This is a genomic window from Afifella marina DSM 2698, from assembly GCF_900102695.1.
Taxonomy (GTDB): Bacteria; Pseudomonadota; Alphaproteobacteria; order Rhizobiales; family Afifellaceae; genus Afifella; species Afifella marina.
In genome coordinates this window covers 1-57,487 of sequence record NZ_FMVW01000005.1, presented here as the reverse complement: position 1 = coordinate 57,487, position 57,487 = coordinate 1, and the positions used below count along the sequence as shown (strand labels likewise).

The following is a 57,487-nucleotide window of genomic DNA, read 5'->3' as shown; positions in this document are numbered from 1 at the left end:
CAGCCGGGAACCAGGAGGCGGTGTGACCGTCCGATCCCATGCCCATGACGACGACGTCGAAGGTTTCCGGCAATGCTTCGGTTGCAAGCGTCGCCGCACCCACGCCATCCTCCGGCGTGTCTGCCCCCGTATAAAGCGGAATGAAGCGGGCGGCCTTCGCCGGACCTTTGCCGAAATGCTCGGCCACGAGCCGTGCATTGGACCGCTCGTGCTCCACCGGCACCCAGCGTTCATCGACGAGCGTAACGAGGACTTTCTCCCAAGCGAGCGGACGCTGCGACAGGACCTCGAAAAAGAGCTTGGGCGTGGAGCCGCCGGAGAGTGCCAGGCTCGCCACACCGTTCTTGGCAATGCCTGCGGCAAGTGTGCGCTCCGTGAGGTCGGCAAGACTTTCGGCGAGTGCGTCCCGGTCCTCGAAATTGTGCCAGTTATGCACCATCAGTCGGTGTCCTCATGCCAGGTGCGGCCGTCACGCTCGATAAGGGCGATGGCAGCCGACGGTCCCCAGGTACCCGCCGTGTAGGGCACGGGCGGGCTGCCGTCTTCGTCCCAGGCATCATGGATCGGATCGGTCCACGCCCAGGCCGCCTCCACCTCGTCGCGCCGCATGAACAGCGTCTGGTTGCCGCGAATGACGTCCAGGAGCAGCCGCTCATACGCATCGGGATAGCGTTCCTGGAAGGATTCCGCGAAGCTCATATCGAGCGGTACGTAATTGAGCCGCATACCGCCCGGGCCCGGATCCTTGATCATGATCCACTGCTTCACGCCTTCGTCCGGCTGCAGGCGCAGGACGAGCCGGTTCTGCGAGATGACGCCGGAATCCTTCGGAAAGATGGAATGCGGGATCGCCCGAAAGGTGATGACGATCTCCGAGACCCGGTCGGCAAGCCGCTTGCCGGTCCTCAGATAGAAGGGCACGCCCGCCCAGCGCCAGTTGGCGATTTCCACCTTCAAAGCCGCAAACGTCTCCGTGCGGCTGCGCTTGTTGCCGATCTCCTCCGCATAGGAGGGAACCGCGCCGCCTTCCGCAGCTCCGGCGCGGTACTGGCCGCGCACCGTCAGGCGATCGTAATTCGAGGCATTGATCGGCTTCAGCGCCCGCAGAACCTTGAGCTTCTCGTCGCGGAGCGAATTGGCGTCGAAAGAATCGGGCGGCTCCATCGCGACGAGGCACAGAAGCTGGATCATATGGTTCTGCACCATGTCGCGGAGCGCGCCGGACGTGTCGTAATAATCGCCGCGCGAGCCGACTCCGATCGATTCCGCCACCGTGATCTGCACATGATCGATATGGGCGGAGTTCCACAGAGGCTCGAAGAGCGTGTTGGCGAAGCGCAGAGCCATGAGGTTCTGCACCGTCTCTTTGCCGAGATAATGATCGATGCGGAAGACCTGGCTCTCATGAAAGGCCTGAGCGACCGCATCGTTGACCTTGACCGCAGAGGCGAGATCGCGCCCGACCGGTTTTTCGATAACGACTCGCGAGTTTGGCGTTACGAGCCCGTGCTGGGCGAAACGCTGACACAGATCGTCGAAGAGGTTCGGAGCAACCGCGAGATAGAAGGCGCGCACACGCTCTGTGTCACCATCAAGCTCATCTCTCAGCGCATCCCAACCCTCATCCGACAAGGCGTCGAGCGAGCGGTATGAGAGCATGCCAAGGAACGCATCGAGCGTCTCGCGCGAGCGCTCGCCTTCCGGTACGAACTCCGTCAGTGCCTCTTCCGTCATCGCACGATAATCATCGTCGCTCATCTTTCGCCGGGAGGCAGCGATGATCCGCCCTTCGGCGGGAATCTGGCCGTCGCGCATGCGGTGATAAAGGGCCGGAAGGAGTTTGCGGCGGGCGAGATCGCCCGTGCCTCCGAACACGATATAGTCGAAGGGCTCGACCGGGATGACGCGGTAGGTCATGAAGACAGCCTGCAGAGAAGAAAGAAGCGACAACTTGTCCCAGCGTTCCGCCACATTCCCCAGTCCCGGTCAAGGGAGCCCCTCTCGTGCGGGCGTGAGGAGTGGGACGAACTCCGGATCTCCTGGAGCACGTATCGCGGCCGCGGGCGTGAGCAAGACCTTCGCCGACGGTCTTCAGACACTTGAGACTGTGTCTCTCGAGGTCGAACCCGGAGAATTTATCGCGCTTCTCGGCCCATCCGGCTGCGGCAAGACCACGTTCTTGCGGATAGCGGCAGGCCTGGAGCCGTTGAGCGACGGGAGGCTCACCGTCGAAAGCGCCGCACCCGATCGGCCTGCCGAGGTCGGCTACGTCTTTCAAACGCCCACCTTGATGCCCTGGGCGAGCGTCCTTGCAAATGTCCGCCTGCCGCTCACTTTGCGCAAGAAGCCGCGAAAATCAGCCGATGCGGAGGCAAAAGCCGCGTTGGAGAATGTCGGTCTCGCCGATTTTGCCGAGGCATTGCCGCGTCAGCTCTCCGGCGGCATGGCGATGCGCGCCTCGCTGGCACGCGCACTGGTGACGAAGCCGAATCTTCTGCTTCTCGACGAACCGTTCGCGGCGCTCGACGAGATGACGCGTTTCCGCCTCGGCGACGAGCTCATGGCGCTTCAGGAAGAGCAGAAATTCACCGTCCTCTTCGTGACGCATTCCTTGTACGAGGCGGCCTTCCTGGCGGATCGCGTCGTCGTCTTCTCGCCGCGCCCAGGCCGCATCATCGGTGAAGTGAGGAACGGCGCAGCGCGCCCACGCCGGCCGGACTATCGCACCAGCCAGCCGTTTCAGGAATTGGTCGAAGAGCTCCGTCGGCTCCTCTCAGGCGACGCGGAGCCTTCATCTTCGCCGCAAAACATGTCGTAGATGACATCGATGAGCCGCCGGGCCCGTCCGGAAGCGAGACTGTAGAAGATCGTCTTTCCCTCGCGGCGGGTTGCCACCAGCCCTTCCAGGCGCAGACGCGCAAGCTGCTGCGACACCGTCGGTTGGCGCAGCGCCAGAAGCGTCTCCAACTCCGTGACCGATTTTTCCCCATCGGCCAGATGACACAAGATCATCAGTCGGCTCTCATGCGACAGCGCCTTCAGGAAGGCGCTCGCCGCAGCCGCCTTTTCGGCAAGGCTCGGCAGTTCGGGCTCGTCGGTCTCGGTCAGCGGTCTTGCAAGAGGCATTGGTGTCCTAGCCAGCTCTCGTCAGCGATGAGGTCGCGCGCTATGGTCGCTTCGCCCGCGACATCGCGGCGCGGTACCATAACGTTCTCTTGAATCTCTTTTTATCGCCATCCGAGCCATATGTAGAGGAACTTCAAACTTTGCCCAAGCGCTGAATGCGCGGGCCTCAACCTTCATATTCCAGAGGACAGACCGTGCTCGACATCACCTGGGTCGGCGCCTTTATCGGCGGCCTCTTATCTTTCGTCTCGCCTTGCGTTCTTCCGATCGTCCCGGCTTCGCTGTGCTTTATCGCCGGTGTGTCTCTTGATGAGCTTTCAGGTCAGGGGGACGTTCCTTCCGGCCTGACACGCAAAGTCTTCACCGCCGCCCTCGCCTTCGTGCTGGGCTTCACCACGGTCTTCGTCCTGCTGGGCATGACGGCCTCCGGCATCGGCCGGCTCCTGGCGGAATATAAGGACTGGCTGGCGATCGTGGCGGGCGTCGTCATCATCGGCTTCGGCCTGCATTTTCTGGGGCTTCTCCGCTTCGGGTTCCTCTACCGCGAGGCGCGTTTTCAGGTCCGGGAGAAGCCGCCGGGGCTCTTCGGGGCCTATCTGATCGGCCTTGCCTTCGCCTTTGGCTGGACGCCCTGCGTCGGTCCGGCTCTTGGCACCATCCTCGCCCTTGCCGGACGCGAGGGCTCCGCCCCCGAGGGCGCGCTCCTTCTCTTCATCTACGGCATGGGTATGGGCTTGCCGTTCCTGATTGCGGCTCTCTTCGCCGGCCCCTTCCTGCGCTGGGCCTCCGGCTTCCGCCGCCACATGGCGACGGTGGAGAAGGCGATGGGCGGCCTCCTCGTCCTGACCGGCATTCTCTTCCTGACCGGCGACATGGCGAGCCTGTCCTATTGGCTCCTGGAAACCTTCCCCTCTTTGCAGACGATCGGCTGAAGCCGACCCGGCCCCTGACGGCTTCAGCCGTCAGGGCTCCTCTCGCGGAATGAGCGCGCCGCGCACCATGATCACACGGCGCGCCAGCGCCTGTCCCCGCGCCACGGCCGCTTCGGGCTCAGCGCCTTGCAGGCGGGCGGCGAGATAGGCCGCATTGAAGCTGTCGCCTGCTGCCGTCGTATCGACGGGCACAACCTTTTCACCGATTGGAACCTCGGTCTCGCCACCGCCATGGCGCACGAGGACGCCTGCATCACCGCGCTTCAGGACGATTTCTTCTGCCCCGAAATCCTGCAGGGCGGCCATGACATCATCATCGGTATCGAGCCCCCACAACAGCCTTTCATCGTCGCACGACGGCAGAAGCAGCGAGGCAAGAGGCAGAAAGCGGCGAAAAACCGAGCGAGCCCGCTCAATATCGCCTGCCCACAAGGTCGGGCGATAATTGCTGTCAAAGGCGATTTTCGTCCCCGCCTGCCGCGCGCGTTTCAGCGCGGCCTCAAAACGTTCAAGCCCCGCATCGGAATAAATGCCGAGCGTAATTCCGGAGAAATAGATCCACTCCGCCTCCGCCATCGCGCCCTTGATGCGCGAGCTGTCCTCAAGCTCGAAGAGCTCGCGAGCGGGTGCGTTCTGCCGCCAGTAGAAGAACCGCCGTTCGCCGGCCGAATCAGTTTCGATCGCGTAAAGGCCCGGGAGCCGGTCTGGCACACGCAGGACGGCATCGGTGGAAAGACCTTCCACCTGAGCGAGCGAGACGATCGCCCCACTGAACGGGTCATCCCCGCCAAGGGCCGTAGCATAGCCCGTTTTGACCCCCTCTCGGGCGAGATAAACGGCCGTATTGAAGGTATCGCCGCCATATTGGATGGCGTAGGAACCCAAGCTAGTTTTGAATAGCTCGATCATGCACTCGCCGATCGACAGCACCCGCACACCCATTTCGATCCTCTCCTCCCCTCCGACACCTCGTTTGGCGCCGTCCCCAGAGCTTCCTGAAATCGTTGTGGAATACCAAAGGATTGTCTGACAAGCCCGCCCCTGACCCCCTCAGCGCCTCCCCGGCGCAGCCAGCGTCTCTCCGATATCGCCGCGCTCTCGCCTCCAGCCTTGGGCCGTTCAAGCGCGAGCGCTTTCCCTATCGCAAATTCATCACCGCCCTCGTTCTCGGTGGCGCGGGGGGTTCGCTCTTTTACTATTTCGGCCTGCCGCTCGCCTGGATGCTCGGCCCGATGACCTTCTGCACCGTCGGCGCCCTTTTGAAGGCGCCGATCGCAGCACCATCCATCGTGCGCCCGCCGATGATCATCATCATCGGTGTTCTTTTGGGATCGGGGTTCCGGCCGGATTTGATCGGGCACTTGGCGGACTGGGTCCCCACGCTCCTCGGACTTGTCCTGTTCGTCGCCGTCTCCGCGGTCTTGTGCATCACCTATTTTCGCGTCGTGGCAGGGTTCGACTGGGTGACGGCCTATTTCTCCGGCATGCCGGGAGGTCTCGTCGTCATGACGGTGCTCGGAGAAGAACGCGGCGGTGACGGCGGCATGATCGCGCTCGTACATGCCGCGCGCATCCTTCTCGTCGTCATGACGCTGCCGTTTCTGGTCGAATGGCTTTCCGGCGAGACGATCACGAGCGGGACCGGCAGCGCCGGAGCCGGGACACCCTTCATCGAGGGAGCCTTCTGGTTCCTGGTCTCGGCCGTCTTGGGCGTCATCATCGGGCGCCTCTTGCGTTTCCCTTCGCCGGAGATGATCGGACCGATGACGGTGAGCGCCGCCATTCATCTCTCCGGCGTTACGCATTTCGTGCCGCCCTATGGGCTCGTCATCGCCGCGCAGCTCGTTCTGGGCACGGTCATCGGCTGCCGTTTCCGCTCAACCCCGCCGGCGACCGTCCTCAAGGTGATGCTTCTGTCGCTCGGCTCGACCGTGATCCTGCTCACCGTCACCTACGGCTTTGCCTATACGATCGGGCATTTCACGCGCTTCAACGCGCTCGCCTTGATGCTCGCTTATTCGCCGGGTGGCTTGACGGAGATGAGCCTCGTCGCCCTGTCGCTGCAGGTGGAGGTCGCCTTCGTGGCAACGCATCACATCGCACGGATCCTGATCGTTCTCATCACCTCAAACGCCGCTTTCGGGCTCGTCTCGCGGCTCCGCAAGCCCAAGACCTGAGCGTTGGATCAGAGCGAAGACGCCTCGCGGATCGCCGGGCGGCGCGCCCAGGAACGCCCAGCCACAGCCGTCTCCGCACCCTGACCGGGCTGGTAGAAGAGATCGACGCCCGGTAGCGCACCGCGCTCGAGTGCGGCAATCGTCGGCCGGTTGCGCACCAGAAAGCTGTCGAAGCCACACCGCAGCATCAAAGGGATCTGGTCGATGAGCACGTCGCCGACGGCACGAATCTCCCCGGAAAAACCGTGCCGGGAGCGCAAGATCTCAGCCTTGGAAAAGGAGCGCCCATCCGTGAAGGCTGGAAAATCGAGCGCCACCAGTTCGAGGCCCGCCAGATGCGGGACGAGGAGATCGACCGGTTCACCCGCGTTCAGAAGCGCGCCCATCGGGGTGAGGCGCGCTTCCGCCACCTGTTCGTCCAGCCGGGCGGCCGGCAGAATGACTTTGTCGTCTGCCGCGATAGCCTCGTCGGTCTGGAGGAGGCGCCATTCATCGACGACAAAACCGCCCTTGCGCCAGAGGCGCGTCTCATCACTCATGGTTCATTCCCTGAGAGCCAATTCTTGAGATCGTCCGGTCAACCACCGGCCAGTCTTACGGAGCCAGGTGGATGCCGCATTCGGTCTTGTCGCGCCCACGCCAGCGCCCTGCCCGCTCATCCTCACCGGGCTTGATGCGCGACGTGCACGGCATGCAGCCGATCGAGGGATAGCCTTCCGCTACCAGCGGATGGCGCGGCAGGTCGAAACGCTCGAAATAGGCGCGGATATCCTGAGGCCCCCAGCTGGCGAGCGGATTGACCTTGAGCCTGGGTCCGTCGACCTCGAAGGCGGGCATACGCGCCCGGGTGGCACTCTGATGGCGCTTGCGGCCGTTCATCCAGGCCGAGAAGGGCTGAAGCGCGCCGGCGAGCGGCAAGGTCTTGCGCAGATGGCAGCAGCGATCGGCATCCTGCGAAAACAACATACCCACCGGATCTTCGCGTTTGAGATCTTCCGGGTCCGGCTTGATCAGCCGCACATCCTTGAGACCGAGCATCTGCGTCAGCGTCTCGCGGTAGCGGTGCGTGGCCGGGAAATGCTTGCCGGTGTCGATGAAGAGCACCGGCGTCGACGGCTCGATCTCCGACAGCATATGCAGCCACACGGTCGATTCGGCGCCGAAGCTCGTCACCGCCGCGATATCGTCGGCGTCGAATTCGTCGAGTGCGATGCGCAGGATCTCCTGCGGTGTCGCATCGCCATACCGTGCCTCAAGGTCGGCAGCGCGCGAGGCGATATCGCCATCCGACGTACGGCGCGGCCCCGCTGATCCTGTTCCAGGCTCAAACGGTCGCATAGAGCGCCTCCTTGAAAGGTTCCTGCCCCAGCCGCCGGTAAGCGGAGAGAAAACTCTCGCTCTCATCCAGCCGAAGATCGAGATACCGATCGACCAGGGTTTCAACTGCATCAACTACCTCCTCGGACGAGAAGCCCCGGCCCACGATCTCGCCGATGGTGGTGGTTTCATCGCCCGACCCACCGAGCGTGATCTGGTAGAATTCCTGGCCCTTCTTCTCCACCCCCAAAATGCCGATATGACCGACATGGTGGTGGCCGCAGGCGTTGATGCAGCCCGAAATCTTGATCTTCAATTCCCCGATTTGCCGCTGTCTCTTTGGATCTCCGAAACGTTTGGAGAGGTTCTGCGCGACCGGAATGGAACGAGCATTGGCGAGCGCGCAGTAATCGAGCCCCGGGCAGGCGATGATGTCGGTGATCAGCCCGGCATTGCCTTCCGCGAGCCCGATCGCGACAAGTTGATCGTAGACCGCTTTGAGATCGTCAAGCGCCACATGCGGCAGGACGAGATTCTGCTCATGGCTGACGCGAATTTCGCCGTGACCATAGTGCTCGGCAAGATCGGCGATCGCATCCATCTGGTCGGCGGAGGCATCGCCCGGCACCTCGCCGATCGATTTCAGCGAAATCGTCACGATGGCATGGCCCGGCAGCTTGTGGGCTTCGACATTGCGGTCGACCCAGGCTCCGAAAACGGGATCCCCGGCGCGCGCCCGCTCGAATTCCTCCGAACGTGCCGGGCGATCGGTGAGGGCGGGAAGCGCGAAATACGCCTCGATCTTGCGGATATCCTCGGCGGGAAGCGTCAGATCGCTGCCGTGAAGCTCGGCAAATTCCCGCTCGATCTCGGCTTTCAATTCCTCGATCCCCGTCTCGTGGACAAGGATCTTGATGCGTGCCTTGTATTTGTTGTCGCGCCGCCCGTGCAGATTGTAGACGCGCAGGATCGCCGTCACATAGGCGAGAAGGTCGGCCTCGGGCAGGAACTCGCGGACCTTCTTGGCGATCATCGGCGTGCGCCCCTGGCCGCCGCCGATATAGACGGCGAAGCCGAGGGCGCCCGAATTGTCCCGCTTCAGCTGCAGGCCGATATCGTGCGTTTGGATGGCGGCGCGGTCGCGCTCCGACCCGATGAGGGCGATCTTGAACTTCCGCGGCAGGAAGGAAAACTCCGGGTGGATCGACGACCATTGCCGGAGGATTTCGGCATAGGGCCTGGGATCGGCGACCTCGTCGCCGGCGGCACCGGCGAAATGATCGGCCGTCACGTTGCGGATGCAATTGCCCGAGCTTTGGATGGCGTGCATTTCCACGCTCGCGAGATCATCGAGGATCGCAGGGATATCGACGAGCCGCGGCCAGTTGAACTGGAGGTTCTGGCGCGTGGTGAAATGCCCGTAACCGCGATCATACGTGCGCGCGATATGGGCCAGCATGTGCATCTGCCGCGCCGAAAGGGTGCCGTAGGGAATGGAGATGCGCAGCATATAGGCGTGGAGCTGCAGATAGACGCCGTTCATCAGCCTGAGTGGCTTGAACTCGTCTTCCGAAAGCTCGCCGGAAAGCCGCCGCTCCACCTGCCCGCGGAACTGCCGGAGCCGCTCCTGCACGAAGCGGTGATCGAATTCATCGTAGCGATACATGAGAGTTCCGTTCGCTGAGAAAGAGGAGAGCGGCTTAAGCCGCGTCTTCGAAAAGCGTGATCGGGCGGCCGACCTTGGGCCGGATGCTCGGGCCCTGCGCCCGGATGCGTTCGCGCAACCTCACCGGCACGATCTCGCCGCCCGCCTGCGTGACGGCGATGGCGTCCGGGCCGACGATTTCCTGGCGTGAAACGGCATCAGCCGCGTCCGCAAGGCCTTCCGCAACCTTCTCCGGCGCAAAGACTTTGGCCGCGTTGATGTTGTCGAACCACTGCCCCCCGGCACCGAGCCAGACGACAGCCCCGTCTTTGAGCCGGTTGGCGGTGACGACCTGAAGGTCCTGACGCTTGCCGCTCATGCTGCGAGCCTTTCTGAAACATGGAGGGGTTCGGCCCGATCGAGCCGGGCGGCCGCGACCGCCTCGCCGACGATGACGAGACCTGGGCCAGAGAGATCATCACGGTCGGCAAGGGCCGGCAGATCATTGAGCGTGCCGACCAGCATGCGCTTGTCTGGCCGGCTCGCATTCTCAACGACCGCAACGGGCGTATCCTCGCTGAGGCCGGCATCGGCGAGCCGCGCTGCGATATCGGCGGCGACGCTTCTGCCCATATAGATCGCGAGCGTCATCCCGCCGGCCGCAAGCCGCGCCCAATCCGGCAATGCCTCGCCATACATGTCGTGACCGGTGGTGAAGACGAGAGACGACGCGGTGCCCCGGAGCGTCAGCGGCAGCTCGAGATCCGCCGCTGCCGCAAGCCCCGCCGTCACCCCGGGGACCACGTCGTGAGCGATACCCGCAGCGCGCAGCGCCGCGAGCTCTTCGCCCGCACGACCGAAGACCATCGGATCGCCAGCCTTGAGCCGCACAATCCGGCGCCCCTCGCGCGCGGCGGCGATCAGGAGGCGATTGATCTCGTCCTGGGATTTCGCGTGGCAGCCTTTGCGCTTGCCGACATTCACCCGCTCTGCATCGCGGCGGCCCTGAGCGATCACGGCCTCCGGCACCAGCGCGTCGTGAAAGATAATGTCCGCTTCCTGCAGCACACGTTGCGCCCGCAGCGTGAGAAGGTCTTCCGCGCCTGGCCCGGCGCCGACGAGCGAGACGAAGCCGCGGGCAGGCGCAGCTGCCCGATCGATCAAACGTTCGGCTTCGCGGACCGCGCCATCCCGATCGCCCGCCGAAAACATGGAAAGCGCCGCACTGTCGAAGAAGCCGGCCCAGAAACGGCGGCGTGCCACGCCGCCGGATAGCCGCGAACGCACCCGTCCGCGCAGGGAATCGGCAAAGGCGATGAAACGACCGTAATCGCGCGGCAGCATCGCCTCGAGCCGCGCCCGCAGCCGTCGCGCAGCCACCGGCGCTGCACCCGTCGTGGTGATGGCAACGGCAAGAGGCGCCCGATTGACGAGAGCGGGCGTATAGAAGTCGCAGAGCTCGGGCCGATCGACAGCGTTGGCGGGAATGCCGCGCGCCCGAGCTGCTGAGACGACGCGACGATCCTCAGCCTCTTCGCCCGAAGCGGCGAAGACGAGAACGGCGCCCTCGACATCGGATGCCTCGAAGTCGCGCGCGAAATGACGGGCACCCGTCGAGACGATCGCTTCCCGCAGTGCCGGCGAGACCTCAGCCGCGACGACGGAAATCTCTGCGAGGCTCTCCCCGAGAAGCCGGACCTTGGCAGCCGCCTCATCGCCGCCCCCAACGACCAGGACACATCTGCCCGCCACCTTGTGGAAGGCCGGGAAGACATGAAGCTTGTCGGACTGGGAGACGACCATGGGATGCCCCTTAGAACGAAACGTTGTTCTATAGGACCACGGGTTTCCCGTCTCTCAAAGCAACGTATGAGCGATAAGAGAGAGAAAGAAAGAAACTGGTTCTAACAGCAGGCAGCACAGGGGAAGCCCTGTGCGGGCTTCCTCAATATTCGTGTTCAACCGCAATGCCGAGGGCTGAGTCACCCTCCGCACCGAGCTCGCCGCGCACCTTCACGCCCTTGGTCACATCGAGATTGATCGTCACCTTGGTTGAATCGGCGCCCGCGCCGCTCTGCACGCCGAGATAGATGTTGTCGCTGATGTAGCGCCCGGCCTGCACGGCGGTATTGCCCTCGCTGTCGGTGACGATATCGAGATCGTCGAGCCCGGTCGCTTCGCGGAGCCGGCCGAACAGGCCCGGACCTTCGGTGAGGCCCCCGAGCTCAGCCGCGGCGGCAGCCAGGCGGGCAATCTGGAAGGGCGACAGATCGGCGAGAGAATGGCCGAAGAGAAGCTGAGCCAGGACTTCATCCTGGGGCAGCTGCGGCACGGACGAGAACGTCACCGCCGGATCGGAGGCGCGCCCGGTAATCGAGATCGTCACGGTGATATCGCCGCTGTCGGTGGTGGCGGAGAAATCGAGATAGGGATCGAGATCGCCGATGAAATTGACCTCGCCGCTGTCGATCGTGATGCGCTTCGTCAGGATATCCAGGCGCCCGCGAATGAGCTCAAAACCGCCGGTGGCGACGATGTTGGACGTCGAGCCGCGCAACGTCACACGACCGCCAAGCTCGGCGTCGAGGCCGCGGCCACGCACGAAGATCCGGTTGGGTGCGTTGACGACGAGATCGAGATTGGCGCCGCCGCCGCTATCGGCGCCATTCGCCGGTCGCGATCGTGGCCGCGCCTGATGCACCGTCCGCAGGATCGCCGACGTGGCGTTGATATGGTCCACGTCGAGTGCCAGCGCGCCACCCGGAAGGCTTTCCGGCACGGTGATGTCGACACGCTGAAGCCGCACTTCGCCGGAGACCGTGGGGCCGGCAAGGGCGGGGCCAGTGATCTGAAGATCCGCATCGAAGCGGGCCGTGGCGAGGTCCCCGTCGGAATAGCGCCCGTTGCGCGCGGCGAGCGTAAGATTGAGCGGATAGCCGCCCGACAACCCAACCGAGCCTGAGCCGGTGAGCGTGCCGGAGGGTGCGTACTGGGCGTTGAGGCTTTCGACGACGACGCGGTCGCCGGTGAAATTCGCCCGCAATTGGATGTTGCGCAGCACGGTCCCGGTTTCTGGATCGGCAAAGGTGGCTCCGCTTGTCGTCGCACTGCCAGAGATCTGTGGGGCGGTCAGCGCGCCGCGTATGCCGACATCGACCTGCGCGCGTCCGCTGAGGGCCGCATCGCGGCTTGCGAGAAACGTATTGGCAAGTTCGAGCGGCGCGGTCCCGGTGACCCGCAGATCGAGGCTCTGCCCGCCCGTCACCGCGACGCTGCCGTTGATCACGAGTTCGACGCCGCTGCCCGTGATGCGGCTGTTCTGCAAGCGGACAGTGCCGTTGTCGTAGGCGCCGGTGGCGGAAAGCGTCAAAGCACCAAGACCGATGGAGCGCGTCTGCTGCAGAGAAGCGTTCTGCCAGGTGAGATCGAAGCGGGCTGCCGGTGCCGCGAGCGTGCCTTTGGCGCTGGCCGTACCGGTGATATTGCCCTCTGCACCGAGATCGGGGCGGATGGCATTGATCGCCGCAGCCGGCAGACTGACGATACGGGCGTTCACGTCCATACGGCCCGCGCCGGAGACGGGCACCGTGCCGTTGACCTCCAGGCGCTCGCCGCGCCGGCCATTGATCGCAGCATCGATATCGACGGAGCCGTCGACATAGTTGCCTTTGGCCGAAATATCGAACGGACCGGCATTGGCCTGCCGAACCGGGGCGGCGGTCGCACCGCGCCAGGTGACGTCAAAAGCGGGTTCCGGTCGCGCCGAAGTTCCCTTGACGTTCGCCTTACCGGAGATCGTGCCGGCGAGATCGAGAGAAGGTGCAAAAGCATTCACGACCGCCGCATTGACGGCGTCGAGCACGACCTGGAGATCGAGCTCGTTTCCGGCCGAGCCATTGACGGTCAATTCGCCGCCACCTGCGGAAAGCGCCAGATCGTCGATGCCGACCGTGCCGTTTTCGAGCACGATGCGCGAGGGACGTTGCAGCTCGGCTGCCACGCCTTGATGTGAAAAGGAGAGAGTTTCGAGATTGACGGCGAACCCCTTCTCAATCGGCTGAAGTTGGCCCGCAAGCCGTCCACCGCCATCGGCCGTGTCGGCGGTCACGCGGAAATCCGTGTTTCCGTCCGTCTGCTCGGCCGTTCCTTCAAGGCTGCGCACGTCGAAACCGCCCGCCCGGATGCCGCGAAAATCGAACATGCCTTGAAGGGCAGGCGCCTGAAGCAGGTTCTGGCCCGACAGGTCGATGCGTCCCGAAGTGACCGAGGCCTGCTCGAGTTTCAGCTTGTCGATCGTGCCGGAAACCCGCGCATCCTGCTGCCCCTCGTCGGAGGAGAGCGCAATGTCGAGATCGACGGCGCCTTCCGCCTCCATAAGGAAAAGCGGCGCGATCGCAGCGACGTTGGGCGCATCGAGGCTGAGATCACCGGAGACAAGCCCGTCGGCACGCATCACGGCATCGCCAGCGAGCTTCGCCGCCCCCGCAGTGACCAGAAGATCCTGCAGCTGACGGACCCCGCCCTCAAGCGAGGCAATGCGCCCAGACCCGTCGATCGGCACGCCGCCGAGATTGCCGGCAAGCGAGAACTCGCCGTCGACCTTGCTGCCTGCAACCGTCCCGTTGAAGCTCGCCTTGGCGCCGGTGAGCCGCTTGTCCATCATGACAAGGTCGTCGCCCGTCGCCGTCGCTGAAATGTGTGGCGCCGCCTGCGTGCCGGACATATCGACGACGAGGCGTGCCGCCCCTTTGGCGCGATCTGTGGCTCGGGCGAGATCGTCGATCTCGGCCCGCAGGGCGAGATCGACGGCGTCCGCGGCGTAGCTGCCGTCCGCCGTCAGGGCGAGAGCGTCTGAATTCAGGTGAAGATCGCGGAAGGTGAAGCCGCCGGTCTCGTTGCGCGCCACACCGCCTTCAAGGCGCACGGGACCGGTGAGAAGCGCATCGAGAGCCGCGATACCCACCCCGAGACCTCGGCCGTTTGCGCCGACGGTAAGATCAAAGCCCATCGATTTGAGGTCGACGCTGCCATTGGCGTCGACATCGACGGCGCCGGCAAGATCCTGCCCGGCGAGACCGGAAAAGCGGGAGATATCTGCGGTCGATAAAGCGGCGCGACCGAGGATCGAGCGCAGTGACGCCGCGCCGGTAAACCTCGCTTCGGTGTTTCCCGCAACGACGCGGCTTTCTTCCACCCGCACCGGCGAGCCCGCCTGCCAACTGCCTTTGGCGTTCAGGCTAAGCGCCTGCCCAAGGGCTTGTGCCAGAGCCACATCCCGGGGCTCCATTCCCTCCGCCTGCCCGTCGACAGCAAAGGTTGCCTGGCGCCCCTGCGGATCGCCGAGCGACTGCGCCTGGCCGGAACCGCGAACGTTGAGGTTCGCGAGATTGCCTTGCGGATGCGTCACGTTCTGGGCCGCGAGCTCGGCCTGCCAGCTCTTCTGCGCATCCCCGCTCAAGGAAGCCGTGAGAGTGAGCCCACCGATCGACGCCGCGCCATTGTAACCGGGCAGAGCGAGCGGCCCCGACTGTCCCTCATTGATGCGGAGATTGACGTCGCCCTGGCTCGGAAAGCCGTCGGCGGCGAGTTCTGCGGTGGCGGAAAGATTGACCTTTTGGCTTTGAAGATCGGCACGACGGATGCTGATCCGACCATCGTCGCTGCGCAAAACGTCGACAGCAAGCTGGCTCTCCCCCGAAAGGAGCTGCGCGCTGTCGCCGGTGGCAAGCCCGGAAAGCGAGCCGGAGAGGTTGGCCGTGATGTGGTAGGCCGCGTCCTGGCGTTTGACGGCAGCCTGACCTTTGATCTTCTCCTCGCCCTTGGCGCTCAGGGCGATCTGGGCGGTGAAATCGTTGAGAGGGCCTTCGCCATCGATCGCGAAGGCAAGCGGCGGTGCGCCGGGGATACCGGCTGCCGTGCTGACGAGGCCGCCGGCCGGCTCGTCGAAGCTTGCCTCGATGTCGAGAACATTCTGACCGGGCACAAGGCTGAACTGGGCGTTGAAGCTGCCGCCCGGATTGTCTTGCCGTTCGAGCTGAAGCGAGGCCGAGGTTTCGTCTGAGGTAACGGCCGCAGCGCCCTTCAGGCTGAGGTCGGCCGCTTGCCCAATGACGGGCGCCCCGAGATGGATTTGCGGAATAGCGATCTCATCGATTTTGACATCGATCGGCAGAGAAAAGCCGTCACCGCCAGAATCGGAGGAAGGCGCCGCTTCTGGCCCTGGATTGGGCTTACGGGCGATATTGAGGGAGGCGGCGTTGAGGCTGTCGATGTCGAGGCGACCGCGCAACAGCGCGCCCCTGTTCCACGTGACGGAGACATCCTGCAGCGTCAGCCAGGGACCGGCATCGTCGGAGACGGTGAGAGAGGCGATCGACGGGCTTGAGGAAAGGGTGCCGCTAATGGCGCCGATGGAGATCTGCCGGCCTGGGGCGGAGAGCTTGCTCTCTAGGAAATTCTGCAGCCAGGATTTGTCGTTCTCTTGCGCCAGTGCGAACGGCACGCCGAGACTCACGGCGCCGATCGTGCCTGCCAGTGCCAGAGAAGCAAGAAGGGTGGTCCGTTTCTTCATCAGAAGGCCTGCCCGATGCCGACATAGATGGCGTAATCGGAATCGTCCTTGCCGGGATCGAGCGGCATCGCCACATCGACCCGGATCGGCCCGAGACCGGTGTAATAGCGCAAGCCGAGGCCGACGCCGATTTTCAGATCTTCGGAAAAGTCCGGAATGGCGTCCTCACTGACGGTTCCGATGTCGACGAAAGGCACGATGCCGATCGAGTCCGTGACGCGAGCGCGAAATTCGAGCGAGCCTTCCAGGAGCGACTTGCCACCCGTGGTCTCGCCATTCGGGAGGTCGACGCCGATCGTCTCATAGCTGTAGCCGCGCACCGATCCGCCGCCGCCGGCGAGGAAGCGGCGGCTCGCCGGCAGATCCTCGATCGACGGGCCGACGACATTGCCCGCTTTGGCGCGGGCCGCCAGCACGTAATAGCCGCGCCGGTCGAAGCTATAATAGGCTGCAAGCTCTGCCTCCGATCGCAGCGCCGGATATTCCTCGTAGAATTCGTAAAACGGCTCACCCGCGAGCGTCGCGTGAATGCCTTCCGCCGGATCGAGTTTGTTGTCTCGGCTATCGTATTCGAGCTTCGTCGGCAGCGAGGCGATCAGATAATGATTGATACCGAGCGCATCCTCGATGCGCGAACGCTCCAACTTCACCGCCGTATCGAGGCTGAGATCTTCCGTGAAACGGTGCGTGAGGCCAACCTGACCGGAGATGCTCTGCTCTTCGTAGGTGTCGTTGTCTTCCCGCTTGGCGGTGACATTGGTGACGAGATCGGTATCCGGAGTGATGATGCCCGGCCGGGTAAAGGTCGTGGCGAGCATGTAATCGAAATTCTCGTAATCGGCGCCGTCGATTCCCGAGACGCTGCCTTCGACACGAAGTCGTTCAGCGTGACCGAAGAGATTGCGGTGGACCCAATACGCGCCGAGCGTCGCGCCATCGATGGTCGAGTATTTCGCTTCGCCGCCGATCAGACGGCGCTTGCGTTCCGCCACCCGGACCGAGAGAGGCATGAAACCGTCTGATCCGACGGCCTCGGCCTCCTGAATGGTGATCGAGCGGAACACCTCGAGCCGACGCAGACGCTCGCGCGCTCGGTTGATCCTGTCGGGGTTATACTCTTCTCCGCCCTTGATGCCGGTCATATAGCCGACAAAGCCGGGATCCATGCGGTCCGTGCCGCTGACGCTCACCTCGCCGAGACGCGCATAGGGCCCGGTATCGACGGTAAGGTGGACATCGACGGTGCGCGTCGCATGATCGGCAACGATCTCGCGCTCAACCTTCACCTTGGGATATCCGAACTGCTTCCAGGCGCTGGTCAGGCTCGTTTCCGATTTCAGGATGGCGCCGGATTCCGCCGCCGCGCCCTGGGTCAGACCGAGCTCCTGGGGCGTATCGATCCGATGCGTCTTGCGCGTGTTGAAATCTGGGCGATTGACGATGTCGATCGCGGCGAAATGATAGATCGGCCCCGGATCGACATTCACTGTCACCGGGACATCCGCCGGCAGCGTCATGTCCGGGGTGACCTCATCGACAGGACGGCCGCCGATCGTGATGGTGATGACGCCGCCGTACCGGCCGCGGGCATAAAGAGCTGTCAGGATGCGGGCGTAATCGCCGCGGGCGCGCGACACGAGACCTGCTGTGCCGGCCGCCGGCTCCTCGCGCTTGCCATAGAGCTGCGACGCGTTCTCGATCCGCTCGGCGATGTCATCGTCGTCCGGGCTGACGTTGAGGGTGAGTGTATAGCTTTGCGGTTCGAGAACCGTCTCGTCCGGCTCTTTTTCACCCCAGAGATGGAGACCGAACAGCTCGAAAGCCTGCGCTGCGGGCGCCTGAAAAACAAGAAACGCGCATCCAGCCATGAGGCCGACACGCGCTGCTTGCTTCAGACAGAAGCGGGAAGGAAGGCCCATCCGCGGGCGCCACCTCAAATATGTATTCCCGACATGCACTTTGCGCTCGACCCCGAACTCACACGCGCCCGCCACGCCGAAGAAAACTAGACGATCCAGAAAGATGGCGACAGCTATCCTCGGAAGGCTTTCAAGAAGTGTGACCCATTCGCCGCACCCCCCTCCGGGTGCAAACCGTCCTTATAGATCAACAAGATGATTAACTTTCTCACAATCGCCAAGGAGAGCGGCGACCGCGGATTGTGCCGACACCAGCCTCACCCCATGCCGGCGTGCTTCTTGTGGGAGGCCGGCCGCGTTCCCATATCTTGATCGCGTCCGGCACGCCGTTTCGGGTCCGGCCGCTTAGGTCGCTTCAAAGAAGGACACGGCCGCGCAGGCGGCCGTAAAGGAGTACGAGATGACGGATTGCGAACAGCATAAGGCAGACACTGCCGCATTCGCTCAGTTCGGAGGCGGCGAAATCGCCTATGTCCGGCCCGTGAAGTCGGACGATGTGGCGAGCCTCTTCCCCTCCGCCCCCGAACTTGCCCCGGGGCTGGAGCTTTGGGCTCTCTTGACGGCCGACGGGACGCCGATCCTGTTGACGGATTCGCGTGCCGCAGCCCTTGCCAATGCCCGCAGCAACGACCTGGAACCGCTCAGCGTTCACTGACGCGTCGCGGTGAGCTCTCGAAGCTAGACGCCTAGAAACGCCGCTCTCAGGCGGCGCTTTGGGACGACGTGCTGCGATCGACCAGAAGCGAATAGATCGCGTCTGGATCGGTGGTGGCGCGGAGTTTCGCGGCCACCTGACCGTCCCGCAGCACGCGGGCAATACGGGCCAACGCCTTCAGATGGTCGGCCCCGGCCCCTTCCGGGGCCAAAAGCAGAAATACGAGATCGACAGGCTGATCATCGAGCGATTCGAAGTCGACCGGCTTCGAGAGCCGGGCGAAGACGCCCGTGATCTTGTCGATCTGCCGGGGCTTGCCATGCGGAATGGCGACGCCCTGCCCGACCCCCGTCGAACCGAGCCGCTCACGCTGCAGGATGGTGTCGAACAATTCTCGTTCCGACAGACCCGTCAGGCGCGCGGCCTTGGCGCAGAGATCCTGAATGACCTGCTTCTTGCTGACGGCCTTGAGGTTCGGCACCACTGCTTCAGGCTTCAGGAGGTCGCTAAGATCCATGAGGATTCACCAAGATTGATCGCCGGGGTGCACCACGCCCTGATCAGCTTCCGTCGCTGTTCGGCTCGGAAGGCTCGTTCAACACGGGATCGATCCAGCCGAAATGCCCATCGGGCCGACGATAAACGACGTTGAGACCGCCGTGGGAATGGTTGCGGAAGACGACGACCGGAGCGTCTGTCATATCGAGCTGCAACACCGCGGAGCTGACCGTCATGCGGCGGATCTCCGTTGTGGTCTCAGCAACGATCGCCGGCGCGTATTCTTCGCCGATCTCTTCCTCTTCATCCGGGGGTTCGATGATGAAGGCGTTCGCCGCCGCCCCGGCAAGCTTGTGGCTCGGCTTGCCCTTATGATCCTTGATGCGCCGCTTGTATCGCCGGAGGCGCTTTTCGAGCCTCTCCGCCGCCGCATCGAAACCGTCATTGGCGTCAGCGCTGGTGCTGCTCGCCTCAAAGACGGCCCCGGAATCGAGATGCAGGGAACAATCGGTGTGGAAGTTGCGGCCGTTCTTGGCCACCACGACGTGGCCAGCATAGCCTCCGTCGAAATACTTCTTCACCGCTGCCTCGACGGTCTCTTCGATCCGAGATCGCAGAGCCTCGCCGATATCGACGTTTTTGCCGGATATCTTCAATGCCATCGCTAAGAAAGGTCCAGTTGAATGGGCTCAATGGCCCGGATGCATACAAGCGTCGGCAGAGGCGGTCACGCGGAGCGTTACGCGCCTCCCCCGAGCGTGTCAATCTTGTTGCTTCTGGCGGCGCAGCATCGCCGCGATCACGCGTCTAGGCCGGGATGATCCAGCGACGCACATCATGCAGATCGGAGACGCGTTTATGCGCCACCGGATACTTGCTCATATCGCCGGCCGCAGCTTCCAGTTCCGCCTCGGCCTCACGGATATGCTCGTCGATGATATCGGCGTTGAGCTCCGTCTCCGGCACTGCAAAATCGGCGAGGATGGTGAGGCTGTCGGGCGTCGCATCAGCGAAGCCGCCGCGCACATAGATGCGCTGTGTCTCACCACTGGTTTTCAAGACTTCCAGGAAGCCGGGCTTCAGCGTCGTCATCAACGGCGCGTGCTGCCGCAGCATCGTGAAGAAGCCCTCCTGCCCCGGCACCACGACCTGCTGCACCTCCTCCGAAATGAGGAGGGCAGAAGGCGTGACGAGATCGAATAGAAATGGTTCGGCCATTTAAGGCTCCCCGGTTGAAAGCCGCGTTAAGCCGCCTCGGCCAGACGCTGCGCTTTCTCCTGCGCCTCTTCGATCGTGCCCACCATGTAGAAGGCGCTTTCCGGCAGATCGTCGTAATCACCGGCGACCAGGCCCTTGAAGCCTTTGATGGTGTCGGCGATGTCGACGAGCTTGCCCGGCGTGTTGGTGAAGATTTCCGCCACGAAGAACGGCTGCGACAGGAAGCGCTCGATCTTACGGGCGCGGGCCACCGTCAGCTTGTCCTCTTCGGAAAGCTCGTCCATGCCGAGAATGGCAATGATGTCCTGCAGAGACTTGTAGCGCTGCAGCATCTCCTGAACCGACCGGGCGACCTCGTAATGCTCCTCGCCGACGATCCGCGGATCGAGCATGCGCGAGGTGGAATCGAGCGGATCGACCGCCGGGTAAATGCCCTTTTCCGAAATGGCGCGGTTCAACACCGTCGTCGCATCGAGGTGGGCGAAGGAGGTGGCCGGCGCCGGGTCGGTCAGATCGTCGGCAGGCACGTAAATGGCCTGCACCGAGGTGATCGAACCCTTGGTCGTCGTGGTGATGCGCTCCTGCAAGGCACCCATATCGGTGGAGAGCGTCGGCTGATAGCCCACGGCCGAAGGAATACGACCGAGAAGCGCCGACACTTCCGAACCCGCCTGCGTGAAGCGGAAGATGTTGTCGACGAAGAACAGAACGTCCTGGCCCTGGTCGCGGAAATATTCGGCGACCGTCAGACCGGCGAGGCCGACACGCGCACGCGCTCCGGGAGGCTCGTTCATCTGGCCATAGACAAGGGCGCATTTGGATCCCTCGGTCGAACCGTTGTTCTCCTTCGGGTCCTTGTTCACGCCGGATTCGATCATCTCGTGGTAGAGATCGTTGCCTTCGCGGGTGCGCTCACCCACGCCGGCGAAGACCGAATAACCACCATGCGCCTTGGCGACGTTGTTGATCAGCTCCTGGATGAGCACCGTCTTGCCGACGCCAGCACCACCGAACAGGCCGATCTTACCGCCACGAGCGTACGGCGCCAGAAGATCGATGACCTTGATGCCGGTGACGAGAATCTCAGATTCGGTCGACTGCTCCATGTAAGACGGCGCTTCCTGGTGGATGCCGCGCGTCTCGGAGGTCTTGATCGGACCGGCCTGGTCGATCGCCTCGCCGATGACGTTCATGATACGGCCCAGCGTCTCGTCGCCGACCGGCACCGCGATGGCACGCCCGGTGTTCTTGACCTCCTGGCCGCGCGCCAGGCCTTCGGTCAGATCCATGGCGATGGTGCGCACCGTGTTCTCACCGAGGTGCTGCGCCACTTCCAAAACCAGACGGTTTCCATGGTTGTCCACTTCGAGGGCGTTTAGGATCGCCGGCAGCTCGCCGTCGAACTCGACGTCCACGACGGCGCCCATCACCTGCGCGACGCGTCCCATGTTTGTCTCAGCCATGCCTTTATCCTTGTCCTCTCCCGGGGCGCCGCTCGCACGAACCCAGGACTGATCTCTTATATTCGCCGTTCATCGGCGCGTTAAAGCGATTCTGCACCGGAGATGATTTCGATCAACTCTGTCGTGATCTGGGCCTGCCGCTGACGATTGTACGACAGGGACAGCTTGTCGATCATTTCGCCGGCATTGCGCGTCGCATTGTCCATCGCCGTCATGCGCGCGCCCTGTTCGGAGGCACCGTTCTCCAGAAGAGCCCGGAAGATCTGCACGGCGAGATTGCGCGGCAGCAGATCGGCGAGGATCGTCTCCTCGTCCGGCTCATACTCGTAATGCAGCGAAGTGTCCGCCTCCTCCACATCTCCGAGATCGACGGGGATGACCCGCTGAGCGACCGGCACCTGCGTGATCACCGATTCGAACCGCGAATAATAGATCGTCGCGACGTCGAAGACGCCCTCATCGAACATTTTGAGGAGCTTGTCCGCCACGCCCAGTGCATCGCTGAAAGCGAACTGCCGCACACCGCGGAAGTCTGTGCGATCCACGATTTCCTTCTCGAACTCGCGGCGCATCATGTCGTTGCCCTTCTTGCCGACAAGAAAGAGCTTGACCGTCTTGCCCTCGCCCACGAGCCGACGCGCATCCATGCGCGCCTTGCGGACGATCGAGGCATTGAAAGCGCCGGCGAGACCGCGCTCGGCGGTAAAGACGACGAGCAGATGCACGTCGTCCTTGCCCGTTCCGGCGATGAGCGCCGGCGCGCTCTCGCTGCCGGCGACCGAGGCCCCAATATTGGCGAGCACCTTTTCCATGCGCTCCGCATAGGGTCGGGCCGCGACAGCCGCCTCTTGGGCTTTACGCAGCTTCGCCGCGGCCACCATTTGCATGGCCTTGGTGATCTTCTGCGTCGCCTTAACCGAGGCGATTCGGTTGCGTAGGTCCTTTAGGCTCGCCATGAGCCGCTTCTCCTCAGAGCTTTACGCCGCGAAATTCTTGGCGAATTTGTCGAGGATCGCCGTCAGCTTCTCACGGAGTTCGTCCGAAAGCTGCTGCTCGGTGCGGATCTGGTCGAGCACATCCTGGTGCTCGTTGCGCATCAGAACCAGGAGCCCGTCCTCGAAAGGACGCACGTCCGCAACCCTGATCTTGTCCAGATAGCCGTTGACGCCTGCATAGATGACGACGACCTGCTCCTCGGTTTTGAGCGGCGAGAACTGCGGCTGCTTCAACAGCTCCGTCAGACGCGCACCGCGATCGAGAAGACGCTGCGTGGCGCGGTCGAGGTCGGAACCGAACTGCGCGAATGCCGCCATTTCGCGGTACTGCGCAAGCTCGCCCTTAATCGAACCGGCAACCTGCTTCATCGCCTTGATCTGAGCCGCCGAACCGACACGCGACACCGACAGACCGACATTCACCGCCGGACGGATACCCTGGTAGAAGAGATCCGTCTCCAGGAAGATCTGACCGTCGGTAATGGAGATGACGTTGGTCGGAATATAGGCCGACACGTCATTCGCCTGCGTTTCGATCACCGGCAGAGCCGTCAGGGAACCAGAACCGTAATCGTCGTTCATCTTCGCCGCGCGCTCCAGGAGCCGCGAATGCAGATAGAAGACGTCGCCCGGATAGGCCTCGCGTCCTGGCGGACGACGAAGGAGCAGCGACATCTGACGATAAGACACGGCCTGCTTGGAGAGATCGTCATAGGCGATCAGGGCGTGCATGCCGTTATCGCGGAAGAACTCACCCATCGCGCAGCCGGTGAACGGCGCCAGATACTGCATCGGAGCAGGATCGGAGGCTGTCGCCGCGATGATGATGGAATATTCCAGTGCGCCGCGCTCTTCGAGCGTCTTGGCGAACTGCGCGACCGTCGAACGTTTCTGACCGACGGCGACGTAGATGCAATAAAGGATCCGATCATCATCCTTGCGGTCCCAGGCGGGCTTCTGGTTGAGGATCGTATCGAGAATGATGGCCGACTTGCCGGTCTGGCGGTCGCCGATGATGAGCTCGCGCTGGCCGCGGCCGATCGGGATGAGCGCGTCGATAGCCTTGAGGCCAGTCGACATCGGCTCGTGCACCGATTTGCGCGGGATGATGCCCGGCGCTTTCACGTCGACGCGGCGCTTCTCGGTCGAATCGATCGGGCCCTTGCCGTCGATCGGATTGCCGAGACCGTCGACGACTCGTCCGAGCAGGCCCTTGCCGACCGGCACTTCAACGATGGCACCTGTCCGCTTGACGGTGGAGCCTTCCTTGATCTCCCGGTCGGAGCCGAAGATGACGACGCCGACATTGTCTTCTTCGAGGTTCAACGCCATGCCGCGAATGCCGCCGTCGAACTCGACCATCTCACCGGCCTGAACCTTGTCGAGGCCGTAGACGCGGGCGATGCCGTCACCGACGGACAGGACCTGGCCAACCTCGGTGACCTCGGCTTCCTTGCCGAAATTCTTGATCTGCTCCTTCAGGATCGAGGAGATCTCTGCGGCCCGAATATCCATCAGCTGGCCTCTTTAAGACGTGATTTCATCATGTTGAGCTTGGTCCTGAGCGAGGTGTCAATCATCTGCGAACCGAGCTTGACGACGAGGCCGCCAAGAATCGCAGGATCGACCTTGAGATCGAGATTGGCATCCTTGCCGAGGCGCTCTTTCAGCGCCGCTTTCAGGGCGCTTTTTTGCTCCTCGCTCAAGGCCTGCGCCGCAGTGACATGGGCCGTCGCTTCGCCGCGATGCTCCGCGGCGCGCCGCTTGAACGACCGAATGACGCCGGGCAGCGTGAACAGCCGCCTGTTCTGCGCCAGAACGCCGACGAAATTCGCCGCAAGGCTAGCAATGCCTGCGCGTTCGTTCAGCGCTTTCATCGCCCCGAGCTGATCCTCGGAGGAGAAAGCCGGGCTTTCGACGAGCCTGCGGAAATCGGCACTCTCGTCGAGCATCTGCGAATAGCGATCGAGATCGGCTTCGACCTGTTCGAGAGCCGATTCCTCCAGCGCCAGCTCAAACAAAGCCGCCGCATACCGATCAGCCACGCCAGATACAGGGGAGGAGGAGTCCGCCACGCGTTTCCTATCTCTTGCTAGAGCTCCGGATCGTTGCTCCGGAAGCAGGTGGGTTTAGACAACCGTGGAGGGGCCGGGGCCCCCCTCATGCCAAGCCGGGGGCCCCTTAGCACAGCGTTTTGGGGGGTGCAACACGGCGAGCGGCCCCGAGGCCGACAAACGCCGCCACCCCTACGAAAGGTTTGCCTCCGCGGAAGTCGCCGAAAGCGCTGCGCGCTTGCCTCCCCGGCGACCACGGGACACGGCGATTTTGGCGATTCCCCGCCATGAGAATTGATTAACCATTTCTTTTAACCTTTCGCGGCATTGCTTGTCACCGCAACACGCAGTCTGGGGGCGGCAAATGCGTTTTGGACGAGCAACAAAAATCACACTCGCTTGCGCTCTGGGATTGGGTCTCGCGGCTGTTCAAGGCAGGGCGCTGGCGGCAGATTTCGGCGTTTCCGCAAAATCTGGTGCGCTCAACTGCTCCTATAGCGCAACGCTCGGCACGAGATATTGGTACGCGACCGGCAACACCGAAAAGACGCTCTACGATTCGACCGGAGACATCAGGCTCTCCCGCCTGACCTACGACGATCTCGATACCCATGCCGGAGAAGTCTTCGGCGAGATCACCGATGATGGGATTTTCGCCAAGGGCAATGCCGGCCTCGGCTGGAGCCTGCGCGGCTCGTTGCAGGACGAGGACTTCCCGCCGGTCCTTCCGGACTATTCGAGCACGAAAAGCGATCAGGACGACGGCCACGTCTATTACGTCACCATCGACGGCGGCAAATACCTCATTGAACGGCCGAACGTACGTCTTGGCGTGTTTGCCGGCTACAATTGGCTGCGCCAGCAGGTGCACGCCTATGGGTGCCAGCAGGAAGCCGCTTTCGAGATCTGCCAGCCGGGCGATGTTCCCGACGGCGCAAAAGTCATTTCGCAAGAGAACGACTGGCACTCGGCACGCATCGGCATGAAAGCCGATGCTCTTATCGGCGATCGCATCCTGGTGAGCGCCGAGGGCGCAATCCTCCCCTATGTCTATCTCGACGGGGCCGATTCGCATCACCTGCGCCCCGACCTCGCCGGTTCGATCCCCGAAACGGGCACCGGCTGGGGCTACCAGCTTGAGGGAATGGTCAATTACCGGCTGAACGACAGCTTCACGATCGGTCTCGGCGGCCGCTACTGGCACATGGAGACGGACGGCAACGCCCATTTCGAGAACATTGCCGCCGGCGGCACGGCTCAGGACGAAGACTGGTCGGTCGATATGTTTGGCGTGACTGCACAGGCGGCCGTTACCTTCTGAAGAAACTGCAACCGCAGGCACGCGCCGTCCCAAGTCCTCAAATCATCGTTATCTTGCCGGAGCACCGAAGCACGACCACGTCCTACGAAGCTCAGAGGAAGCTCTGCGGGTCGACATCGACGGCGACCCTGAGGTTGCCGCGGGCCTTCGGGGCCGCGGCGAGCCAGGCCCGCAGCCAGCGGTGCAGCTGGTTGGAAGAGGCCGCACGGACCAGAAGCCGGAAGCGATAGCGGCCGCGGATGAGCGCCAGCGGCGCTTCGGCCGGACCCAAGAGCTCCACCCCCTCTTCGCGCGGCGCGGACCGCGCCATCGCCCGGGCATGCTCCTGCGCCGCGGCACGCTCCGGCCCGCTGACGATGATGCCGGCGAGGCGCGAAAACGGCGGCAGGCCGCCCCGGCGCCGGCTTTCCACCTCGGCCTCGAAGAACGCCTCCGGCTGACCACCCGCCAGCGCCGTCATGACCGGATGGCCGGGCTGCCAGGTCTGCAGGAAAGCCCGGCTGGACTGGCCGGCCCGTCCGGCCCGACCCGCGACCTGGGTCAAAAGCTGGAAGGTCCGCTCCGCCGCGCGCGGATCGCCCTGCGCCAGGCCAAGATCGGCATCGACGACACCGACGAGCGTAAGTTTCGGGAAATTGTGACCTTTGGCGACGAGCTGCGTGCCGATGATGATGTCGGCTTCGCCCTTTTCGACGGCGGCGAGTTCCAGCCGCAGCCGCTGCACGCCGCCGGCGAGATCGCTCGATAAAACGAGGCTCCTCGCCTCCGGAAAGAGATCGAGCGCCTCTTCCTGCAGCCGCTCTACCCCGGGCCCGCAGGCGACGAGACTGTCCTCGGCACCGCAGGCCGGACAGGCTTCGGGCCGCCTTTCTTCATGCCCGCAATGATGGCAGGCCAGTACGCCGCGAAACCGATGTTCGACGAGCCATGTCGAACAATTCGGGCAGGTGAAGCGGTGGCCGCAATGGCGGCAGAGCGTCAGGGGCGCGTAACCGCGACGGTTGAGGAAGAGAAGCGCCTGGTGGCCCTGCGCCAGGGTCTGCCGGACGGCTTCGACGAGCTTCGGTGACAAGGAGCGGCCGCGCTCCGGCGGAGCTTCGCGCAGATCGACGACGTCGACGTCGGGCAGGCCCGCGCCGCTGTAGCGCTGGTCGAGATGGATGTGACGGTAGCGCCCGCGCTGCGCGTTGACCCGACTTTCGACGGACGGCGTCGCCGACGACAGCACCACCGGGAAGCCCGCGAGATGGCCATAAGCGACGGCCATGTCGCGGGCATGGTAGATGACGCCCTCTTCCTGCTTGTAGGCGCCGTCATGCTCTTCATCGACGACGACGAGGCCGAGTTCGCAAAACGGCAGAAAGAGCGCCGAGCGCGCCCCGACGACGGCGCGAACCGTCCCGTCGGCAACCCCGCGCCAGACGCGTTCGCGCAATTTCGGCGACATCTCCGAATGCCATTCCGCCGGCGGCGAGCCGAAGCGAGCGGCGAAACGTTCAAGCGCCTGCGAGGTCAGGGCGATTTCCGGCATCAAAATCAAAACCTGGCGGCCCTTTTCGAGGGCCTCCGCCGCGGCCTCGAAAAACACCTCGGTCTTGCCGGCACCGGTCACGCCGTCGATGAGAGCGACCGAAAACGCCTCATCGCGCACAAGCGCACGCAATTGCGCGCCGGCCTCGGCCTGCGCACCGGAGAGCTCCGGCGGCGCGAAATCGGGGACCGGCGAGCGTGTGACGGGGCGCGGCGGCAGAAGCACCATCTCCAGCGCGCCCTGTTTGACGAGCCCGTCGACCACTGAGGCAGAAACGCCCGCCGCCGTGGCAAGGCCGCTTTTCGACCAGGCGAGACCATCGCCCGCCAGATCGAGAACGCGCTGGCGCGCGGCGGTCGACCGATCCGGCGCCATCCCCGTTACGCGCACGGCCGCAACCGGCTTCTCCGGGGCGAGCGCCGCCGTCACGCGCAGCGCCATGCGCAACACCATGCCTGGCGGCGACAATGTGTAATCGGCGACGAAATCGACCAGGCGCATCAGCGGATGCGGCAGCGGTAAGGCCGGAAGGACCGCTTCGATCGGCTTCAGTTTCCCGGCATTGAGCGTTTGCGGCGCCTCATCGTCCCAGACGACACCCAATACCTCGCGGGGCCCGAGCGGCACGACGACAATCGTTCCGGGTTCGAGCGGGCGGTCGGCAAGATAGGTGTAACTGCGCTCGAGGGCGTAGGGGAGAAGCACCTGGAGCGGAAACGTATCAGGCAAGCAAGCCTCGGCTTTCGTTGAATCCGCTGAACGAGCCTAAGCGGTCCCGGACACGCCTTCCAAGCGCGGTGGGCGGCGATTCGCAAGCATGAAGCAAAATCGCGACGCCGATGAAGCGCATTTGCGAAAGTTGGAACCCGGCATTGCCTCTCCAGTTGGCTAGGCAAACAAAGCGGATCTTTTTCTTGCCAGAACTTCCCCTGTCTTTCGCGCTCGGGCTCTTCGTCGTAGCCGCGGCCACCATCGCCTTTATTGGCACGAAGCTCACCTCCGTCGCCGACGTTCTGGCCGACCGCACAGGGCTCGGCGAGGCGATCGCGGGGGCGGTGCTTTTAGGGGCGACGACATCGGCGGCCGGCACGGTCACCTCGGTGACGGCAGCCGCCACCGGCAACATCGATCTCGCTTACGCCAATTCGCTCGGCGGCATCGCCGCGCAGACCGCCTTCCTCGCTCTTGCCGACATCGCCTATCGCAAGGCCAATCTGGAACACGCGGCCGCCGATCCAACCAATCTCTCGCAATCGGCGCTGCTCATCCTTCTCCTCAGCGTTCCGATGATCGCGGGCGTGCTCCCGCCGGTCACTGTCTTCGGCGTGCATCCGGCAAGCATCATCCTGATCGCAATCTACATTTTTGGTCTGAGGCTCGGTCGCCAGGACCGGGATCAGCCGATGTGGAAGCCTTTCGATACCGCCGAGACCCGGCACGACGTGCCGGAAGAAGACGAGAAAGGCCGCTCCACGCTCAACCTGGCGCTTTCATTTGCGGGGATGGTGATCGTCGTCGCCATTGCGGGCTACGTGGTGGCGGAGACCGGAACGACGATCGCCCAGAAGACCGGCATCAGCGGCAGCGTCGTCGGCGCTTTGATGACGGCGACCGTCACCTCGCTGCCCGAGCTCGTCACCACCCTCGCCGCGGTGCGGCGGGGCGCCTTGCAACTCGCCCTTGGCGGCATCATCGGGGGCAACACGTTCGACGTTCTGTTCCTGTCGGCTGCCGACGTCGCCTACCGCGACGGCTCCATCTACAACGCCATCGATCCCTCGACGCAATTCTGGGCACTGGTCGGCATCGCCATGACCGCCGTGCTCCTCCTCGGTCTCATCCGGCGCGAGCGCTACGGCTTCGCCAATGTGGGTTTCGAAACAGTGGGAATCCTTGTGCTTTACGTGGGGGCCGTGCTCGCCTCCGCCTTGGCGCTTTAGGGGCTTTGCCACGACCGCCCGCCAAGGATTGAGAGAAGGGCTGCACGGCGCCTTTGCAAGGCGTGCATGCACGTCGTGCCTTCAAAGGCGGGGATGAAAGCTCTAGAGAGGGCAGACGATTATCACGCGCGACGACAAGCGCAGCGATGAGGCAAACGCTATGAAATTCTTCGTGGACACCGCCGACACCGCCGAGATCCGCGAGCTTGCAGAAGCCGGGCTCCTCGACGGCGTCACCACCAACCCCTCGCTGATCATGAAGGCGGGGCGACCGATCACCGACGTCATCGCAGAGATCTGCGATGTCGTATCGGGACCGGTTTCGGCCGAAGTGGCGGCGACCGATTACGACACGATGTTGAAAGAGGGCCGCAAGCTCGCCGAGATCGCCGACAACGTCGCGATCAAGGTGCCGCTGACATTGGACGGCCTCAAGGCCTGCCGCACCTTCGCGAACGAGGGCCGGATGGTGAACGTGACTTTGTGCTTTTCCGCCAACCAGGCCCTGCTCGCGGCCAAGGCCGGCGCGGCGTTCATCTCGCCCTTCATCGGTCGGCTCGATGACATCAATCTCGATGGCATGGAGCTGATCGAAGAGATCCGCATCATCTACGACAATTATCCGAACTTCGAGACGGAGATCCTGGCGGCCTCCGTGCGCACGCCCAACCATGTGAAGCAGGCGGCAATGATCGGTGCCGATGTGGTGACGGTGCCGCCGCAGGTGCTGCGCTCCCTCATCAAGCACCCGCTCACGGACAAGGGTCTCGAGGCCTTCCTGGCGGATTGGAAGAAAGCGGGTCAGTCAATCCTCTGACTCAAATGAAAAAGGGTGCAGAACCAAGATTTTACGCCCCTATGCATTTGTTTAACCATGGCGCGTGATACTCGCGCCATGGCCACCGAAGAGACCTTTCTCGTCACGCTTGCGCCCGACCTCGCCGCACTTTTGCAGCGTTGGCTGAGCTATCTCCGCGACGAGAGGCGATTGTCGCCGAAGACCCTCGAAGCCTATGAGCGCGATCTTTCGCAGCTGGCGCAATTTTTGACGAAACATCTCGGCGCGCCTCCGGGAATCGCTGACATCGCCGCCCTCACGCCCGCCGATATTCGCGCTTTCCTCGCCGCCCGCCGCGCGTCCGGAGCAGGTTCGCGCAGCCTCGCCCGCCAGCTCGCCGCGTGCCGCTCGCTTGCCCGCTTCTGCGCCCGGCACGACATCCCGACCACCTCGGCTTTCGAGGCCGTGCGCAGCCCGAAGCAGAAGAATAGCCTCCCAAAGGCCCTGTCGGTCACCGATACGCTGACGCTGACGGATGCGGCTGACACATTGACCGAGGAGCCATGGCTGGCCGCACGCGACCGCGCCGTCCTTCTCCTGCTTTACGGCAGCGGCTTGCGCATCTCCGAAGCGCTCGGCATTGCGCGCGCCGATGCGCCGGTCGGGGGCCGCGACACGCTTCGTGTCACCGGCAAGGGCGGCAAGACGCGGATCGTCCCGGTTCTGCCAAAGGTCAGCGAGGCGATCGAAGCCTATATTCGTCTCTGTCCCTATCTTCTGGCCCCGAGCGAGCCTCTGTTCCGCGGCGCCAAGGGCGGCGCTCTGTCGGCCCGCATCATCCAGAAACTGGTGGAGCGGCTCCGCTCTGCCCTGGGTCTGGAGCCGACCGTCACACCACATGCGCTGCGCCATTCCTTCGCCACGCACCTTCTTGGCGACGGCGGGGATCTCAGGACGATCCAGGAGCTTTTGGGTCATGCGAGCCTGTCGACGACGCAGGTCTATACCAATGTCGATGCGGCGAGGCTCCTCGATATTTATGCAAAGGCGCATCCACGCGCCGCCAATCACCGGCATTCGTGACCGTTTTTCTCAAGTCATCACGTTTTCGAGATGGCGAATATTGAGGCAGAATCGATCTTAGCGCAGCCTTCTTTCCGCCCTAGCTTACTTTTCGGACATGAGCACAGGCTTTGTCCGTGGAGAGACAAGAGGAAACAAGGAGAGATTCATGCGTAAGGTTTTGACATGTGTCAGCGCGACCGCCGCCTTCCTCCTGCTGGCATCTGCCGCCAGCGCCGATTGCAGCTTTCACCGCCAGCAGGTGATGGCCTCCAAAGCGCCGGCCGCTGAGGAAAAGGTGGCGATGGCGACGCCAGCGACCCTGCCGACGGCCGTCACCAGCACCGAAAGCCACACGGCAGCAAAAAATAACTGCGCGCAGGGCGATCAGTCGTGCGTGAGCGGAACCAAATAGGACCCTGCACGTTTTCCAGATACTCCAGTCCAGGTTGCCAAAAGCAACCGGATCAAATTTACGCCGGCCACAGGCCGGCGTTTTTTTTGCCCCACGTTTTTATGGCACGGTCAGACCCGGCCGGTGGCCGGGCCCGCGGGCCGGACCCCCGGGCTTTGATGAGACGTCAGATATGGATGGGTTTGAACCAGGCGGCCATCGCCGCCTCGCGGACGGCCTCCGACATCGTCGGATGCGCATGGCAGGTGCGCGCCAGATCTTCCGCAGCACCTGAGAATTCCATGAGGACGGCCGCCTCGTGGATCATCTCTCCGGCACCCCGTCCCACGATATGCACGCCAAGCACCTGATCGGTCTTTTCGTCGGCCAGCACTTTGACGAAGCCGTCGGTGGCATTCATCGCGCGGGCGCGCCCATTGGCGCTGAAGGGGAATTTGCCACTGCGATAGGCGATACCGGCCTCTTTCAGGTCCTCTTCCGAGCGTCCGACGACGGCGATTTCCGGCTCCGTATAGACAACGCTCGGAATCACCTCGTAATTGACGTGGCCCTTCTGGCCGGCAAGAATTTCGGCAACGGCCGTGCCTTCATCCTCAGCCTTATGGGCGAGCATCGGTCCGGCGATCGCGTCGCCGATCGCGTAGATGCCCTCGACATTCGTCTTGTAATCCTTGGCGGTGGCAACGCGGCCGCGCTCGTCGAGCGCAACCCCCGCCTCTTCGAGCCCGAGCCCCGCCGTATAGGGACGCCGGCCGATTGCCACGAGCACGATATCGGCATCGAGCTTCTCCGCATCCCCGCCCTTGACCGGCTCGACGGAGACACGCAGGCCCTTCTTTTCGGTTTCGACACCCGTCACCTTGGTGCCGAGACGGAAGTCGATGCCTTGCTTCTTGAAGAGGCGCTGGGCCTGTTTGGCCACCTCCCCGTCCATGCCGGGCAGGATGCGATCGAGGAATTCCACGACCGTGACCTTCGCCCCGAGCCGCCGCCACACGGAACCGAGTTCGAGGCCGATGATACCAGCACCGACGACGACGAGCTTCTCCGGCACCTTACCGAGCTTCAGCGCGCCGGTTGAGGACACGATCTTCTTTTCGTCGACCTCCACTCCCGGCAGGGGTGCCGATTCGGAACCGGTCGCGATGACGATCGCCTTGGTGGAAAGGCGCGTCGCCTCCCCCTTCTCGGGCCTCACCTCGACCTCGCCTGCCTGGACGATGCGCCCGACACCCTCGAAGGTGTCGATCTTGTTCTTCTTGAAGAGGTAGGCGACGCCGTCGACGTTCGCCTTCACCGTCTTGTCCTTGTGCGCCAGCATCGCTTCGAGATCGAGCTCGGGCTTCACCTTGATGCCGAAATCAGCGAAGCCATGCGCCGCCTGCTCGAACATCTCGGAGGTGTGCAAAAGCGCCTTGGAAGGAATGCAACCGACATTGAGACAGGTGCCGCCAAACGTCGGGCGCTTTTCCACGACTGCCGTCTTGAGCCCGAGCTGGGCGGCGCGGATGGCGCAGACGTAGCCGCCCGGTCCGCTGCCGATGACGATGAGATCGTAAGTGTCAGGCATGTCGGCTGATTACTCCAGAATTCTCGAAGGATAGGTCACTAAGGTAGGTGGCGGCCCCGCCGCATCAACGACTGGTGAAAGCGAGACGCAGGCCGAAACCGGCGAACGCGATGGCCACGGTCCGCTGCAGCCAGCGCATAAGCCGGGCGTTTTGCAAGACCTTTGCGCGCATGGCAGCCGCAAACACGCCATAGAGGACGAAAACGACGAACGTCATTGCCATGAACAAAAGGGACAGGACGAGGAGTTCACCCGTCGGCGAAGCTTCCCCCGGCGTGATGAACTGCGGCAGGAAGGCGACGAAGAAGATCGACAGCTTCGGGTTCAGAACATTGAGAAGAATACCGTTGCGCACGATCGATAGCGCACGCTTCGGCGTCTCCTCTCGGCTCGAGAGCGCCAGCGGTCCTGCCGATTTGAGCGTCTGCCAAGCGAGATAGAGAAGATAAGCGACGCCGAGATACTTTATGAAGGCGAAAAGCGTGGCGCTCGCATGCAAGAGTGCGGCAAGGCCGAGGATCGAGGCCGTCAGATGCGGCACGATGCCGAGCGTACATCCGAAGGCGGCGATGATTGCGCGCCGTTGCCCGCCGGACAACCCGGCCGCCAGCGTATAGATGACGCCGGTGCCGGGAATGAGAATGATCAAAAGCGAGGTGACGAAGAATTCGACGCCCATGGGCCCCCCTTCGTCGCGGCCCTGACCCTACAGCGCCGATTCTAGAAGAACAGCGCCCAAAGCATCAGCAAAATGCCGCCGACGGAAATCATCCAAACGATGCTGCGGATATAAGGAATACCGAAAAGATAGAGCGGCAGATAGACGATACGCGCCCAGAACCAGACATGCGCGCCGATTTCTCCAAGGCCACCGGTCTTGTCGGTCGCGGCAAGTGCCAGCGCCATCGCCACGAAGGCCGGATACGTCTCGAGAAAATTCTTGAGCGCCCGCGACGAACGCCCGGCCATGACGCCCCAGGCCTTGTTGCCCTCGTCGCGCGGGCTCGCGTTGTAAGCGAGGCCAGTCTCCCGCGTCGCCGCACCGGACTGGACGATGATATGGACGATAAGGAGGATGACGCTCCAGCCAAGAAGCGTCATCTCCATGGATAGCCCGGCCGCTGCCGCTTCCATTCAAGCCCCCCTGGTGATGCCTTAGAGATCGAGCACGAGACGCTGCGGATCTTCGATCGCCTCCTTGATGCGGACGAGGAACGTCACCGCTTCCTGACCATCGACGACGCGGTGATCGTAGGAAAGCGCCAGATACATCATCGGGCGAACCACGACCTGACCGTTCCGCACGACCGGCCGTTCCTCGATGCGGTGCATGCCGAGAATGCCCGATTGCGGCGCGTTGAGGATCGGCGTCGACATCAAGGAGCCGTAGACGCCACCATTGGAGATGGTGAAGGTGCCGCCCTGCATGTCCTGAAGGGTCAGGGATCCGTCGCGCGCCTTCTTTCCGAGAGAGCCGATCTCCTTCTCGATTTCGGCCACCGACATGTCCTGCGCATCACGCACGACCGGCACGACGAGGCCCTTGTCGGTCCCGACGGCCACGCCGATGTGGTAATAGTTCTTGTAGACGAGATCGGTGCCATCGATCTCAGCATTGACGGCCGGGATCTCCTTGAGCGCGGCCACCGCCGCCTTCACGAAGAAGCCCATGAAGCCGAGCCGGACGCCATGCTTCTTCTCGAAGAGGTCGCGGTAGGTTTTCCGGAGATCCATGACGGCGCCCATGTCCACGTCATTGAACGTGGTGAGCATCGCCGCGGTGTTCTGTGCCTCTTTCAGCCGCCGCGCGATGGTCTGGCGGAGGCGGGTCATCTTCACCCGTTCTTCGCGCGTCTCGTCGGCTTCCGGCGACGGAGCACGGGGTGCCGAGGGCTTCGCCTGCGGCTGCTCGGAGCCCTGTTCGAGCGCCTTCAGCACATCGCCCTTGAGAACCTGGCCCTTCTTGCCGGACCCATCCATATCGGCTGCGGCGAGGCCCTTTTCTTCCATCATTTTAGCTGCAGACGGCGCGGGCTTGCGCTCGCCGGCAGCGGGCGCCGTTTCCGTGTTCTCCGCCTTGGGCGCCGATGCCTCCGCCGTCTTCGCCCCCTTGGCGCCGACACGGATGCGACCGAGAACCTGGCCGACGGTCACCGTCTCGCCCTGCTTCTTGATGATTTCAGCCAAGACACCGGCGGCCTGCGCCGGGATTTCCTGCGCCGCCTTGTCGGTCTCGAGTTCGACGACGGCCTCGTCCAGGGCGACTTCCTCGCCCTCCTGCTTCAACCATTCGCCGACATCGGCCTCTGTCACGGATTCACCGGCGGAGGGAACGACGATGTCGATGAGCTCGCCTTCCCCGCTTCCATCCTCTGAGGCCGGCTCGGCAGCCGGCGCCGCGGCGGACTTTTCAGCCTTGCCGCTGCCGTTGGACGCTGCGGCAGCCGGCTTTTCTGCCGGTTTCGCCTTGCCGTCGCCCGCGGCGATGGAGCCGAGAAGCGTGCCGACTTCGACGGTCTCGCCTGCCTTGACGACGATCGATTCCAGCGTGCCTTCGGAAGGTGCCGGCACTTCCACCGTGACCTTGTCGGTTTCAAGTTCGACGAGCGGCTCGTCCCGAGACACCGCCTCGCCTTCCTTCTTGAACCACTGGCCGACGGTGGCTTCCGTGACCGATTCGCCAAGCGTCGGAACCTTGATGTCCGTTGTCATTGATCGTCCCGTTTCGTCGCGCCGTTGCGGCGCCTGTCAGAAGCTACAATTGAGCGCCCGGCCTAATCGCCAAGCGCCTCTTCAAGAAATTTCGCCCGTTGCTGCAGATGCCGCGACATGACCCCCGTGGCAGTCGCCGCCGAGGCTGGCCGGCCAGCATAGCGCGGCTTCTCTTGGGGCAACTCCAGCGTGTTCAGGATATTGACCAGGCGCGGCTTCACGAAAGCCCAGCCGCCCATATTTTTGGGCTCTTCCTGACACCAGACGAGCTCCGCCTTCGGGAAGCGCGCCATCTGCTTGGTGAGCGCCGTCATCGGGAACGGGTAAAACTGTTCCAGCCGCAAGAGATAGACATCGTCGATGCCGCGGTTTTCGCGCTCCTCGAAGAGATCGTAATAGACCTTTCCGGAGGAGACGACGACACGGCGGATGTCCGCATCCGGCTTGAGGCGGATTCCCTCGCCCTCGTTGCGATCGGCATCGTCGAAGAGAATCCGATGGAAGGACGTGTCCTTGACGAATTCATCGAGCTTGGACACCGCCCGCTTATGGCGCAGCAGGCTCTTTGGCGTCATCAAAATGAGCGGCTTGCGGAAGTTGCGGTGCAGCTGACGGCGCAGAATGTGAAAGTAATTGGCAGGCGTCGTGCAATTGGCGACCTGCATGTTGTCTTCCGCGCACATCTGCAGGAAGCGCTCCAGCCGGGCCGACGAATGCTCCGGCCCCTGCCCCTCGTAGCCATGCGGCAAGAGACAGACGAGGCCGGACATTCGAAGCCATTTGCGCTCGGCCGAGGAGATGAACTGGTCGAAGATCACCTGCGCGCCGTTGGCGAAGTCGCCGAACTGAGCTTCCCACAGGGTCAAACCGCGCGGCTCGGAAACCGAATAGCCGTATTCGAACCCGAGAACGGCTTCTTCCGACAGCATCGAATTGACGACTTCGAAGGTCTCCTGCTTGCGACCGAGATTGTTGAGCGACACGTAGCGCTCTTCCGTCTCCTGGTCGTACAGCACCGTGTGGCGCTGCGAGAAGGTGCCGCGTTCAACGTCCTGGCCGGAAAGCCGCACCTTGTGGCCCTCGGAAAGCAGACTGCCAAAGGCGAGCGCTTCGCCCATCGCCCAGTCGATGCCCTCGCCCGTTTCCAGCATCTTCCGCCGATTGTCGAGGAAGCGCCGGATGGTCTTGTGGATCTTGAAATCCTTCGGCGCCTCGGTCAGCGCCATGCCGATCTGGTTGAGGCGATCGAGCTCGACGCCCGTGCGTCCGACCCGACGTTCGTCGGAGGCTTTCGGCGTCGTCAGCCCCATCCACATGCCGTCGAGCCAGTCGGCCTTGTTCGGCTTGTAGTTCTGGCCAACCTCGAACTCCTCATCGAGCTGCGCACGCCACTCGGCCTTGCGCTCTTCGATCTGTTCTTCGCTCGTCAGGCCTTCTTCGATCAGCTTTTTCCCGTAGACCGCAAGCGTCGTCGGATGCTTGCGGATCTCGCGGTACATCAGCGGCTGCGTGAAGCTCGGCTCGTCGGACTCGTTATGCCCAAAGCGCCGATAGCAGAACATGTCGATTACGACCGGCTTCTTGAAGCGCTGGCGGAATTCCGTCGCCACCTTCGCCGCAAACACCACCGCCTCCGGATCGTCTCCGTTCACGTGGAAAATCGGCGCCTCGATCATCTTCGCGACATCGGAAGGATAAGGCGACGAGCGCGACAGGCGCGGATTGGTGGTGAAGCCGATCTGGTTGTTGATGATGAAATGGATCGAGCCGCCGGTGCGATGGCCTCTGAGGCCGGAAAGTCCGAAACATTCCGCGACGACGCCCTGGCCGGCAAAGGCCGCATCGCCGTGAATGAGAAGCGGCAGAACGCTCGAGCGCTCGCGAATGCCTTCCTCGTTTGGCTCTTCCCAGCGATCCTGCTTGGCGCGTGATTTGCCGAGCACCACCGGATCGACGATCTCAAGATGCGACGGGTTGGCGGTGAGGCCGAGATGCACCTTGTTGCCGTCGAATTCCCGGTCGGAGGAAGCGCCGAGATGGTACTTCACATCGCCCGAACCTTCGACGTCGTCGGGCTGCGCCGAGCCGCCCTTGAATTCGTGGAAGATGGCATGCAGCGGCTTGCCCATGACGAGGCCGAGCACGTTGAGCCGGCCGCGGTGGGCCATGCCGAAGGCGATTTCGCGCAGGCCGAGATGACCACCGCGCTTGATGATCTGTTCGAGCGCCGGGATCAGCGCTTCTGAACCGTCGAGGCCGAAGCGCTTCGTGCCGGTATATTTGATATCGAGAAACTTCTCGAAGCCTTCCGCCTCGATCAGCTTGTTGAGGATGGCGCGCTTGCCCTCGTCGGTAAAGGTGATCTCCTTGTCCGGGCCCTCGATGCGCTCCTGGATCCAACCCTTCTCGTCCGGGGCGGAGATATGCATGAACTCGACGCCGAGCGTCGAACAATAGGTGCGCCGAAGGATCGCCAGCATTTGCGGGATGGTGGCGAATTCGAGCCCGAGAACCCAATCGAGGAAGATCGGCCGCTCGTAATCGGCTTCAGTGAAGCCGTAGGACGAGGGATGCAGCTCCTCGTGGTCGCGCATGGCGGCGATGCCGAGCGGATCGAGGTTCGCGTGGAAATGGCCGCGCATACGATAGGCCCGGATCATCATCAAAGCGCGGACGGAATCCCGGGTCGCCTGCAGGACTTCCGGCTCTGAGAGATCGACGCCGGCCTTCTGGGCCTTGGCGCGGATCTTCGTATCGATATGCCGCTCGACGCCCTGCCAATTGCCATCGAGAGCGGAGACGAGTTCACCGTTTGCAACGATCGGCCAGTCGGGTCGCTGCCAGGGCGCGCCCCGCGCCTCACGGATGACGTCGTTCTTCTCGTCCTTCAGCTCTTGAAAAAAATCCCGCCATCCGTCGCCGACGGAGGCAGGATCGTTCTGGTAGCGCGCGTAAAGCTGCTCCAGGTATTCGGCGTTGCCGCCATAAAGAAACGAAGATTGTCGGAGGGCTTCGTTCGAGATTTGCCGTGCCATAGCCTTCCGCAGGAACTTATCCTACGCCTTTCCCGGTTTGCGCCGACGCCTGCCCCTGCGACGACCTGGCGCAATCTATACGCCTTTTGCAAACGCGCAGTTAGTGTAATCGGCCGCTTTCGCCAACTGCGAAACGATCCAAAAAGCGGAAATTTCCGCTCCACTTCTTCGCCTAGAGGGGATGGGGCGCCGCCCGCGCACGGCTCGCGGCGCGGCGCAAAAGGCTTCAGCCCTTGAGAACCTCCACCAGGGTGTCGCCAAGCTTGGCAGGCGAAGGAGAAACCACGATCCCCGCCTTTTCCATGGCGGCGATCTTGTCCTCGGCACCACCCTTGCCGCCGGAGATGACGGCGCCTGCATGACCCATCGTGCGCCCCGGAGGTGCCGTGCGCCCGGCGATGAAGCCGACGGTCGGCTTCCACCGGCCCTTCTTCTTCTCGTCGGCGAGAAACTGCGCGGCGTCTTCTTCTGCCGAACCGCCGATCTCACCGATCATGATGATCGATTCCGTCGCGTCGTCGGCGAGGAACATTTCCAGGATGTCGATGAATTCCGTGCCCTTCACCGGATCGCCGCCGATGCCGACGGCAGTCGTCTGGCCGAGCCCGGCATTCGTCGTCTGGAAGACAGCTTCATAGGTGAGCGTGCCGGAACGAGACACGACACCGACCGAGCCCTTCTTGAAGATCGAGCCTGGCATGATGCCGATCTTGCACTCTTCCGGCGTCAAAACGCCCGGACAATTGGGGCCGAGAAGCCGGGACTTCGACTTGTCGAGCTTCGCCTTCACCCTGACCATGTCCATCACTGGAATGCCTTCGGTGATGCAGACGATGAAGGGGACTTCCGCGTCGATCGCCTCTTCGATGGCAGCGCCGGCGCCGACTGGCGGCACATAGATGACCGAGGCCGTCGCGCCGGTCTTTTCCTTGGCTTCCGCGACGGAGGCGAAAATCGGCAGTTCGGCGGCGCCTTCGACGCCGTTCTCCCAGGTCTGTCCACCCTTTTTCGGATGCACGCCGGCAACCATCTTGGTGCCGTAATAAGCGAGCGCCTGCTCGGTATGGAACGTGCCGGTCTTGCCCGTCAGCCCCTGGACGATGACCTTGGTATTCTTGTCGACGAGAATGGACATCAGTTCTTGTCCTTCAGAATCTGTTTGATCTCGCGAAGCTCGGCGATCACCTCTCGGTTGACGGCAACGATCTCGTCGTTGATCGCTTTCACCTCTGCCACATGCTTCGAATAGCTGCGCATCTGCTTTTTCGACACGATCACCATCAAGCCGCCGAAGACGAGAAAGATGATGACCAGAGGAAGCCAGACAGCAATGAATTCAGCCATTGGTCAGCCTTTGACGGCTTGAACGATCTTCTTGGCCGCGTCGTCGAGATCATCGGCGGCGATGACGTTGAGACCGCTTTCCTCGATGATCTTCTTGCCGAGCGCCACATTGGTGCCCTCGAGGCGAACCACGAGCGGAACCGTAAGACCCACTTCCTTGACCGCAGCGATGACACCTTCCGCGATCACGTCGCAGCGCATGATGCCGCCGAAAATGTTGATCAGGATGCCCTTCACATTCGGATCGGCAGTGATGATCTTGAAGGCGGCCGTCACCTTTTCCTTCGAGGCGCCGCCACCGACATCGAGGAAGTTCGCCGGCTCCGCGCCGTAGAGCTTGATGATGTCCATCGTGGCCATGGCGAGGCCCGCACCGTTCACCATGCAACCGATATCGCCGGTGAGTGCCACATAGGCGAGATCGTGCTCGGAAGCTTCGATCTCTTTGGCATCCTCTTCGGTCTTGTCGCGCAGCTCCACGATCTCCGGATGCCGGAAGAGCGCATTGCCGTCGAAGGAGACCTTGGCGTCGAGAACGCGAAGATGCCCGTCCTTCATGACGATGAGCGGATTGATTTCCAGAAGGCTCATATCCTCGTCGGAGAAGGCCTTGTAGAGAATTCGGGCAAGCTGCCCGAATTCGTCTTTCGCCGGAGCCTCAAGCTCGAGCGCCTCGGCGAGCTTCGCCGCATCGGCATCGCTGACGCCGGAGAGCGGATCGATCGGCAGCGTCAGGATCTTGTCCGGCGTCTCTTCGGCGACGGTTTCGATGTCCATGCCGCCTTCGGTCGAGGCCACGAAGGCGACACGCCCGGTGCTGCGGTCGACGAGAAGCGAGAGATAGAGCTCGCGGGCGATATCGGCGCCGTCTTCGATGTAGAGCCGGTTGACCACCTTGCCCGCCGGCCCCGTCTGTTTGGTGACGAGGGTGTGGCCGAGCATTTCCTTAGCGTTGGCGACAACGTCCTCAACGCTTTTGGCGAGCCTCACGCCGCCTTTGGCATCCTCGCCGAGCTCCTTGAAGCGGCCCTTGCCACGGCCGCCTGCATGGATCTGGCTTTTGACGACATAAAGCGGACCCGGCAGCTTCTTGGCCGCCGCTTCCGCCTCGTCGACAGACGTGATCATGACGCCGGCAGCGACCGGTGCCCCGTATTCCTTGAGGACGGCCTTAGCCTGGTATTCGTGGATGTTCATCCGGCCCCCCGCCGTTTAGCTGTTGAGCGCCGGCTGGATCTTGCGGCAGGCCTCGATGAGACCCTGCACGGTGGCAACCGACTTCTCGAAATCCGCACGCTCGCTGCGGTCGAGCGAAATATCGACGACACGTTCCACGCCGCCGGCACCGATCACCGTCGGCACCCCGACATACATCTGGTCGAGACCGTATTCGCCTGAAAGCTGAGCCGCGCAGGGGAGAACGCGCTTCTTGTCCTTCAGATAGCTCTCGGCCATGGCAATGGCCGATGCCGCCGGCGCATAGAAGGCCGAACCGGTCTTCAACAGCGACACGATCTCCGCGCCACCGTCGCGGGTGCGCTGCACGATCTTGTCGAGACGCTCTTGCGTGGTCCAGCCCATCTTGACGAGATCCGGCAGCGGAATGCCGGCAACCGTCGAATAGCGTACGAGCGGCACCATGGAATCGCCGTGGCCACCGAGCACGAAAGCCGTCACGTCTTCGACGGAGACATTGAACTCTTCCGCCAGGAAGTAGCGGAAACGCGCGGAATCGAGCACACCCGCCATGCCGACGATCTTGTTGCCAGGCAGGCCGGAGAATTTCTGCAGCGCCCACACCATGGCGTCGAGCGGATTGGTGATGCAGATCACGAAGGCATCGGGAGCGTATTTCTTGAGCCCCGCGCCGACCTGCTCCATCACCTTCAGGTTGATCTCGAGAAGATCATCGCGGCTCATGCCGGGTTTACGCGGCACACCGGCCGTCACGATGACGACGTCGGCGCCTTCGATTGCCTCATAAGACTGGGTGCCGACGAGACGTGCATCGAAACCGTCGACGGGGGAGGATTCGGCAATATCGAGCGCCTTGCCGTCCGGAATACCTTCCTGGATATCGAAGAGGACGATGTCGCCGAGCTCCTTCAGTCCGGCGAGATGGGCGAGCGTGCCGCCGATCTGTCCAGCACCGATGAGCGCAATCTTGCTGCGAGCCATGAAGAACCTTCCCTAGACGTAGATAACGAGAGCGAAGAACTCTCAAAAGAGAGTGCGCGGAGTAGCGCGAATGTCGCACCGTGGCAAGCGCTGGCCAGCTCTGCAGCGGGCGCGGAATTGCGCGGCGAACCGGGCTGGTTAGAGCCCGGCTTCACTCATGATCGCTGGGATGGCTCGCCCGGCCAGGCGTCGGAACGCATCTCTGTGAGGCGCGAGGCCGTGCGCTGAAACTCGAAGGCTTCCGCGCCGCTCGTGCCCTGCCAAAGCGCATCCGGCTCCGCCTCTGCCGAGGCGATGAAGCGGATCTTCTGGTCGTAGAGCGTATCGATGAGATTGATGAAGCGCTTCGCCTCGTTGCGGGTCTGAGGACTCATGACCGGGATGCCCGACACGATGATCGTATGGAAGGTCTTGGCGAGTTTCAGATAATCGGCGCTGCCGAGAGGCCTTTCGCACAGATCGTGAAAGCTGAAGCGCGCGACGCCGCCCGCCGCTTCCGGCACGTCGAGATGACGGCCGTGCAGGCTGAGCTGCTGCGCAGTGCCTTTGACTTCACCCGAGAGACGCTCGAAATGCGCGGCGAGGATCTCATCGGCCGCCTCCCCCGGCGGCGTCACGTAGAGCGGCGTCTCGCCATGCTTGTCGAGGCGGTAATCGTGCGGCGCGTCGAGATGGAAGACGGCATTAGACTTATTGATGAGCTCGATGAACGGCAGGAAGAGTGCCCGGTTGAGGCCGTTCTCATAAAGCCGGTCGGGCGGCACGTTGGATGTGGCGACGAGCGTCACGCCCTCGGCGAAAAGCTTCTCGAAAAGCCGGCCCAGGATCATGGCGTCGGCGATGTCGTTCACGGCGAATTCGTCGAAGCAAAGAAGCCGGGTCTCTTCCGCGATGTCGTGCGCCACCGGCTTGATCGGATCATCACCTTCCACCTCGCCGGCCTTGAGGCGCTGGCGGAAGCGGGCGATCCGCTCGTGCACATCTTCCATGAAGTCATGGAAATGCGCCCGGCGCTTGCGGGTGTTGGGCGCGGCTTGGAAGAAGATGTCCATGAGCATCGTCTTGCCGCGACCGACCGGACCCCAGATGTAGAGGCCGGGAACAGGCTCGGGGCGGCGTCCCCCGGAAAACAGCCATCCGAGAGGGCTCTTTTTCGATTTGGTGCGCTCGTCTGCAAGCGCGCCAAGAAGCGCGTCGAGCCGCGAAGCGAGCTCCTTCTGGACCGGATCGGGGGTGATGCCACCTTCCGCCGCCAGGCGATCATAAGTACGGGAAACCGGATTTTTCATCGCCCGCGATGTGCTATGGCCGGCGCCCGGGTGCAAGTGTGATTTCGTCAGGAAGGGGTCCGCCGACACGATCGCTGTGTCGGGAGAGCTTTCGAAACGGTAGGTTTAGGCGCGCGGATCGAGCTGGCCGACTTCCATCGGGACTTCTTCCCAATTCTGGCCGGCCGCCACGATGCAGGTGTCGCCGGAGGTGCGGGTCACCACGATTGTCCACGTCCCCTGCTTGGAGACGAAGACCTGCATGACGCGCTGACCGCCCACGAGACCGAGCGCCTTCGGGGCCTCTTTGTATTCTTTCGCGAGGATCCGCACCATGTCGTCATGCTCGGCGCATTTCGGCACGGACAGCATCGGGCTAGTCGCCATGGCGCTGGTTGAGAGCGCGGCGGCCGCGGCGGCCGCGGCGGCCAGAACGGCGGAGCGAACGATGCGCGCCCCAACTGCAAATGGCTTTCTCATCATCCACTCCTTGCGTTCGACCGAGCTTCACCTGACGAGCTTGCCGGAAGCTTGACCCCGGCAAAACCGACACGAAGAACTCGGCGTCATCGAAGTGTGACAAAGCCAATAAAGGGCGGCAATCTATTGAAATCGCTACTAAACCAATTGATGAGTGCTGGCGCATTTGTGCAACAGCACTTGCACAATAAGCAGGCTAACGGGCGACTGAAATTGCGGCACCTGCCTCTGTTTGACCATTGAACTGGGTCTTGGAGGTCGAATAGAGGCGAGCGACAGTGCTGCTGCCCTGGTCAAGCAGCGTGACCTGATTGCCGGAGAGGTTCCAGGCGGAGACGTTCTGAAGCGCCGGCGATGTGCAGCCACGCGTCGAGGCCCGATAGCCGCCCGACCAGCTGGTCAAAGACATGAAGAGCTGACAGCTGTCACCGCCGGAGGACACAGTCCAGCCGCCGAGAAGATCGGCGCGACCGATAGCGGCGCCGCCCGAAGGCGGAGGCGTGGCCGTCGCCGTCTGCACGCCGCCGTCGGAGCCCGGACGCAGATCCGGCGGTTCGCCCATCATCGGATCGTTAGCGGCGTTCGCCCCGCCCGGAGGCGGCAGCTCGCTCTGCGAAACGGTTCCGACCGGCGCTGCCGCGAGCGGCCGTGGCGGCGGCGGAGGAGAATAACGATTGCTGCTTTGGCCACCGAAATAAGCGGACTGGCAGGCGGCGAGGGAGGCTGCAAGCGCGGAGGTTGCGGCGATCGCGCGCCAGGAATGCGACATGACGAGACTCTCGTGTGATGGTGCAACACCTGGCGAGCCTTTTGGCGGGAGAGCCTGAGACTCGACTTGACCCGACTTCTGGCACGTCCTAGGCGGTTTGTCACGAAGGGCGGCGCAGATGGCGATGGCTGAACTAGGCTGGATGCAAAGGGCGCGCCAGCGGGCGCTGAGAACGGCGGTCCGTCAAAGGCGTGGTCATATCGTCGATCAGCTCATCGCCGAACGCGGCATTGGACTGGTCGCCAATCCTCTCTGGCCGCTTTATCGGCCACTTCTTTATAAGATCCTCCATTACAGCGAAGCGGTCGAGATGGCCGATACGTTGGGGCCGCTGCCGGGTACGGCGGGGATGCGCTATATCAGCGAGCTTCTGTCCCTCAACCTGGAGATCTCCGGCATCTCGCGCATTCCGCGTGAGGGCGGCTTTATTATTGCGGCGAACCACCCGACAGGCATTGCCGACGGGGTCGCGGTCTACGATGCCGTGCGCCAGGTGCGCGGCGATATCTCCATTTTCACCAACCGTGACGCCGTGCGCGTGAACGAACGTCTGGTGGAGCATCTCATCCCGGTGGAATGGCGCGAAGAGCATCGCAGCCTGACGAAGACGCGTGAGACACTGCGGCTCTCCTCCAAGGCTTTCGCCGAGGAGCGTGCCATCGTGGTCTTTCCGGCGGGCCGCATCGCCTATTGGCAGGGGGGCCGGCTGAACGAGCGACCCTGGCAGGTTTCCGCCGTGTCGCTGGCCCAAAAGCACAAGGTTCCGGTCCTGCCCTGCCGGGTCACGGCTCGCAATTCCTGGCTGTTCTATCTCTTCGGCAATCAGGGGCTGACGGAGCTCAGGGACATGACCGTGTTCCACGAGCTGCTCAACAAGCGCGGCAAGACCTTCAAGATCAATTTCGGGCCGCTCATCCCGCACACGGCGCTGCAGGGGAGCGCCGCCAAGCTGACGGAACAGCTGCAGACCTATTGCGTCGAGAGCCTAGCCAAGGATCCCGACCTCCCCTTCACTGCGAAGGACGACAACACATGAGCAAGACAGAAGATATCAACGGCGTGCCTTTTGAGACCATGACGCCGCAGGAAGTGCGCAAGGCGCTCGATGCGCACGAGATTGTTCTGATAGACGTGCGCACCCCGGCGGAATTTGCCTTCGAGCGCATTCCCGGCGCTTTGCTCGCGCCGATGTCGGAACTCGATGCCGACAATCTGCCGACCCAGACGGACAAGCCCGTGGTCTTCCATTGCGGCTCTGGCAAGCGCTCGGAGCTCGTCAGCCGCAAGGCGATCGAGGCGGGTTTCACAAAGGCGGCCCATCTTGAAGGCGGCCTCGCCGCCTGGAAACAGGCAGGCCTTCCGCTCATCACCACAGACTTCGCCACCGGTCAGCCAAAGCGGGTGGGAAGCTGAGCCGGCCATCACCGCTCCTCACGAGCCGGTGAAGCCTCTTTCCCTCCTCCTCCACGGCACCCATTTTAGGTTGGGTCCATTCAAGGAGGAGCCCTATGCTCTCACGACGCAGTCTGTTTGCCGGAAGCGCGGCCGTGGCCGCGCTGACAGGGCTCGGAGTTTTCTTGCCGCACCGGGCGGGTGCCGAATCCACCGGCGACTTTCCGGTGACGCTGAGCCGGGACGAATGGAAGAAGAAGCTCACCGACGGGCAGTTTTCGGTGCTGCGCGACGAAGGGACCGAGCGCGCCTTCACCTCGCCCCTCAATGACGAACATCGCCAGGGTGTCTTCCACTGCGCCGGCTGCGACAACGCCGTCTACAGTTCGAAGGCCAAGTTCGATTCCGGCACCGGCTGGCCGAGCTTCTATGAGGCGATAGCGCCCGCCGCCGTCGCGACCTCGCGCGACTTCAAGCTCATCTATCCGCGCACCGAAGTGCATTGCGCCAATTGCGGCGGGCATCTCGGTCACATCTTCAACGATGGACCCAAGCCGACCGGCAAACGTCACTGCATCAACGGTGTCGCGCTCGTCTTCAAGCCGGCCGGCGGCGGCGAGCCGGTTCTGGGCTGACGGCCGGACGCGGGGCGGAAAGAGCCTTGGATACCGCCGCCACCGGCGTCCCGCTCAACGCTCATTCGGGCCGGTGACAGACGGCCTCGATATTGTTGCCGTCGGGGTCGAGGACAAAGGCGCCGTAGTAATTCGGATGATAGTGTGGCCGCAGCCCCGGCGCGCCATTGTCACGACCGCCGGCTCTGAGGGCTGCGTTGTAAAAGGCGTCGACCGCAGCCCTGTCGGGCGCGGCAAAGGCGACATGAACCCCCGAGACTTTGCCGTCCGGCATGGATTGGACCCAGAAGCAGGGTTTTCCGTTGGCGCCGAAGCCTGCGCCTTCGTATCCGCCCGTTTCCTCCTTGCCGACAGCCATGATCACCTGCATGCCCAGCGGCGCCAAAGCTCTTTCATAGAAGAGCCGGGAGGCTGTGTAATCCCTTGCGGCGATGCCGAGATGGTCGATCATTGCGGGCGCTTTCTTTCATAAGCTGTGTCTTCGCGAGGAGGCGCTCTGCAGAGCGGCGTCAGCGGCGCAGGAACGTCGCGATCGCCTCTCTGGGACACGTCTCTGTACGGGGCTCATCCGCCTTTTGGCGCAGAAAGCGAATCAATTCGCGCGGTTTTGCAGGCTTTCACGCTGAAAAATCGCCGCCGACGCCTCTCTTGGTCGTGCGGAACTGGCAAAATCGGCAGCCTCGATAGCAGGTATGGCGCGACCGCTTTTCGCCTGATCCGTGCTCCCGCGACCGACCACAACTTGTTCGCGGCGGAACCGACTCCTCTGTAGGCAGGTCTATGATGACTCTGCCCCACGGCGTTCAAATTGGTTAATACTTCCATTATTACTAGCGTTAATTATTCATTAAGAAATATTCGCTGACATGATCGAGAGTCAGTAGAGTGCGAAACCTGTCTGGAGGATTCTTGACAGGTTAGACTCGCCGGTGTCAGTGGATTGAAAAGCCACGTTTCCAGGCGTGCTTTCGAAGGGAAACTTGAATGCCCGCACCGTTTGTCCTTGTGCATGCACCGCTGAGCGCCGCGTATCGCTGCGCAGCGGCACAAGCGCGCGGACAGAACGGGGAGAAGGCGCGCTCAGCCGCGTTTCCAGCAGCGCGCAGGACCCGCGGCTCCGACTCAATTCGCCGCCGCGACCGTTTCGAGCAGAACCCCTTCTGGAGAAAAGGCGTGAATCGTTGTAGAATCCCTCTTGCAATCGACGAACTTGGCCGAATTGGGCCAGATTTCGTTCGGCTGCACTCCTGTTGCGTTTCTTCGACATGATGACGATCGCGATAAGGCAGGGTCTCTCGATGGAGGACATGGTCGCCAAACGGCTGCAGGAGCCGATGCGGGAGATCGCGGATCTCTTTCGTCGGAACTTGGCAAGCCGTCTCGATCGGGAGGACGGCTCGGCCGCTCGCCCGGATGGCACTGTCGCATCCCATCCGGCGCCCCCCCGATTGTCAGCCTCCGGCCCGGCAGCGGCCGCGCCCACGGCACGCGACATTCAAACCCCCGACATTTCGCGCGGCGATCGTCGCGCCGACGAACAGCAGGCGAGTTGGCTTCGGCCGCGCATGACGCGCCCCGCTCCCGCAGCATCTTCGCATCACAATCAAGTTTCGGCCGCGCGCCCGGCCCGTCAATCGCAGGCGCCCACCCCAAGGTCGGCCTACGGGGGCAATCCCCCCTTTCGCCCGTCCGCGAACCGCTCAGCCTCTCAGCCTATCAACACGAGGAACATGATGCCCGCCACCCAACCGGTGAATGGCGCGCGCGGCCAGCCGGCCCGAGCGCCAAACAACGGTGGCAGTTGGCTCTTCCCACAGGCGCGGACTGCGCCTGCCCAGAGTCCCGCCGCCGCGGCGAAAGCCGCACCACCGGCTCGAGAACAAACCTCTCCGAGCTGGCTTTACCGTAAGCCCGCCGCGCCGCAGACAAACGGCACGGCGACCTCCGCTCCGCAGGCTGCGCCCGCCGAGGCCCCGTCGAGCTGGCTGTTCTTTAAGCCTGCCGCACAGTCGAACGGCAAAGCAAACGGCCACGCAAACGGCAAGGCGGCGCTCAAGGACACCGCGGTGTCGACCCATCAAGGCTGGTTCTATCGCAAGCCTGCGCCGCAGGAGAGCGAAGAGCCCGAGCAGTCGACCTCGGCCGAAGTGATGAGCTGGGTTTATCGTCTCGCCTCCGAAGCCAAGGAAAAAGGCAAAGCGGAAGCATCGTCGTTCGGCTCGCCCTTCGAGACGATCAGCAGCTGGTTCACCGGCGGCTCCAAGGCGAAGGAAGATGCAAAGCCCGAGCCGGAGAAGCCGCAGGCACCGGTGAGCTGGCTTTATCGAAATTCCGCGCCTCAGCAGCAGGCATCGAGCCAAAAGGCCGAACCCGCACGGCAGACGGGCGCCCCGCAGGCGAGCTGGCTCTACCGCAACGGCGCGCCCCAGAATGGCGCAGCACGCACGAACGATAAGGCCGAGGCTGCAAAACCCGCCCCGCAGGTGGTTCAGCGCAGCTGGCTCTTCCCGAACGGGCGCGGCCAGGCCGTCGAGGCCGAGCAGCAAGCGCAACCGCAGGCCGCCAATGCTACGCCGCAGAGAAGCTGGCTTTTCCGCAACGCTGCGGCTGAGAACGGCGCACAGAAACAGAACGGCGCGCAGCAGCCGGCCAAACAGCAGGCTCAGCCGGCTGTGACCGGCGGAAGCTGGCTGTTCCCCGGCACGCATCAGCGTGCCCCGGCTCAAACCAACGGCAAGGCTGCCCAACAGCAACCCGCCAAAGCGGCTGAAACTTCAGGTGCCGGCCAGACGAGCTGGCTCTTCCGCACGGCCGCGCAACCAAGTCGTGAGAGGGCGCCAGCCCGCACGGCGCAAAACGGCGGCAGCTGGCTCTTCCCGGGCACGCACCCGCGTGCACAGGCTGAGACGGCGCAACGGCCGGCCCAGCAGCAGGCCAATGGTCGCCAGGCCGCGCCCGCTCGTGCCACGAACGGTGTCGCGACGGCGGGATATCTCTACCGCTCGAACGCCGGCGCACCGATCCGTGCGACCCGCCAGGCACAGCCGCAGCAGGCAGCAAGCCGCGCAACGGTGATGGCCCGGACCAACGGCGCCGCACAGACGCGCGTGAACGGGTCGTCCTGGCTCTTCCCGAGTGTCCGTCCGGCAGAAAAGAAGCCCGCGGCGCACACGGCCCAGGCAACCGCACAGAATGGCGCGCGCGTCTATCGCACGGTGCCGAGCGTTCCGCGCCAGGCCGGCCGGCCGATCCAGGTGCGGCCGCAGCGGCCGATGCAGACGCCTGCCCAGGCTCCGATCGCGGCTCGTACGCCCGCTCGCAGCGAGGAAAGCTTCTACTACGCGATGGTGAAGTGGTTCCGCGCCCGCCTGCCGGAGCGCCAGTGGGCCGATGGCGGCACCTGGCTCTTCCCGCAGGGATCGCCGATCATCTAGATCGTCGCAAGACAACACGAAAAAGCCCCGCAGCTTCGCGCTGCGGGGCTTTTTTTGTCTCAGACATCGCCGCCTGACGCCGCGATGTCTGTCTTTCCTAGGAGGTCGGTGTCGCTCAGACGCGCCTTTCGACCATCATCTTCTTGATTTCGCCGATCGCCTTTGCCGGGTTCAGCCCCTTCGGGCAGACCTGCACGCAATTGAGGATCGTGTGGCAGCGGTAAAGCCGGAACGGATCCTCCAGCTGGTCGAGGCGCTCGCCGGTGCGCTCGTCACGCGAATCGACAATCCACCGATAGGCCTGCAGAAGCGCGGCCGGGCCGAGATACCGATCGCCGTTCCACCAATAGCTCGGGCACGACGTCGTGCAGCAGGCGCAGAGAATGCACTCGTAGAGCCCGTCCAGCTTCTCACGGTCTTCGTGGCTCTGCAGGTGCTCCTTTTCGGGCGTCGGCGACACCGTCTGCAGCCACGGCTCGATCAGCGCATGCTGCGCATAGAAATGCGTCAGATCCGGCACAAGATCCTTCACCACCGGCATATGCGGCAGAGGATAGATCTTCACGATACCGTTGATGTCGCCCCAGCCCGTCGTGCAGGCGAGTGTATTCGATCCGTCGATGTTCATGGCACAAGAGCCGCAAATGCCTTCCCGGCAGGAGCGGCGCAGCGTCAAAGTCGGGTCGACCTTGTTCTTGATCCACAACAGGGCATCGAGAACCATTGGTCCGCAATCGTCGGTATCGACATAATAGGTATCGAGACGCGGGTTGCGGCCGTCTTCGGGATCCCAGCGATAGATCTGGAACTCCTTGTGTTTGCTGCCCGCGGGCTTCGGCCAGACCTTGCCGCGGTGAACTGTCGAGTTTTTCGGAAGAGTCAGCTGAACCATAGATTTTCGCCGTGCGTAGAACCGCCATTCACATGGGCGGCAGGTGGACCCGGATCATCGGCTTACCGCATACTGAGTGCTGCAGAAAGCTTCGGCCGGCTTGCGCCAACCTCTTCTTGCGCGCATGAGGGCATCGATTGCAAGTGCGAGACGGGTGAGGGGTGAATGGAAAAGCGAGTGACCGAGACCGGATCGAAATCACGCACCGGCGGCGAGATCCTGATCGATCAATTGGTTGCGCAGGGCGTCAACTGTCTCACCTGCGTGCCGGGGGAGAGTTATCTCGCAGCCCTCGATGCGATGCACGACCGCGCCATCGATGTGCTCGTGTGCCGCAATGAAGGCGGCGCGGCGATGATGGCCGAAGCTTACGGCAAATTGACCGGCCGCCCCGGCGTCTGTTTCGTCACCCGCGGGCCCGGCGCCACCAATGCGAGCCACGGCATCCACATTGCCGAGCACGATTCCACGCCGATGATCCTCTTCATAGGGCAGGTTGAGCGCGGCATGCGCGAGCGCGGCGCCTTCCAGGAAGTGGATTACAAGGCGTTTTACGGCGGCCTCGCCAAATGGGTCGTCGAGGTGAACGAGGCGGAGCGTCTGCCGGAACTCGTCGCGCGCGCTTTTCGCACAGCCATGCAGGGACGTCCCGGCCCAGTGGTCGTCGTTCTGCCTGAGGACATGCTTGTCGACGAGGCGGTCGTCGCGGATGCGCCGCGCGTCGAAGCAACCGAGATCTGGCCAGGGGCCGACGATCTCGACGAGCTCGCCCGTCTTCTGCGCAACGCTCGGCGCCCGATTGCCATTCTCGGCGGTTCGCGTTGGAGCGAGACGGCCGTTGCGGACTTCGCGGCCTTTGCGGAACGCACCGGCCTTCCCGTCGCGACCTCTTTCCGTCGCGCGCATCTCTTCCCCTCAGATCACCCCAACTACGCCGGCGATCTCGGCATCGGGCCCAATCCCAAGCTTGCAGAACGCGTGCGGCAGGCCGACCTCATTCTCCTCGTCGGTGGGCGTTTCTCCGAAATGCCATCGTCCTCCTACACACTCGTGGACGTGCCCGTACCGGCCCAGAAATTCGTGCACGTGCATCCGGGGGCCGAGGAGCTAGGTCGGGTCTACCAGCCGACCCTTGCCATCCAGGCGACGCCTCAGGCCTTCGCAAAGGCGCTCGTGCGGGCCGGGCTCGATGTCGGCGCCCCCGCGCAGGAGGCGGGCGCCGCCCATCAGGACTTCCTCGACTGGTCGGGTGAGCCGCTCACCGTGCCGGGGCCGTTCCAGTACGCTGAGGCGATGACCTGGCTGCGCGACCGCGTGCCGCCCGAGACGATCATCTGCAACGGCGCCGGCAATTATGCCGGCTGGATCCACCGCTATTACCGTTTCCGCCGCTTTGCGACGCAGCTTGCGCCGGTGTCGGGCTCCATGGGCTATGGCGTACCGGCCGCGGTCCTTGCCAAGCGCCTTTATCCGGAGCGCATCGTCGTCGCTTTCGCGGGCGATGGATGTTTCCTGATGAACGGCCAGGAGTTTTCGACGGCCGTGCAGCACGATATTCCGATCATCGTGATCGTCGTCGATAACAGCATGTATGGCACGATCCGGATGCATCAGGAATCGCGCTATCCCGACCGCATCTCCGCAACCAGGCTCTCCAATCCCGATTTTGCCGCCTATGCCCGCGCCTTCGGTGGCCATGGTGAGACGGTGGCGACGACGGAGGAATTCGCGCCGGCCTTCGAGCGGGCGCTCGCCTCCGGCAAGCCGGCGATCCTGCACTGCTTCATCGATCCGGAAGCCATCACGCCAGCGCGCACCTTGAGCGAGCTGCGTGGCAGCAAAGCCGGCTGAGGACGCGAAGGAGGAAGGAGCCGGGTGGCGAAGAGCGAGCTTCCATTCGACCTGACGCTGGAGGGCGCCCCCGGCGAATGCGTCCGCCTGTCAGAGCGCGTGCGCCGGGTGCTCGCGCCCAATCCGAGCCCCTTCACCTTTCGCGGCACCTGCACCTATATCGTCGGCACCGGCGAGGTTGCGGTGATCGACCCGGGCCCCGCCGATCCGACCCATATCGAGGCCCTGCTGACCGCAGTCTCGGGCGAAAGCGTGCGTCATATCCTGCTGACGCACACGCACCGCGACCATTACCCGGCGGTCGCCCCCCTCGCCGAGGCGACCGGGGCGGTGGTTGCGGGCTGCCGCGGCACAGATGAGAGCGCATTCGCCTACGCGCCGGAGCGCGTGCTTGAGGACGGGGAAAGGGTCGAAGGGCCCGATTACACGCTGATGGCTCTCGCAACGCCCGGCCACGCCGCCAACCACCTCTGCTACGAGCTCGAGGAAGAGAAAGCGCTTTTCTCCGGTGACCACGTCATGGGCTGGTCGACATCGGTGGTGATCCCGCCGGACGGCAATATGGGCGACTATATGGCCTCCCTGAGACGCCTGCTCGATCGCGACCACGACATCTACTGGCCCGGTCACGGTGGCCCCGTTACGGAACCGAAACGGCTTGTGCGTGCCCTCCTCCAGCATCGGCGCCAACGCGAGAAGACGATCCTTGCTGCCCTCGGCGAGGACCCTCTGACCATCGATTCGATCGTCGAGCGGGTCTATCAGGGCATCGCCGAAAACCTGCGTGAGGCCGCAGCACAGTCGACGCTGGCCCATCTTTGCGATCTCGTCGCCCGCGGCGAAGCTTCAAGCCTCGGCCCACCGAGCCGCATGGCGTGCTATCGCCGCGCCAGCCCGCAGTGAGAGCTCGGTGAGTGGCACTCACCTGATCCATTTCAGCCCGACCAGGGCGACGATCTGCCACCCGAGACTGTGTGCCGAGTGACGTTTTCTACCACAGGCTGACGTTCGCATCGCTTCTGAAAGAAAACCTGCCGATTCGTCACCTTTCTGCCGCAGACCAATCTTAGCCGGCACGGAACGACACCCGCCTGGACGACACATGATGAAGATTTCACGCCGCGCTGCGCTCGCCGGAGGGGGAGCGCTCGCCCTCAGCCCATTTGCGAGCCGGAGCTTCGCAGCGCCCAATGTCGAGACCGACGGTATCCTTTACGGGCCGACGCAGCCCTTCTCGTTCGATCTTCTGAAGGAGACGGCAAAGACGCTCGCAGAGGCGCCTTGGGAGCCGCCCGCTTCCAACATGGCGGAGATCCTCGATAAGATCGATTACGACGCCTATTTCCAAATCAGCTATCGCAAGGACCGCACCTTGCATCTCGGCGGGGACGGCGGAGCGCCGATCCAGCTTTTTCATCTCGGTCGCTATCAGAAAGACCCTGTGACGATCGCCGTGGTCAAAGACGGCAAGGCGCACGAGGTTCTTTACCGCCAGAGCTATTTCGACATGCCGGCGGGCCATATCGCCCGCAGCCTGCCCCAGAGCATCGGCTTTGCCGGTTTCCGGGTGATGGCCGAAGACTTGAAATGGGACTGGCTGTCCTTCCTCGGCGCCTCTTATTTTCGTTCTCCCGGAAGTGGCAAGCAATACGGTCTGTCGGCCCGTGGCATCGCCATCGATACCGGGCTCGCGACGGGCGAGGAATTTCCGCGTTTCAGCCGATTTTTCCTTGAGGGCGTGCCGGGCGATCCCGACCGGCTCACCGTTTACGCGCTGCTTGAGGGTCCGAGCCTGACCGGAGCCTACCGCTTCGATTGCACCCGAGAGGCGCGCGTCGTCATGGAGACGGAAGCGGTCCTCTTCCCACGCCAGGAGGTCACGCGGCTTGGCATCGCCCCGTTGACCTCGATGTTCTGGTACTCGCAGAAAGACCGGCAGCACGCGAAAGACTGGCGGCCCGAAATCCACGATTCCGACGGGCTCGCCATGTGGACGGGCAATGGCGAACGCATCTGGCGCCCGCTCAACAATCCGCCCTCCGTGATGACCAACAGCTTCAGCGATGAGAACCCGAAGGGATTCGGGCTCCTTCAGCGCGATCGACACTTCGACCATTACCAGGACGACGGCGTCTTCTATCACCGGCGCCCTTCCCTCTGGGTCGAACCGATCGAAGGATGGGGCAAAGGCGCGGTGCAGCTCGTCGAAATCCCGACGGACGACGAGATTTACGACAACATCGTCGCCTATTGGACCCCCGAGGAGAAGGTCGAGGCCGGCAAGACACTCGATCTCAAATATCGCCTGCACTGGGGATTCGACGAGCCTTACGCGACAAAGGCCGGGCGGGTCGTCGACACTTTTATCGGTGCCGGCGGCGTTCCGGGCCAGCCGCGTCCAAAGGACGTCTATCAATTCGTCATCGACTTCGCCGGGGGCGATCTCGGCCGCTTCACGCGCGAAGACGGCGTGAGCGCCATGGTTAATGTTTCACGTGGCACATTGGGGCGGTGCAGCGCCTATCCGGTCGTGGACAGCAACGGGCTCTTCCGTGCGGCCTTCGAGGTGCACGTCACCGGAAAAGACCCGGTCGATCTGCGGCTCTTCCTCAAGAAGGACGGTGAGGCGCTAACCGAGACCTGGATCTCGCAGTTCTTCCCAGCCAGCATGGATCTCGCCGACAGCCGTTGAGGTCTCCCCCCAAGCTGGGCTGACGCAGGCCTCAACCGCTCAGGACTGCCACCACCATTTTAGGCATTCGGATTTTCGTTCCGGATCCGAAATTGCAATGTCGGCAAGTTGCCAGGCCTCCAACTCTGACAGCTGTTGGCGCTGGCGCGACCGCGCCACCCAAAGGCTTAACCACGGCAGGAACTGCCTTGGCGCATCGGCCTTAAAGTGCGTTTTTCGAACGAGCGCCTTCTCCATACCGCGATAGAAGGCGCTTGAAGCGCGGATGAAAAGCGATATTATCGAGCGGCCATTGTTCGATATTCTCACATGACTAGACGCCTTCCTTCCCTCAACGCGTTGCGGGCCTTTGAAGCCGCCGGTCGCCACGGCCGGATGTCTCTCGCCGCTGAAGAGCTGAACGTCACCCACAGCGCGGTCTCCCGTCAGGTGCAGCAGCTTGAAGAGATTCTGGGCGTTTCGCTCTTTGAAGGGCCGAAGAACGCCATCCGCCTGACGGAGGAAGGGCGGGCGCTCCTGCCCGGCCTGACAGCCGGGTTCGATCAGCTGCAGGCGGCGGTTGCGCGCGTCGCCACCAGGCGATCCTCACTCATCGATCTCGCCTGCAGCGGTACGCTCGCCATGCGCTGGCTCATCCCGCGTCTCCACGTCTTCAAGGAGCGGCACCCGGAGATCGAGGTGCGTCTGACGGCCTGCGACCACGACGAGGAATTCGCGCGCATCGATTTCGACCTTGCACTCCGCGTCGGCACCGGTCCCTGGCCCCCGGCCCTCCTGACCCGCCCGCTCTTTGCAGAAAGGACGGGACCCGTCCTCTCCCCGTCGATCGCGCGCCTCATCCCGCAAGACATCGCCGGCCTTCCGATCCTGCACACCCGCACACGGCCCGGCGCCTGGGCACAATGGGCAGGGGCGAGCGGCGAGAGAAATCCCGCAAGTGATCTCGATGCGGCCCCGGCGGCGACCGTCTATCAGCGCTTCTACTATCTCCTCGAAGCGGCGACGGCCGGCCTTGGAGTGGCGATCGGGCCCTGGCCGCTCGTGGCAGACGACATCGCGGCGGGCCGGCTCGTTGCACCTTTCGGCTTTTGCCCGAGTGGCAACGACTACATCGCGCTATGGCAACCGCGCGCGCCGGCCGCCCTCACGCTCCTTCTCGACTGGCTCTTCGAAGACGCGGGGCGTTTTGAGAAGACAGCGCCAGAGCAGCTTTCCTAAGGGCTGCTCGACCTCTTTCAGAGCTCTTCGCACAAAAAAGAGGGCGGCCGAAGCCGCCCCCAGACTGCTGACGAACCCCGTCATTTTTGGCGGGGTTTGTTTTTTGTGGTGATGCGGATCGCTGCTCGATTTTGTCTGTCTACGTCGAAGCGGATGCTGGGGGCCCTCATGCGGGGCTCGGAGCCGGCATCCGGCTGAGTGCGATGGCCATCTTCTTGATGTTCTGGGCGGCGGCGGCGAGCAGGCACTGGCTGGAGACGCGGCTCAGACTTCGGAACCGGGCGTAGCGGTGGCCATGGAGCTGCTTTGCATCGGCAAAGGAGCGTTCCACCGTCTCCTTGCGCCGCTTGTAGATCGCTTTGCCCCAGGGTGTCAGGCGATGGGCATCGGTCCTTTCGCG

Annotated in this window: 52 protein-coding genes (1 of these 52 cut by a window edge); 17 read left to right on the top strand and 35 right to left on the bottom strand. The window is 63.3% G+C overall.

Going from position 1 to position 57,487, the window contains the following annotated elements; all coding sequences use genetic code 11:
• Window positions 1–439 carry the 5' portion of a 6-phosphogluconolactonase gene (gene pgl / locus BLP76_RS11575; RefSeq protein ID WP_092812982.1) on the bottom strand. Its footprint begins 260 nt before the window's first position, so the window shows 439 of its 699 coding nt (coding positions 1–439); it begins with the start codon at window positions 437–439; the stop codon falls past the left edge of the window.
• The gene (gene zwf / locus BLP76_RS11570) at window positions 439–1,917 is read right to left on the bottom strand and encodes a glucose-6-phosphate dehydrogenase (RefSeq protein ID WP_092812979.1); all 1,479 of its coding nucleotides are present in this window, start codon (window positions 1,915–1,917) and stop codon (window positions 439–441) included. Before zwf ends, pgl begins: the two co-directional genes overlap by 1 nt.
• Window positions 1,918–2,065: 148 nt before the next feature.
• On the opposite strand from zwf, the gene BLP76_RS11565 reads away from it, so the two are divergent.
• Window positions 2,066–2,818: an ABC transporter ATP-binding protein gene (locus tag BLP76_RS11565; RefSeq protein ID WP_244514559.1), complete on the top strand. Its 753-nt coding sequence runs from the start codon at window positions 2,066–2,068 to the stop codon at window positions 2,816–2,818.
• Here BLP76_RS11565 and BLP76_RS11560 read toward each other — a convergent pair.
• Entirely contained in the window at window positions 2,740–3,126 is a 387-nt protein-coding gene (locus BLP76_RS11560; RefSeq protein ID WP_092812973.1) for an ArsR/SmtB family transcription factor, read from the bottom strand. The genes BLP76_RS11565 and BLP76_RS11560 overlap by 79 nt on opposite strands.
• A gap of 194 nt (window positions 3,127–3,320) precedes the next feature.
• Between BLP76_RS11560 and BLP76_RS11555 the strand changes: the two genes are divergently transcribed.
• Complete coding sequence (locus tag BLP76_RS11555) at window positions 3,321–4,058, top strand: cytochrome c biogenesis CcdA family protein (RefSeq protein ID WP_234630112.1); 738 nt, start codon at window positions 3,321–3,323, stop codon at window positions 4,056–4,058.
• A 30-nt stretch (window positions 4,059–4,088) separates the two neighbouring features.
• On the opposite strand, the gene BLP76_RS11550 is transcribed toward BLP76_RS11555, so the two are convergent.
• Entirely contained in the window at window positions 4,089–5,000 is a 912-nt protein-coding gene (locus BLP76_RS11550; RefSeq protein WP_092812967.1) for a sugar kinase, read from the bottom strand.
• 80 nt (window positions 5,001–5,080) lie between these two features.
• Here BLP76_RS11550 and BLP76_RS11545 point away from each other — a divergent pair, with 80 nt between their 5' ends.
• Window positions 5,081–6,235, top strand: a complete 1,155-nt coding sequence (locus BLP76_RS11545) for an AbrB family transcriptional regulator (RefSeq protein ID WP_092812964.1) — start codon at window positions 5,081–5,083, stop codon at window positions 6,233–6,235.
• An 8-nt stretch (window positions 6,236–6,243) separates the two neighbouring features.
• Here BLP76_RS11545 and BLP76_RS11540 read toward each other — a convergent pair whose 3' ends face one another.
• The 7 genes from BLP76_RS11540 to BLP76_RS11510 all read right to left on the bottom strand — a co-directional run bounded on the left by BLP76_RS11540 (window position 6,244) and on the right by BLP76_RS11510 (window position 17,636).
• Window positions 6,244–6,774: a DUF934 domain-containing protein gene (locus BLP76_RS11540; protein ID WP_092812962.1), complete on the bottom strand. Its 531-nt coding sequence runs from the start codon at window positions 6,772–6,774 to the stop codon at window positions 6,244–6,246.
• Window positions 6,775–6,829: 55 nt separating this feature from the next.
• On the bottom strand, window positions 6,830–7,573 hold the full coding sequence (locus BLP76_RS11535) for a phosphoadenylyl-sulfate reductase (protein ID WP_092812959.1): 744 nt from the start codon (window positions 7,571–7,573) through the stop codon (window positions 6,830–6,832).
• On the bottom strand, window positions 7,560–9,218 hold the full coding sequence (locus tag BLP76_RS11530) for a nitrite/sulfite reductase (RefSeq protein ID WP_092812956.1): 1,659 nt from the start codon (window positions 9,216–9,218) through the stop codon (window positions 7,560–7,562). Before BLP76_RS11530 ends, BLP76_RS11535 begins: the two co-directional genes overlap by 14 nt.
• Window positions 9,219–9,252: 34 nt before the next feature.
• Window positions 9,253–9,576, bottom strand: coding sequence for a DUF2849 domain-containing protein (locus BLP76_RS11525; protein ID WP_092812953.1), 324 nt, complete (start codon window positions 9,574–9,576; stop codon window positions 9,253–9,255).
• Window positions 9,573–11,000, bottom strand: coding sequence for a siroheme synthase CysG (cysG, locus tag BLP76_RS11520; RefSeq protein WP_092812950.1), 1,428 nt, complete (start codon window positions 10,998–11,000; stop codon window positions 9,573–9,575). Before cysG ends, BLP76_RS11525 begins: the two co-directional genes overlap by 4 nt.
• Window positions 11,001–11,142: 142 nt before the next feature.
• Window positions 11,143–15,768, bottom strand: coding sequence for a translocation/assembly module TamB domain-containing protein (locus BLP76_RS11515; RefSeq protein WP_092812947.1), 4,626 nt, complete (start codon window positions 15,766–15,768; stop codon window positions 11,143–11,145).
• Entirely contained in the window at window positions 15,768–17,636 is a 1,869-nt protein-coding gene (locus tag BLP76_RS11510) for an autotransporter assembly complex protein TamA (protein WP_170130537.1), read from the bottom strand. The genes BLP76_RS11515 and BLP76_RS11510 overlap by 1 nt, the downstream gene beginning before the upstream one ends.
• Window positions 17,637–18,087: 451 nt before the next feature.
• Between BLP76_RS11510 and BLP76_RS11505 the strand changes: the two genes are divergently transcribed.
• Window positions 18,088–18,342 (top strand): BQ00720 family protein, encoded by a 255-nt coding sequence (locus tag BLP76_RS11505; protein WP_092812941.1) that lies wholly within the window; start codon window positions 18,088–18,090, stop codon window positions 18,340–18,342.
• Between the two features lie 46 nt (window positions 18,343–18,388).
• Here BLP76_RS11505 and ptsN read toward each other — a convergent pair whose 3' ends face one another.
• From ptsN to BLP76_RS11470, 7 genes are all read right to left on the bottom strand, one after another.
• Complete coding sequence (gene ptsN, locus BLP76_RS11500) at window positions 18,389–18,859, bottom strand: PTS IIA-like nitrogen regulatory protein PtsN (protein WP_092812938.1); 471 nt, start codon at window positions 18,857–18,859, stop codon at window positions 18,389–18,391.
• A gap of 43 nt (window positions 18,860–18,902) precedes the next feature.
• On the bottom strand, window positions 18,903–19,502 hold the full coding sequence (hpf, locus tag BLP76_RS11495; RefSeq protein WP_092812935.1) for a ribosome hibernation-promoting factor, HPF/YfiA family: 600 nt from the start codon (window positions 19,500–19,502) through the stop codon (window positions 18,903–18,905).
• Between the two features lie 145 nt (window positions 19,503–19,647).
• A complete protein-coding gene (locus tag BLP76_RS11490) occupies window positions 19,648–20,058 on the bottom strand; it encodes a F0F1 ATP synthase subunit epsilon (RefSeq protein ID WP_092812932.1) in 411 nt (136 codons plus the stop codon).
• Between the two features lie 26 nt (window positions 20,059–20,084).
• Window positions 20,085–21,521 carry a F0F1 ATP synthase subunit beta gene (gene atpD / locus BLP76_RS11485; protein ID WP_092812929.1) on the bottom strand — a complete coding sequence of 479 codons (1,437 nt, stop codon included), beginning with the start codon at window positions 21,519–21,521 and terminating at the stop codon, window positions 20,085–20,087.
• 80 nt (window positions 21,522–21,601) lie between these two features.
• Window positions 21,602–22,477 (bottom strand): F0F1 ATP synthase subunit gamma, encoded by an 876-nt coding sequence (locus BLP76_RS11480; protein ID WP_092812926.1) that lies wholly within the window; start codon window positions 22,475–22,477, stop codon window positions 21,602–21,604.
• Between the two features lie 21 nt (window positions 22,478–22,498).
• Window positions 22,499–24,031, bottom strand: a complete 1,533-nt coding sequence (gene atpA, locus BLP76_RS11475) for a F0F1 ATP synthase subunit alpha (RefSeq protein ID WP_092812923.1) — start codon at window positions 24,029–24,031, stop codon at window positions 22,499–22,501.
• Window positions 24,031–24,591: a F0F1 ATP synthase subunit delta gene (locus BLP76_RS11470; RefSeq protein ID WP_092812920.1), complete on the bottom strand. Its 561-nt coding sequence runs from the start codon at window positions 24,589–24,591 to the stop codon at window positions 24,031–24,033. Before BLP76_RS11470 ends, atpA begins: the two co-directional genes overlap by 1 nt.
• 391 nt (window positions 24,592–24,982) lie before the next feature.
• On the opposite strand from BLP76_RS11470, the gene BLP76_RS11465 reads away from it, so the two are divergent.
• Entirely contained in the window at window positions 24,983–25,891 is a 909-nt protein-coding gene (locus BLP76_RS11465; RefSeq protein ID WP_092812917.1) for an omptin family outer membrane protease, read from the top strand.
• Window positions 25,892–25,982: 91 nt separating this feature from the next.
• On the opposite strand, the gene BLP76_RS11460 is transcribed toward BLP76_RS11465, so the two are convergent.
• A complete protein-coding gene (locus BLP76_RS11460; RefSeq protein ID WP_092812914.1) occupies window positions 25,983–28,151 on the bottom strand; it encodes a primosomal protein N' in 2,169 nt (722 codons plus the stop codon).
• 185 nt (window positions 28,152–28,336) lie between these two features.
• Here BLP76_RS11460 and BLP76_RS11455 point away from each other — a divergent pair, with 185 nt between their 5' ends.
• From BLP76_RS11455 to BLP76_RS11440, 4 genes are all read left to right on the top strand, one after another.
• Window positions 28,337–29,362, top strand: a complete 1,026-nt coding sequence (locus tag BLP76_RS11455; RefSeq protein ID WP_244514558.1) for a sodium:calcium antiporter — start codon at window positions 28,337–28,339, stop codon at window positions 29,360–29,362.
• 160 nt (window positions 29,363–29,522) lie between these two features.
• Window positions 29,523–30,179: a fructose-6-phosphate aldolase gene (gene fsa / locus BLP76_RS11450; RefSeq protein ID WP_092812908.1), complete on the top strand. Its 657-nt coding sequence runs from the start codon at window positions 29,523–29,525 to the stop codon at window positions 30,177–30,179.
• Window positions 30,180–30,236: 57 nt separating this feature from the next.
• Window positions 30,237–31,223: a tyrosine recombinase XerC gene (locus BLP76_RS11445; protein WP_244514557.1), complete on the top strand. Its 987-nt coding sequence runs from the start codon at window positions 30,237–30,239 to the stop codon at window positions 31,221–31,223.
• Window positions 31,224–31,371: 148 nt separating this feature from the next.
• Window positions 31,372–31,617, top strand: a complete 246-nt coding sequence (locus BLP76_RS11440; protein WP_092812905.1) for a hypothetical protein — start codon at window positions 31,372–31,374, stop codon at window positions 31,615–31,617.
• Between the two features lie 166 nt (window positions 31,618–31,783).
• Here BLP76_RS11440 and lpdA read toward each other — a convergent pair whose 3' ends face one another.
• The 12 genes from lpdA to BLP76_RS19090 form a co-directional block, all read right to left on the bottom strand.
• Complete coding sequence (gene lpdA, locus BLP76_RS11435; protein WP_092812902.1) at window positions 31,784–33,187, bottom strand: dihydrolipoyl dehydrogenase; 1,404 nt, start codon at window positions 33,185–33,187, stop codon at window positions 31,784–31,786.
• 64 nt (window positions 33,188–33,251) lie between these two features.
• On the bottom strand, window positions 33,252–33,866 hold the full coding sequence (locus BLP76_RS11430) for a LysE family translocator (RefSeq protein WP_092812899.1): 615 nt from the start codon (window positions 33,864–33,866) through the stop codon (window positions 33,252–33,254).
• A gap of 41 nt (window positions 33,867–33,907) precedes the next feature.
• Window positions 33,908–34,321 (bottom strand): MAPEG family protein, encoded by a 414-nt coding sequence (locus BLP76_RS11425; RefSeq protein WP_092812896.1) that lies wholly within the window; start codon window positions 34,319–34,321, stop codon window positions 33,908–33,910.
• Window positions 34,322–34,342: 21 nt separating this feature from the next.
• Window positions 34,343–35,899: a 2-oxoglutarate dehydrogenase complex dihydrolipoyllysine-residue succinyltransferase gene (odhB, locus tag BLP76_RS11420; RefSeq protein WP_092812893.1), complete on the bottom strand. Its 1,557-nt coding sequence runs from the start codon at window positions 35,897–35,899 to the stop codon at window positions 34,343–34,345.
• A gap of 62 nt (window positions 35,900–35,961) precedes the next feature.
• Window positions 35,962–38,934, bottom strand: coding sequence for a 2-oxoglutarate dehydrogenase E1 component (locus BLP76_RS11415; RefSeq protein WP_092812890.1), 2,973 nt, complete (start codon window positions 38,932–38,934; stop codon window positions 35,962–35,964).
• A 226-nt stretch (window positions 38,935–39,160) separates the two neighbouring features.
• The gene (gene sucD, locus BLP76_RS11410) at window positions 39,161–40,069 is read right to left on the bottom strand and encodes a succinate--CoA ligase subunit alpha (protein ID WP_092812887.1); all 909 of its coding nucleotides are present in this window, start codon (window positions 40,067–40,069) and stop codon (window positions 39,161–39,163) included.
• Complete coding sequence (locus BLP76_RS11405; RefSeq protein WP_092812884.1) at window positions 40,069–40,278, bottom strand: hypothetical protein; 210 nt, start codon at window positions 40,276–40,278, stop codon at window positions 40,069–40,071. Before BLP76_RS11405 ends, sucD begins: the two co-directional genes overlap by 1 nt.
• A gap of 3 nt (window positions 40,279–40,281) precedes the next feature.
• Entirely contained in the window at window positions 40,282–41,475 is a 1,194-nt protein-coding gene (gene sucC, locus BLP76_RS11400; protein ID WP_092812881.1) for an ADP-forming succinate--CoA ligase subunit beta, read from the bottom strand.
• Between the two features lie 15 nt (window positions 41,476–41,490).
• A complete protein-coding gene (gene mdh / locus BLP76_RS11395; RefSeq protein WP_092812878.1) occupies window positions 41,491–42,456 on the bottom strand; it encodes a malate dehydrogenase in 966 nt (321 codons plus the stop codon).
• Between the two features lie 155 nt (window positions 42,457–42,611).
• Window positions 42,612–43,817, bottom strand: a complete 1,206-nt coding sequence (gene zapE / locus BLP76_RS11390) for a cell division protein ZapE (protein ID WP_420867621.1) — start codon at window positions 43,815–43,817, stop codon at window positions 42,612–42,614.
• A 33-nt stretch (window positions 43,818–43,850) separates the two neighbouring features.
• The gene (locus tag BLP76_RS11385) at window positions 43,851–44,204 is read right to left on the bottom strand and encodes a hypothetical protein (RefSeq protein WP_171904397.1); all 354 of its coding nucleotides are present in this window, start codon (window positions 44,202–44,204) and stop codon (window positions 43,851–43,853) included.
• A 196-nt stretch (window positions 44,205–44,400) separates the two neighbouring features.
• The gene (locus BLP76_RS19090; RefSeq protein WP_200170555.1) at window positions 44,401–44,973 is read right to left on the bottom strand and encodes an AprI/Inh family metalloprotease inhibitor; all 573 of its coding nucleotides are present in this window, start codon (window positions 44,971–44,973) and stop codon (window positions 44,401–44,403) included.
• Between the two features lie 97 nt (window positions 44,974–45,070).
• On the opposite strand from BLP76_RS19090, the gene BLP76_RS11375 reads away from it, so the two are divergent.
• From BLP76_RS11375 to msrB, 3 genes are all read left to right on the top strand, one after another.
• Complete coding sequence (locus BLP76_RS11375) at window positions 45,071–46,009, top strand: 1-acyl-sn-glycerol-3-phosphate acyltransferase (protein ID WP_420867620.1); 939 nt, start codon at window positions 45,071–45,073, stop codon at window positions 46,007–46,009.
• Window positions 46,006–46,386 carry a rhodanese-like domain-containing protein gene (locus BLP76_RS11370; protein ID WP_092812866.1) on the top strand — a complete coding sequence of 127 codons (381 nt, stop codon included), beginning with the start codon at window positions 46,006–46,008 and terminating at the stop codon, window positions 46,384–46,386. Before BLP76_RS11375 ends, BLP76_RS11370 begins: the two co-directional genes overlap by 4 nt.
• A gap of 95 nt (window positions 46,387–46,481) precedes the next feature.
• The gene (msrB, locus tag BLP76_RS11365) at window positions 46,482–47,000 is read left to right on the top strand and encodes a peptide-methionine (R)-S-oxide reductase MsrB (protein ID WP_092812863.1); all 519 of its coding nucleotides are present in this window, start codon (window positions 46,482–46,484) and stop codon (window positions 46,998–47,000) included.
• A gap of 61 nt (window positions 47,001–47,061) precedes the next feature.
• On the opposite strand, the gene BLP76_RS11360 is transcribed toward msrB, so the two are convergent.
• Complete coding sequence (locus tag BLP76_RS11360; protein WP_092812860.1) at window positions 47,062–47,451, bottom strand: VOC family protein; 390 nt, start codon at window positions 47,449–47,451, stop codon at window positions 47,062–47,064.
• Between the two features lie 1,615 nt (window positions 47,452–49,066).
• On the opposite strand from BLP76_RS11360, the gene BLP76_RS18605 reads away from it, so the two are divergent.
• Window positions 49,067–50,434 (top strand): hypothetical protein, encoded by a 1,368-nt coding sequence (locus BLP76_RS18605; RefSeq protein WP_139163737.1) that lies wholly within the window; start codon window positions 49,067–49,069, stop codon window positions 50,432–50,434.
• A 115-nt stretch (window positions 50,435–50,549) separates the two neighbouring features.
• On the opposite strand, the gene BLP76_RS11350 is transcribed toward BLP76_RS18605, so the two are convergent.
• Window positions 50,550–51,326, bottom strand: a complete 777-nt coding sequence (locus BLP76_RS11350; RefSeq protein WP_092812852.1) for a succinate dehydrogenase iron-sulfur subunit — start codon at window positions 51,324–51,326, stop codon at window positions 50,550–50,552.
• Window positions 51,327–51,503: 177 nt separating this feature from the next.
• On the opposite strand from BLP76_RS11350, the gene BLP76_RS11345 reads away from it, so the two are divergent.
• The 3 genes from BLP76_RS11345 to BLP76_RS11335 all read left to right on the top strand — a co-directional run bounded on the left by BLP76_RS11345 (window position 51,504) and on the right by BLP76_RS11335 (window position 55,869).
• Window positions 51,504–53,177: a thiamine pyrophosphate-binding protein gene (locus BLP76_RS11345; protein ID WP_244514556.1), complete on the top strand. Its 1,674-nt coding sequence runs from the start codon at window positions 51,504–51,506 to the stop codon at window positions 53,175–53,177.
• A gap of 24 nt (window positions 53,178–53,201) precedes the next feature.
• On the top strand, window positions 53,202–54,080 hold the full coding sequence (locus tag BLP76_RS11340) for an MBL fold metallo-hydrolase (RefSeq protein WP_092812846.1): 879 nt from the start codon (window positions 53,202–53,204) through the stop codon (window positions 54,078–54,080).
• A gap of 199 nt (window positions 54,081–54,279) precedes the next feature.
• The gene (locus tag BLP76_RS11335) at window positions 54,280–55,869 is read left to right on the top strand and encodes an OpgD/OpgG family glucan biosynthesis protein (RefSeq protein ID WP_092812843.1); all 1,590 of its coding nucleotides are present in this window, start codon (window positions 54,280–54,282) and stop codon (window positions 55,867–55,869) included.
• A 39-nt stretch (window positions 55,870–55,908) separates the two neighbouring features.
• On the opposite strand, the gene BLP76_RS11330 is transcribed toward BLP76_RS11335, so the two are convergent.
• Complete coding sequence (locus BLP76_RS11330) at window positions 55,909–56,178, bottom strand: DUF1127 domain-containing protein (protein WP_092812840.1); 270 nt, start codon at window positions 56,176–56,178, stop codon at window positions 55,909–55,911.
• On the opposite strand from BLP76_RS11330, the gene BLP76_RS11325 reads away from it, so the two are divergent.
• Window positions 56,179–57,087 carry a LysR substrate-binding domain-containing protein gene (locus tag BLP76_RS11325; RefSeq protein WP_092812837.1) on the top strand — a complete coding sequence of 303 codons (909 nt, stop codon included), beginning with the start codon at window positions 56,179–56,181 and terminating at the stop codon, window positions 57,085–57,087.
• 166 nt (window positions 57,088–57,253) lie between these two features.
• Here the strand turns inward: BLP76_RS11325 and BLP76_RS11320 are convergent.
• The coding region (locus BLP76_RS11320; RefSeq protein ID WP_171904395.1) for a transposase at window positions 57,254–57,487 on the bottom strand (234 nt) is incomplete at its 5' end.

Bases quoted from the DNA above. Each gene is read 5' to 3' on its own strand.
- zwf (WP_092812979.1), bottom strand. From the start codon at position 1,917: ATGACCTACCGCGTCATCCCGGTCGAGCCCTTCGACTATATCGTGTTC.
- BLP76_RS11560 (WP_092812973.1), bottom strand. From the start codon at position 3,126: ATGCCTCTTGCAAGACCGCTGACCGAGACCGACGAGCCCGAACTGCCG.
- BLP76_RS11550 (WP_092812967.1), bottom strand. From the start codon at position 5,000: ATGGGTGTGCGGGTGCTGTCGATCGGCGAGTGCATGATCGAGCTATTC.
- BLP76_RS11540 (WP_092812962.1), bottom strand. From the start codon at position 6,774: ATGAGTGATGAGACGCGCCTCTGGCGCAAGGGCGGTTTTGTCGTCGAT.
- BLP76_RS11535 (WP_092812959.1), bottom strand. From the start codon at position 7,573: ATGCGACCGTTTGAGCCTGGAACAGGATCAGCGGGGCCGCGCCGTACG.
- BLP76_RS11530 (WP_092812956.1), bottom strand. From the start codon at position 9,218: ATGTATCGCTACGATGAATTCGATCACCGCTTCGTGCAGGAGCGGCTC.
- BLP76_RS11525 (WP_092812953.1), bottom strand. From the start codon at position 9,576: ATGAGCGGCAAGCGTCAGGACCTTCAGGTCGTCACCGCCAACCGGCTC.
- cysG (WP_092812950.1), bottom strand. From the start codon at position 11,000: ATGGTCGTCTCCCAGTCCGACAAGCTTCATGTCTTCCCGGCCTTCCAC.
- BLP76_RS11515 (WP_092812947.1), bottom strand. From the start codon at position 15,768: ATGAAGAAACGGACCACCCTTCTTGCTTCTCTGGCACTGGCAGGCACG.
- BLP76_RS11510 (WP_170130537.1), bottom strand. From the start codon at position 17,636: ATGGCTGGATGCGCGTTTCTTGTTTTTCAGGCGCCCGCAGCGCAGGCT.
- BLP76_RS11505 (WP_092812941.1), top strand. From the start codon at position 18,088: ATGACGGATTGCGAACAGCATAAGGCAGACACTGCCGCATTCGCTCAG.
- ptsN (WP_092812938.1), bottom strand. From the start codon at position 18,859: ATGGATCTTAGCGACCTCCTGAAGCCTGAAGCAGTGGTGCCGAACCTC.
- hpf (WP_092812935.1), bottom strand. From the start codon at position 19,502: ATGGCATTGAAGATATCCGGCAAAAACGTCGATATCGGCGAGGCTCTG.
- BLP76_RS11490 (WP_092812932.1), bottom strand. From the start codon at position 20,058: ATGGCCGAACCATTTCTATTCGATCTCGTCACGCCTTCTGCCCTCCTC.
- atpD (WP_092812929.1), bottom strand. From the start codon at position 21,521: ATGGCTGAGACAAACATGGGACGCGTCGCGCAGGTGATGGGCGCCGTC.
- BLP76_RS11480 (WP_092812926.1), bottom strand. From the start codon at position 22,477: ATGGCGAGCCTAAAGGACCTACGCAACCGAATCGCCTCGGTTAAGGCG.
- atpA (WP_092812923.1), bottom strand. From the start codon at position 24,031: ATGGATATTCGGGCCGCAGAGATCTCCTCGATCCTGAAGGAGCAGATC.
- fsa (WP_092812908.1), top strand. From the start codon at position 29,523: ATGAAATTCTTCGTGGACACCGCCGACACCGCCGAGATCCGCGAGCTT.
- BLP76_RS11445 (WP_244514557.1), top strand. From the start codon at position 30,237: ATGGCGCGTGATACTCGCGCCATGGCCACCGAAGAGACCTTTCTCGTC.
- BLP76_RS11440 (WP_092812905.1), top strand. From the start codon at position 31,372: ATGCGTAAGGTTTTGACATGTGTCAGCGCGACCGCCGCCTTCCTCCTG.
- lpdA (WP_092812902.1), bottom strand. From the start codon at position 33,187: ATGCCTGACACTTACGATCTCATCGTCATCGGCAGCGGACCGGGCGGC.
- BLP76_RS11430 (WP_092812899.1), bottom strand. From the start codon at position 33,866: ATGGGCGTCGAATTCTTCGTCACCTCGCTTTTGATCATTCTCATTCCC.
- BLP76_RS11425 (WP_092812896.1), bottom strand. From the start codon at position 34,321: ATGGAAGCGGCAGCGGCCGGGCTATCCATGGAGATGACGCTTCTTGGC.
- odhB (WP_092812893.1), bottom strand. From the start codon at position 35,899: ATGACAACGGACATCAAGGTTCCGACGCTTGGCGAATCGGTCACGGAA.
- BLP76_RS11415 (WP_092812890.1), bottom strand. From the start codon at position 38,934: ATGGCACGGCAAATCTCGAACGAAGCCCTCCGACAATCTTCGTTTCTT.
- sucD (WP_092812887.1), bottom strand. From the start codon at position 40,069: ATGTCCATTCTCGTCGACAAGAATACCAAGGTCATCGTCCAGGGGCTG.
- BLP76_RS11405 (WP_092812884.1), bottom strand. From the start codon at position 40,278: ATGGCTGAATTCATTGCTGTCTGGCTTCCTCTGGTCATCATCTTTCTC.
- sucC (WP_092812881.1), bottom strand. From the start codon at position 41,475: ATGAACATCCACGAATACCAGGCTAAGGCCGTCCTCAAGGAATACGGG.
- mdh (WP_092812878.1), bottom strand. From the start codon at position 42,456: ATGGCTCGCAGCAAGATTGCGCTCATCGGTGCTGGACAGATCGGCGGC.
- BLP76_RS11385 (WP_171904397.1), bottom strand. From the start codon at position 44,204: ATGAGAAAGCCATTTGCAGTTGGGGCGCGCATCGTTCGCTCCGCCGTT.
- BLP76_RS19090 (WP_200170555.1), bottom strand. From the start codon at position 44,973: ATGTCGCATTCCTGGCGCGCGATCGCCGCAACCTCCGCGCTTGCAGCC.
- BLP76_RS11370 (WP_092812866.1), top strand. From the start codon at position 46,006: ATGAGCAAGACAGAAGATATCAACGGCGTGCCTTTTGAGACCATGACG.
- msrB (WP_092812863.1), top strand. From the start codon at position 46,482: ATGCTCTCACGACGCAGTCTGTTTGCCGGAAGCGCGGCCGTGGCCGCG.
- BLP76_RS11360 (WP_092812860.1), bottom strand. From the start codon at position 47,451: ATGATCGACCATCTCGGCATCGCCGCAAGGGATTACACAGCCTCCCGG.
- BLP76_RS11350 (WP_092812852.1), bottom strand. From the start codon at position 51,326: ATGGTTCAGCTGACTCTTCCGAAAAACTCGACAGTTCACCGCGGCAAG.
- BLP76_RS11335 (WP_092812843.1), top strand. From the start codon at position 54,280: ATGATGAAGATTTCACGCCGCGCTGCGCTCGCCGGAGGGGGAGCGCTC.
- BLP76_RS11325 (WP_092812837.1), top strand. From the start codon at position 56,179: ATGACTAGACGCCTTCCTTCCCTCAACGCGTTGCGGGCCTTTGAAGCC.